The sequence below is a fragment of the Ruminococcus bicirculans (ex Wegman et al. 2014) genome (genome assembly GCF_000723465.1).
Lineage (GTDB): Bacteria > Bacillota > Clostridia > Oscillospirales > Ruminococcaceae > Hominimerdicola > Hominimerdicola aceti.
The window spans coordinates 403,700-461,370 of sequence record NZ_HF545617.1 but is presented as its reverse complement, the minus strand read 5'-3'; the positions used below and the strand labels follow the sequence as shown (position 1 = coordinate 461,370).

50 protein-coding genes and 3 tRNA genes (1 of these 53 cut by a window edge) are annotated in these 57,671 nt (G+C 45.2%); 24 read left to right on the top strand and 29 right to left on the bottom strand.

What is annotated here, in order from left to right; translation table 11 throughout:
- The 8 genes from RBI_RS12520 to RBI_RS12485 all read right to left on the bottom strand — a co-directional run.
- Window positions 1–35, bottom strand: partial view of a hypothetical protein gene (locus RBI_RS12520; RefSeq protein ID WP_041337428.1) — the beginning only. The gene continues 310 nt to the left of window position 1, outside the view; 35 of the gene's 345 nt are visible here — the first part of the coding sequence; the start codon lies at window positions 33–35; its stop codon lies off the left edge, out of view.
- Window positions 28–450, bottom strand: coding sequence for a hypothetical protein (locus RBI_RS12515; RefSeq protein ID WP_022287531.1), 423 nt, complete (start codon window positions 448–450; stop codon window positions 28–30). The genes RBI_RS12520 and RBI_RS12515 overlap by 8 nt, the downstream gene beginning before the upstream one ends.
- Before the next feature lie 15 nt (window positions 451–465).
- Window positions 466–846 carry a hypothetical protein gene (locus RBI_RS12510; protein WP_041337427.1) on the bottom strand — a complete coding sequence of 127 codons (381 nt, stop codon included), beginning with the start codon at window positions 844–846 and terminating at the stop codon, window positions 466–468.
- A 62-nt stretch (window positions 847–908) separates the two neighbouring features.
- The gene (locus RBI_RS12505) at window positions 909–1,883 is read right to left on the bottom strand and encodes a phage major capsid protein (RefSeq protein ID WP_041337426.1); all 975 of its coding nucleotides are present in this window, start codon (window positions 1,881–1,883) and stop codon (window positions 909–911) included.
- Between the two features lie 230 nt (window positions 1,884–2,113).
- The gene (locus RBI_RS12500; RefSeq protein WP_041337424.1) at window positions 2,114–2,950 is read right to left on the bottom strand and encodes a hypothetical protein; all 837 of its coding nucleotides are present in this window, start codon (window positions 2,948–2,950) and stop codon (window positions 2,114–2,116) included.
- A complete protein-coding gene (locus RBI_RS12495; protein ID WP_041337423.1) occupies window positions 2,947–4,113 on the bottom strand; it encodes a phage portal protein in 1,167 nt (388 codons plus the stop codon). The genes RBI_RS12500 and RBI_RS12495 overlap by 4 nt, the downstream gene beginning before the upstream one ends.
- Window positions 4,114–4,146: 33 nt before the next feature.
- Window positions 4,147–5,391: a PBSX family phage terminase large subunit gene (locus tag RBI_RS12490; protein ID WP_041337422.1), complete on the bottom strand. Its 1,245-nt coding sequence runs from the start codon at window positions 5,389–5,391 to the stop codon at window positions 4,147–4,149.
- Entirely contained in the window at window positions 5,388–5,852 is a 465-nt protein-coding gene (locus RBI_RS12485) for a terminase small subunit (protein WP_051706931.1), read from the bottom strand. The genes RBI_RS12490 and RBI_RS12485 overlap by 4 nt, the downstream gene beginning before the upstream one ends.
- Window positions 5,853–6,276: 424 nt before the next feature.
- Between RBI_RS12485 and RBI_RS12480 the strand changes: the two genes are divergently transcribed.
- On the top strand, window positions 6,277–7,809 hold the full coding sequence (locus tag RBI_RS12480; RefSeq protein ID WP_041337749.1) for a 4Fe-4S dicluster domain-containing protein: 1,533 nt from the start codon (window positions 6,277–6,279) through the stop codon (window positions 7,807–7,809).
- A gap of 398 nt (window positions 7,810–8,207) precedes the next feature.
- On the opposite strand, the gene RBI_RS12475 is transcribed toward RBI_RS12480, so the two are convergent.
- Window positions 8,208–9,140, bottom strand: coding sequence for an IS481 family transposase (locus tag RBI_RS12475; RefSeq protein WP_038671142.1), 933 nt, complete (start codon window positions 9,138–9,140; stop codon window positions 8,208–8,210).
- A gap of 231 nt (window positions 9,141–9,371) precedes the next feature.
- Between RBI_RS12475 and RBI_RS12470 the strand changes: the two genes are divergently transcribed.
- The 4 genes from RBI_RS12470 (at window position 9,372) to RBI_RS12455 (ending at window position 15,364) form a co-directional block, all read left to right on the top strand.
- Window positions 9,372–10,472 (top strand): lipid II:glycine glycyltransferase FemX, encoded by a 1,101-nt coding sequence (locus tag RBI_RS12470; RefSeq protein WP_041337421.1) that lies wholly within the window; start codon window positions 9,372–9,374, stop codon window positions 10,470–10,472.
- Between the two features lie 94 nt (window positions 10,473–10,566).
- Window positions 10,567–11,460 carry a hypothetical protein gene (locus RBI_RS12465; protein ID WP_148303620.1) on the top strand — a complete coding sequence of 298 codons (894 nt, stop codon included), beginning with the start codon at window positions 10,567–10,569 and terminating at the stop codon, window positions 11,458–11,460.
- A gap of 15 nt (window positions 11,461–11,475) precedes the next feature.
- The gene (locus RBI_RS12460; protein WP_353733709.1) at window positions 11,476–12,381 is read left to right on the top strand and encodes a DUF368 domain-containing protein; all 906 of its coding nucleotides are present in this window, start codon (window positions 11,476–11,478) and stop codon (window positions 12,379–12,381) included.
- A gap of 571 nt (window positions 12,382–12,952) precedes the next feature.
- A complete protein-coding gene (locus RBI_RS12455) occupies window positions 12,953–15,364 on the top strand; it encodes a glycogen/starch/alpha-glucan phosphorylase (RefSeq protein WP_022287542.1) in 2,412 nt (803 codons plus the stop codon).
- Between the two features lie 287 nt (window positions 15,365–15,651).
- On the opposite strand, the gene rnr is transcribed toward RBI_RS12455, so the two are convergent.
- Together rnr and secG are read right to left on the bottom strand one after the other, a co-directional pair.
- Entirely contained in the window at window positions 15,652–17,763 is a 2,112-nt protein-coding gene (rnr, locus tag RBI_RS12450) for a ribonuclease R (RefSeq protein WP_041337419.1), read from the bottom strand.
- A 70-nt stretch (window positions 17,764–17,833) separates the two neighbouring features.
- Window positions 17,834–18,088 (bottom strand): preprotein translocase subunit SecG, encoded by a 255-nt coding sequence (gene secG / locus RBI_RS12445; protein WP_022287545.1) that lies wholly within the window; start codon window positions 18,086–18,088, stop codon window positions 17,834–17,836.
- A gap of 212 nt (window positions 18,089–18,300) precedes the next feature.
- Here secG and RBI_RS12440 point away from each other — a divergent pair, with 212 nt between their 5' ends.
- On the top strand, window positions 18,301–19,233 hold the full coding sequence (locus RBI_RS12440) for an IS481 family transposase (RefSeq protein ID WP_041337418.1): 933 nt from the start codon (window positions 18,301–18,303) through the stop codon (window positions 19,231–19,233).
- A gap of 24 nt (window positions 19,234–19,257) precedes the next feature.
- On the opposite strand, the gene RBI_RS12435 is transcribed toward RBI_RS12440, so the two are convergent.
- From RBI_RS12435 to mscL, 6 genes are all read right to left on the bottom strand, one after another.
- Entirely contained in the window at window positions 19,258–20,694 is a 1,437-nt protein-coding gene (locus RBI_RS12435) for a DUF389 domain-containing protein (protein ID WP_051706929.1), read from the bottom strand.
- Window positions 20,695–20,712: 18 nt separating this feature from the next.
- The gene (locus RBI_RS12430) at window positions 20,713–21,879 is read right to left on the bottom strand and encodes a serine hydrolase domain-containing protein (RefSeq protein ID WP_041337417.1); all 1,167 of its coding nucleotides are present in this window, start codon (window positions 21,877–21,879) and stop codon (window positions 20,713–20,715) included.
- 136 nt (window positions 21,880–22,015) lie between these two features.
- Window positions 22,016–22,107 (bottom strand) — tRNA-Ser (locus RBI_RS12425).
- 86 nt (window positions 22,108–22,193) lie between these two features.
- Window positions 22,194–22,787, bottom strand: coding sequence for a hypothetical protein (locus RBI_RS14305; protein WP_051706927.1), 594 nt, complete (start codon window positions 22,785–22,787; stop codon window positions 22,194–22,196).
- A 22-nt stretch (window positions 22,788–22,809) separates the two neighbouring features.
- Window positions 22,810–24,444, bottom strand: a complete 1,635-nt coding sequence (locus RBI_RS12415; RefSeq protein WP_041337415.1) for a class I adenylate-forming enzyme family protein — start codon at window positions 24,442–24,444, stop codon at window positions 22,810–22,812.
- A gap of 288 nt (window positions 24,445–24,732) precedes the next feature.
- The gene (gene mscL, locus RBI_RS12410) at window positions 24,733–25,182 is read right to left on the bottom strand and encodes a large conductance mechanosensitive channel protein MscL (RefSeq protein ID WP_041337413.1); all 450 of its coding nucleotides are present in this window, start codon (window positions 25,180–25,182) and stop codon (window positions 24,733–24,735) included.
- Between the two features lie 228 nt (window positions 25,183–25,410).
- On the opposite strand from mscL, the gene RBI_RS12405 reads away from it, so the two are divergent.
- The 5 genes from RBI_RS12405 to RBI_RS12385 all read left to right on the top strand — a co-directional run bounded on the left by RBI_RS12405 (window position 25,411) and on the right by RBI_RS12385 (window position 31,171).
- Window positions 25,411–25,486 (top strand) — tRNA-Gln (locus tag RBI_RS12405).
- Window positions 25,487–25,511: 25 nt separating this feature from the next.
- Window positions 25,512–25,587: transfer RNA gene (locus RBI_RS12400), tRNA-Gln, on the top strand.
- A 200-nt stretch (window positions 25,588–25,787) separates the two neighbouring features.
- Entirely contained in the window at window positions 25,788–27,548 is a 1,761-nt protein-coding gene (locus tag RBI_RS14300) for a D-alanyl-D-alanine carboxypeptidase family protein (RefSeq protein WP_051706925.1), read from the top strand.
- 267 nt (window positions 27,549–27,815) lie between these two features.
- Window positions 27,816–29,009, top strand: coding sequence for a bifunctional phosphopantothenoylcysteine decarboxylase/phosphopantothenate--cysteine ligase CoaBC (gene coaBC, locus RBI_RS12390; protein WP_041337412.1), 1,194 nt, complete (start codon window positions 27,816–27,818; stop codon window positions 29,007–29,009).
- Between the two features lie 50 nt (window positions 29,010–29,059).
- Window positions 29,060–31,171, top strand: a complete 2,112-nt coding sequence (locus RBI_RS12385; RefSeq protein ID WP_041337411.1) for a glycoside hydrolase family 36 protein — start codon at window positions 29,060–29,062, stop codon at window positions 31,169–31,171.
- Between the two features lie 6 nt (window positions 31,172–31,177).
- On the opposite strand, the gene lnt is transcribed toward RBI_RS12385, so the two are convergent.
- A complete protein-coding gene (gene lnt / locus RBI_RS12380; RefSeq protein WP_081856060.1) occupies window positions 31,178–32,605 on the bottom strand; it encodes an apolipoprotein N-acyltransferase in 1,428 nt (475 codons plus the stop codon).
- Window positions 32,606–32,665: 60 nt separating this feature from the next.
- Between lnt and RBI_RS12375 the strand changes: the two genes are divergently transcribed.
- Together RBI_RS12375 and RBI_RS12370 are read left to right on the top strand one after the other, a co-directional pair.
- A complete protein-coding gene (locus RBI_RS12375; protein ID WP_041337409.1) occupies window positions 32,666–34,018 on the top strand; it encodes a CCA tRNA nucleotidyltransferase in 1,353 nt (450 codons plus the stop codon).
- Entirely contained in the window at window positions 33,978–34,472 is a 495-nt protein-coding gene (locus RBI_RS12370; protein ID WP_081856059.1) for a VanZ family protein, read from the top strand. The genes RBI_RS12375 and RBI_RS12370 overlap by 41 nt, the downstream gene beginning before the upstream one ends.
- Window positions 34,473–34,593: 121 nt before the next feature.
- On the opposite strand, the gene RBI_RS12365 is transcribed toward RBI_RS12370, so the two are convergent.
- Window positions 34,594–35,010 carry an Hsp20/alpha crystallin family protein gene (locus RBI_RS12365; protein ID WP_041337408.1) on the bottom strand — a complete coding sequence of 139 codons (417 nt, stop codon included), beginning with the start codon at window positions 35,008–35,010 and terminating at the stop codon, window positions 34,594–34,596.
- A 273-nt stretch (window positions 35,011–35,283) separates the two neighbouring features.
- The gene (gene sigK, locus RBI_RS12360; protein WP_041337407.1) at window positions 35,284–35,973 is read right to left on the bottom strand and encodes an RNA polymerase sporulation sigma factor SigK; all 690 of its coding nucleotides are present in this window, start codon (window positions 35,971–35,973) and stop codon (window positions 35,284–35,286) included.
- A gap of 256 nt (window positions 35,974–36,229) precedes the next feature.
- On the opposite strand from sigK, the gene ptsP reads away from it, so the two are divergent.
- The 5 genes from ptsP (at window position 36,230) to RBI_RS12335 (ending at window position 42,211) form a co-directional block, all read left to right on the top strand.
- Window positions 36,230–37,897, top strand: coding sequence for a phosphoenolpyruvate--protein phosphotransferase (gene ptsP, locus RBI_RS12355; protein WP_041337406.1), 1,668 nt, complete (start codon window positions 36,230–36,232; stop codon window positions 37,895–37,897).
- Between the two features lie 282 nt (window positions 37,898–38,179).
- Window positions 38,180–38,911, top strand: a complete 732-nt coding sequence (locus RBI_RS12350; RefSeq protein WP_041337405.1) for a hypothetical protein — start codon at window positions 38,180–38,182, stop codon at window positions 38,909–38,911.
- A complete protein-coding gene (locus RBI_RS12345; RefSeq protein ID WP_041337404.1) occupies window positions 38,904–39,860 on the top strand; it encodes an ABC transporter ATP-binding protein in 957 nt (318 codons plus the stop codon). Before RBI_RS12350 ends, RBI_RS12345 begins: the two co-directional genes overlap by 8 nt.
- A complete protein-coding gene (locus RBI_RS14295; RefSeq protein ID WP_051706923.1) occupies window positions 39,853–41,175 on the top strand; it encodes an ABC transporter permease in 1,323 nt (440 codons plus the stop codon). Before RBI_RS12345 ends, RBI_RS14295 begins: the two co-directional genes overlap by 8 nt.
- Before the next feature lie 184 nt (window positions 41,176–41,359).
- On the top strand, window positions 41,360–42,211 hold the full coding sequence (locus RBI_RS12335) for a putative manganese transporter (RefSeq protein WP_022287705.1): 852 nt from the start codon (window positions 41,360–41,362) through the stop codon (window positions 42,209–42,211).
- A 116-nt stretch (window positions 42,212–42,327) separates the two neighbouring features.
- Here RBI_RS12335 and RBI_RS12330 read toward each other — a convergent pair whose 3' ends face one another.
- The 6 genes from RBI_RS12330 to sfsA form a co-directional block, all read right to left on the bottom strand.
- Window positions 42,328–43,659, bottom strand: coding sequence for a sensor histidine kinase (locus tag RBI_RS12330; protein ID WP_242843697.1), 1,332 nt, complete (start codon window positions 43,657–43,659; stop codon window positions 42,328–42,330).
- 25 nt (window positions 43,660–43,684) lie between these two features.
- The gene (locus RBI_RS12325) at window positions 43,685–44,362 is read right to left on the bottom strand and encodes a response regulator transcription factor (RefSeq protein WP_022287707.1); all 678 of its coding nucleotides are present in this window, start codon (window positions 44,360–44,362) and stop codon (window positions 43,685–43,687) included.
- Between the two features lie 427 nt (window positions 44,363–44,789).
- Window positions 44,790–45,056, bottom strand: coding sequence for a hypothetical protein (locus tag RBI_RS12320; protein ID WP_022287708.1), 267 nt, complete (start codon window positions 45,054–45,056; stop codon window positions 44,790–44,792).
- 216 nt (window positions 45,057–45,272) lie between these two features.
- Complete coding sequence (locus RBI_RS12315; RefSeq protein ID WP_051706920.1) at window positions 45,273–46,667, bottom strand: C40 family peptidase; 1,395 nt, start codon at window positions 46,665–46,667, stop codon at window positions 45,273–45,275.
- A 172-nt stretch (window positions 46,668–46,839) separates the two neighbouring features.
- Entirely contained in the window at window positions 46,840–48,003 is a 1,164-nt protein-coding gene (spoIIP, locus tag RBI_RS12310; protein WP_041337401.1) for a stage II sporulation protein P, read from the bottom strand.
- 59 nt (window positions 48,004–48,062) lie between these two features.
- A complete protein-coding gene (sfsA, locus tag RBI_RS12305; RefSeq protein WP_041337400.1) occupies window positions 48,063–48,749 on the bottom strand; it encodes a DNA/RNA nuclease SfsA in 687 nt (228 codons plus the stop codon).
- Between the two features lie 222 nt (window positions 48,750–48,971).
- Between sfsA and RBI_RS12300 the strand changes: the two genes are divergently transcribed.
- The 6 genes from RBI_RS12300 to dnaJ all read left to right on the top strand — a co-directional run bounded on the left by RBI_RS12300 (window position 48,972) and on the right by dnaJ (window position 55,711).
- A complete protein-coding gene (locus RBI_RS12300) occupies window positions 48,972–49,796 on the top strand; it encodes a hypothetical protein (RefSeq protein ID WP_041337399.1) in 825 nt (274 codons plus the stop codon).
- A 29-nt stretch (window positions 49,797–49,825) separates the two neighbouring features.
- Window positions 49,826–50,590, top strand: coding sequence for a hypothetical protein (locus RBI_RS12295; protein ID WP_041337398.1), 765 nt, complete (start codon window positions 49,826–49,828; stop codon window positions 50,588–50,590).
- A gap of 250 nt (window positions 50,591–50,840) precedes the next feature.
- Window positions 50,841–51,869, top strand: coding sequence for a heat-inducible transcriptional repressor HrcA (hrcA, locus tag RBI_RS12290; protein WP_041337397.1), 1,029 nt, complete (start codon window positions 50,841–50,843; stop codon window positions 51,867–51,869).
- 22 nt (window positions 51,870–51,891) lie between these two features.
- Window positions 51,892–52,464: a nucleotide exchange factor GrpE gene (gene grpE, locus RBI_RS12285; protein ID WP_022287715.1), complete on the top strand. Its 573-nt coding sequence runs from the start codon at window positions 51,892–51,894 to the stop codon at window positions 52,462–52,464.
- Window positions 52,465–52,527: 63 nt separating this feature from the next.
- Window positions 52,528–54,402 (top strand): molecular chaperone DnaK, encoded by a 1,875-nt coding sequence (gene dnaK, locus RBI_RS12280; RefSeq protein ID WP_041337396.1) that lies wholly within the window; start codon window positions 52,528–52,530, stop codon window positions 54,400–54,402.
- Window positions 54,403–54,559: 157 nt separating this feature from the next.
- On the top strand, window positions 54,560–55,711 hold the full coding sequence (gene dnaJ / locus RBI_RS12275) for a molecular chaperone DnaJ (RefSeq protein ID WP_041337735.1): 1,152 nt from the start codon (window positions 54,560–54,562) through the stop codon (window positions 55,709–55,711).
- An 88-nt stretch (window positions 55,712–55,799) separates the two neighbouring features.
- On the opposite strand, the gene RBI_RS12270 is transcribed toward dnaJ, so the two are convergent.
- From RBI_RS12270 to RBI_RS12265, 3 genes are all read right to left on the bottom strand, one after another.
- On the bottom strand, window positions 55,800–56,171 hold the full coding sequence (locus RBI_RS12270; RefSeq protein ID WP_022287718.1) for a metal-dependent transcriptional regulator: 372 nt from the start codon (window positions 56,169–56,171) through the stop codon (window positions 55,800–55,802).
- A gap of 184 nt (window positions 56,172–56,355) precedes the next feature.
- Window positions 56,356–56,508 carry a hypothetical protein gene (locus RBI_RS14850; RefSeq protein ID WP_022287719.1) on the bottom strand — a complete coding sequence of 51 codons (153 nt, stop codon included), beginning with the start codon at window positions 56,506–56,508 and terminating at the stop codon, window positions 56,356–56,358.
- Window positions 56,509–56,621: 113 nt separating this feature from the next.
- Window positions 56,622–57,197, bottom strand: coding sequence for a M15 family metallopeptidase (locus RBI_RS12265; protein WP_022287720.1), 576 nt, complete (start codon window positions 57,195–57,197; stop codon window positions 56,622–56,624).
- Window positions 57,198–57,671 lie beyond the last annotated feature (474 nt).

Below are 57,671 nucleotides of genomic sequence, written 5' to 3'. Positions count from 1 at the left end.
CCGATGTCAAGCTTTATCTTACCCTTCTTACTCACTTATATCCTCCTCACTGCAAATGCCGATACTAAGCTCTGCCTGCCTTTCGAGCCTGTGAAGGGGCAATGTCTGAACTGCGCCTCCAAGCTTTGCGCTCTTTACATTCAGAACCTCGCTTTTTGCAAGCTCCGCCATAACGCTTTCACACTTTTCCTGAAGTTCCTCCATGTCATCGTATTTTCCTGCCTTGCCCATGAGCCGCAGGTCGATATGACATATATACTCAGTGTAAAGCTTTTTGCCGCCCTGCCCAATGACTTCATCGACCACATCATAGCCTTTAAGTCCATAGAAGCCAATTGCTTCCCCACTGTGCAATAAACTGTCAGCCGAAGTGTATTCACCCATTGCAGTAAAGCCTGCTCCGTCAAGTATCTTTTTTATCTCTGCCGCCATTTCTGTCCAAACTGTCATGGCTCGTCCTCCTTCCTAATATGCAATAACGGCATTGAATACAAAGCCGTCCTTTGAGAAAAATCTTTCCGCCCTTGAAACTGCACTGTCACGAAGCTCTCTTGCCGCCTTTATCCTGTTCTCCTCGTCAAAAGCCTCCACCGCCTTGCCCTGTGCCGTAAACATGATCTTGTATTCAGCCGCTTTCAGACAAATAAATCTGTAAAATACCTCCGCTGCCGCCGCAAATTCGCATATAGCCGTCCCGCCCTCAGCGACCATTCGCTCCTGGTCAACAGCCTTTTCCATTTCGTCAGCACACACCGTTATAAGCCCTGCATACACCTCAGCCGACGTGCTGTCAAGTCCGCTTAGCTCCATGAAATTGCTCTTTACATTGTCTTTGCTTATTGCCATTTTCCTGCTCCTTTCAAAAAATATACCCGCCCACCGTCCCTTTTTTTCATTGTCCTCTCAGCTTACTTTGTAGTTTTCAGCGTCCTTACAGCACCGCTCGTAAGTACAGAGAAACCTGCAAGCACTGAGCAAACGATCTCGTTGCACTGATTAGTAATAAGCTTATCGTAGTCCACGATAACATCTCCTCCAAGCACCATTTCAACAGCACTGCTCTGGTCGATGCCCACCGCAATACCGCCTGTGAGCTGAGGGCATTTTACAAGCGTTACACCATATGGCGTCTGAACTGTGCCGCCTGCCATATAGTCGCCAATGCAGTATTTCATCTCGTCCATAGCAAGGATCTTAGCCATAACATCAGGAGTACAGATCATGGTCGTCATGTTAAACTCGCCCATGGAAGCCCAAAAAGCCGCCAGATCAGCGTAAGTAAGCTCACTGCCAATAAGAGTCTGAGCTGTAATACCTCTTGTTATCTCAGTCATAGCAAAGCTGTTCACATCTCTGCTTATGGTCGCTCCAAGGTTTCTCAGCACCACGCCGAAAGCTTCAAGCTTCTGCTTCCTTACAGACTCAAAAGAACAGTTAAGACGTCTTGCAAACTTTGTAAGAGTCTTACTGGCGGTGCTAAGTCTGACAGTTGTCATAGGCACATTTCCACCCTCTGCCACAACGTCAGTTGAACCTGACTTTGTAACGTTCAGACCTCTGAAATCCACTCCGTCAGTGTATGAAACAGCCGCCGCTACCTTGCCCATGATAGAAGCCTCGTCCATGCCCTGCTTGACAGTGCGTCTTATGTACTCAGGGAAAAGCACTGCCGACTCAGTGGAAATGAAAAATTTCTCCACCCTGTCAGAATTTGCACCCTTTACCTTGATGTCAAAACGCTTGAGCTGTCTTTCAAAAGCGTCAAGACCTTTAAGCTCGGTGTTCTCATAGTTTGCGTCAGGATCAAGCTCAGCCAGCGCCTGTGTGAATGTCTTGCCTGTGATAGAATAAAGTCCCTTTTCAAGTTTGATATTGTTGTACATATTATTTTCTCCTTTTCGATAATTAAAGTTGTCCGATTTTTTGTACTTGTTTTTTGTGTATCGCATTGTAAACTCAGCCTGCATAAAACCTTTTCAGATAACGGGCGAACACTGTTCGCCCCTACGAATGTTTACGCATTTTCGTCTGTTTGCAGGTGAGCAATATAGTCCCATTAGGCATTTAAGCCCAATATCTCCACATCGTCATCGCCCCCTTTCACATCTGTCCATTACATCTTGTAATCACCCGTGATAAAGCTCTCCCTTTCGGCTTTGTAGACCTCCTCATTCTCAGCCGCCTGCTTTTCAAGCCTGCCACGGAAGTCAATAAGCTCCGTAACTGTCATAAGCTCCGCAAGTTCTTTCACACGCTTTGCACTCATAAAAGGCTTGCAGAAATAGCTGAGCCTTAAAACGTCCTTCTCAAAAGCTTCCCTCGCAAGGGCAAGCTCATAGCTCTTGTCGGTGCTTTCCTGCTTCTCCCTTAAGGCAAAACGCTTCGTTACCCCTGCGTTCACCTGTGCAGGCACTGCCACGAACGACCACTCGTAAGCGTCAAGCGGCTCGTCAAGAATGTGATAACACAGCTTACCGCCGTATTCACCGCCCTTTTCATGGTCACAGCCGCCCTTGTACATATCCGCTCCGCATACAGAGCAAAGCTTCTTTCCCATGGTGCAGCTAACGGATACCTCTTTCTTTATTCCGCCCTGGATCTCGCTTATAAGGTCGCCGTTAGAAGCAGTACGCACCATGTAAGCCTTTGCCATAAGCCTGCGGTAGACCTCTCCGTCTGTTGTAGTTTTCTCAGGCAGAGTTTCCACCCAAGTGTCGAATATTCTGGCAGTCTGCTTTGAGCTTTTAGGGTCATGGTCGAAAATACCCGTTCTGCCCTTAAAAAGCTCCGCAAGCTTCTCCAAAGCGCCTGATGAAAACTTTTCACCATCTCTGTCAATGTCATTGTCACAAAGCGCCACCCTGAAAACAAAGACCTTGTCCTCCGTGAGCGGCTCTCTCGCATAGCCGTTTATCTTTTCAAGCTCCTCGCCTGATACTGTTTCGCTCATTGCATTTCCTCCTTTTTTCTCTCGTTCTCTACCCTTTCGTTTTCAAGCTCCGCCGCCTTAGCCTGCGCATTGTAAAGTCTTGACTTCGCCAACGCTTCCTCGTCCTGAAGATTTATGTTGTCCCACTCTATCTCCACCCCACAAGCATATCCGTTAAGCCTTAAAAACGCCTCGCATATCTCTCTGAGTATAGGTTCAAGCAGTCTGCGGTAATATTCAAGCTCGCTTGTGAGGATATCCGATTGCTGTGCAGACATTCGCTCAGTGGTTGACCAGTTCAGCCCAAGCAAAAACGGTGGTATTGAAAGCTTCGCTACAAGCTGTTCCATAAGCTGTCTGACAGGTATCTCCGTGTCTATCATCTGATTGTCAGCGCCTATGACCTTTATGTCCACATCACCCACAGCCACAAAATCCTGCACCGAGCCGTTTCGTGAGGCTCTCATGCCCCTGCTCCATTCCTGAGCTATCTGCTCTGCACGTTCCTTGGCTCTCGCCCTGTCGCTCTCCCCCTCAGGGTGATAAGTCACCGCATAGCGCACATTTCCTACCCTGTCGAAGTTCTGCCCCATGCACTCGTAAATTCGCATAAGTATCTCGCTCAGCGCAGGCAATCCACGGAGTATGGACACTCCGTCAGGGTGCTTAGGACTAGGATTGAGCGCCGTGTAAAGCAGTTTTTCAGGACTTCTTACCGGTATCTCCTCACCGCTTCCCATGTAAAAAATACGTTTTTCAAAAGCGTTCCTGCCCTCACGCACTCTGTACAAAGTCGGGTCGCCAACATATATCCCCTTTACCTTGCCTGTCCTGTAATCTGCATATATCCTGCCTATCGCCTTGCCATATGTAAGCAGTGAATCCAGATACATATCCGCAAAAGTGTAAATGGACTTTCCCGACACCCCCACGGAAACCTCTCTGCAAAACCCGTCAAGCTCCACCTGCGCCCTCTCGTCACAAGCCGTAACCTTAAAGCCCCCTGTGAGCCTTATTATCTTGCCGAAGCAAGCGTCGATAACAGGAACATTCGCCCTGAGTGCGTCATAAAGCTCCTGCTGAAAAACCCCCTCAGGCGCAAGACTGTAATGAAACCCCGACTCTCTGTCAGAGCCTGCCGTGTTCGGCACAAATTCACGGACCTTCTTTCTGAAAATACTCATTTTCTCTCCTTTCTTTCTGTACGTTTTTTTGCACTAATGCTCAACTGTCAGTACAAAAAAGTCGTCCTTTTCACGTCCCAGACATTCTGCCGCAAAATACCTCATATCGTCCATGGCGTGATCGTTCTCTTTCACAGGTGCGTCCTTTCCTGCCTTTTCGTCCCAGCGGTAAAGATTTATCTCACGAAGCGTATCACGACACCTGCGGTTTATCCTTATCCTGCCGTCCTTTATGCAGTCCGACACAAGCCTGATACCCGAAACAACGTCGTTCTTTGCAGGCTGGACAGTGAATTTTCCATGCCTGCGTATGCACTGTATGAACGAAGCCGCCGAGGGGTCGCAAATGACCTTTTCGATGCAAAGCCCGTCGGCAAGCTCTTCAAGCCCCTTGTAATGCTCCTCGTCAGTTTTCTGCATACCTTCACGTCGAGAATCATAGTAATACTCCCTGAGCCTGTACCATACTCCACCACTCTCGCCCCAAAGCCCGAAGCTTGAAGGATTTACAGTGCCGTAATCACAGCTTATAACATACCGCTCGCACTGTATATCCCCTTCAAAGACGTTTTTCTCCTCGTCGAACATAGGGTAAACAAGCCCCTCTGCCGCCGTCCATTTGCCAAGTACAAAACGCTCGTAAAACGTCCCCGTATATATCCTGTGATAGCGTTCTATCACTGCCCTGTCAAGGGTCGGATTGTCCTCCAAAACAAAATGTCTGTAGATAAGCCGTTTTTCCTCCGCCTTGTCTATCCACTCTTTCTTGAACCAGTGGTAAGGATTGTCAGGATTGCAGTTAAACCACAGCTTGCTCCCCGCCACCGAACACCTTGCCACAGCCTGCTCTATAAAGCTTCTGGGCATAAGTGCCGCCTCGTCAAGAAGCACCCCCGCAAGGGTCACGCCCTGGATAAGAGAGGGCGAGCCTTCGTCCCTGCCGCCAAAGTAGTAAAACCTGTTTTTCCTGCCGCAAAAGCTCACGTCCATATAGTTCTTTGACGCGACCTCCACAGCCGTCATGCCCATGGCTTTCATATATCCCCTGAGCGCAGGCAGGATATTTCTTTTCAGCGACACGATAGTTTTTGAGCATAGCCCAAAAATGCACTCGTCAAAATTAGTCATTGCCCATGTCATAAAAGACGCCGACAAACAAAAGGTCTTGCCCGATCTGACCGCACCGTCACAGATTATCCCGTCGTAATCACTAAGATCCCGTGCCGTCCACCATCTGAAAACAAACCTCTGATTTTCCGACAGCCTTGTTATTTTCACAAGCTATCACCGTCCCTGCCGTAAATGCTCTCGATAAGTCGCTTCGACTCACCGCCGCCGTCAAGCTGAGGCGCAAGCTCCCCAAGCTTTTCCAAGGCTTTCTGCCTGTCAAAAAACTTGATCTCCAAAACGTTCTTTCCGCTGATCTTTATCTCACTCACATTGAAAAGATCCATGCCCATGATGTCCCTTGCCGTCATGTTATCAGCGTCAAAAACAAGCTTTACAGCGTCATTCACCGCCCCGAAAGCTATCCTGTTCAGCCCTCGCTTCACATAAGAAAGGGTGTCGCTGTCAGCCTCCTCCAGCTTTTTAAGCTCCGCCTCCGTTTCTGCCGAGTGCAGAAGCTCAAGCCCCCTGTCCTCAGCCTCCTCCGCCCTTGCACCGGTGTGCAAAGCCGCTTCACGAAGATTTCTCAGATAAAAGAAAAATCTCGCAAATCTTTTCTGTTCGCCTGCCATATCGTTCCTCCTTTTTTAATTTCTGCGAAAGATGTACCACCGTATCTTAACGGCTCTCAAAAAACATCTCTCACTTATCCCGAAAAATGCCCCTTTTGTTGCATAAAAAATGCAACAATTGCAGAAATGTTGTCAAATTAAATCATTTATCATTTGTTTGCATAAATCGTCCTGCCCAAAACTGTGAAAAAGCCACATACTTTCATGAACAGAAAAACTTTTGGTAAAAAGAAATACTTTTATTTTTTAGGACGTTTCGTACCACTTACTGCACATTATTTCAGACAAATATGTAAGTCATGCGAAACTTTCAATATACCTTATGAAAAAAAGTATATATTACTTGACAAAAGCCGAAAAAATAGTACAATAGTAAGTGTATGACACAAATTTGAAGAACAACGCAGGAGGTAAAAATATGAAAATGAGAGGTATCTATTCCTCAGTAACAGATATCAGACGAAAAGTCTTTACAGAGGTGGCAAGACTTGCCTATGAAGAGGGCGATTATGCCGAAAAGATCGCAGAGCTTCCTTATAAGATAGTACCGGGAAGCAAAGCTGTTTACCGTGAGTCTATCTTCCTTGAAAGAGCTATCGTTGAAGAAAGGCTCCGTCTTGCTATCGGTCTGCCCCTAAGACCGATCGAGGAGCATAAATCTGTGGCTGACGGCATTGAAGAAAGTGCGATCGCAGAAAAGTATTACGATCCACCGCTTGTAAACATAATCAAGTTTGCCTGCAACGGCTGTCCTGAAACTCATTATCATGTTACCGACTGCTGTCAGGGCTGTCTTGCACACCCATGTCAGGAAGTCTGTCCAAAGGGTGCCATAACCATCAAGCATGGCAAGTCAGTAATAGATCAGTCTAAGTGTATAAAGTGCGGCAGATGTCAGAGTGTCTGTCCATACAATGCAATAAACAAAATGGAAAGACCATGCGCAAGAGCCTGCGGCATGGACGCTATCGGCTCAGACGAAGAGGGCAAGGCAAAAATAGATTATGACAAGTGCGTATCCTGCGGAATGTGTCTTGTAAACTGTCCATTCGGCGCTATCGTAGACAAGGGACAGATATTCCAGCTTATAACAGCAATGAAGAAAAAGAAGAAGGTCATTGCTATTGTAGCACCTGCATTTGTAGGTCAGTTTGGACCAAAGGCTAGCCCTGAAAAGCTCACAGCGGCAATGAAGAAGCTTGGCTTTGCAGACGTGGTCGAGGTAGCAATAGGTGCAGACCTTTGCTCTATCGAGGAAGCAAAGGACTTCATGAGAGAAGTTCCTGAACATCAGCCATTTATGGCGACATCATGCTGTCCTGCATGGTCAGTAATGGCGAAGAAGCTTTTCCCTACCCTTGCCCCATACATTTCAATGGCTTTGACCCCAATGGTACTTACAGCGAGAATGCTCAAAAAGGACGATCCTGACGCTTGTATCGCATTTATCGGACCATGTGCGGCAAAGAAGCTTGAAGCTTCAAGACGTACTATCCGCAGCGACGTAGACTTTGTGCTTACCTTTGAAGAACTCATGGGAATGTTCAATGCCAAGGGCGTAACATTTGAAGACATTACAGATGAAGAAAAGGTAGATCTTTGCGAGGGTACAGGTGACGGACGTGGCTTTGCAGTAAGCGGCGGCGTAGCAAAGGCAGTAGCAGACGTTATCCACAAGCTTGACCCAGAGCGTGAGGTCAAGGTAGTATCAGCGCAGGGACTTAAAGACTGCCGCAAGCTTCTCACACTTGCGAAAGCAGGCAAATATGACGGCTATCTTCTCGAGGGTATGGCTTGTCCTGGCGGCTGTGTAGCAGGTGCAGGAACGCTTCAGGCGGTAGAAAAGAGCACAGCGCTTGTAAACAAATATGTAAAGGACGCACCTTTGCAGAACTCTCTCGACTCCAAATATGAGATCAATCTTGATCTTATCACCGAGCCGCATGATGACAAATAAGAAATAGAATTGAAACGGACAGCGTTATACTGTCCGTTTTTTTGTACCGTCACTCGCCGTGGCGGGCATTTTACGCCTTACATTGTGGTATAAAAAACACTTTTACACCGCATTCCCACAATGTTACTCTGCACAAATTTATAGTAATTCAAACCTCGCCACTTCGAATGGGACGTCGAGGGCGCCGTCCCCTACATCATGTTCGCCACGTTATATCACCGCACAATCACTTCGCTCGATGCTTTATTTTACTTTATGCTTGCAATTTACTTTGGTCTGCTTTGCCAATTCCTCACTTCTCACTCCTCACTCCTCACTCCTAATTCCTCATTCCTCACTCCTAATTCCTCATTCCTCATTCCTCACTCCTCACTCCTCACTTAAACTCTGTAGGTTTGTCAATCATATTGGACACTATTATTAAGAAATTCGATAGGCGAAAACCATTTGAGGGGACGCATAGGACGGTTGTTTGTTCGACTTAAACGTGCAGCTAGCTGCACGTTTAAGTCGTCGCAGGAATAAAACCTATGGCACGAATAGAATTTGTTGTGATCTTCTCGGTGACTGCGCTCTACTTTGCCATTGTGCCTGGGCGTATATGGACGAATGAGTTTGTGTTCAATGCCAAGTTGTGAGAGCGTATTCTCAAACAGCGTTTTCTTGTCTCTTTTGCTTGGCGAAAAGCGGTTAGTAAATTCAAATCCATTGTCGGTCTGAATACATTTCACCGTTATTCCTCTGCGTTTGTACCATTTCACCAGCCTTTTTACAAAGTCTGCTGAAGAATAGGTGCTTTGCTCCTCATATCCGTATAAAAATCTTATCCTGGTATACTCATCGATCGCCGTGTATTGGTACAGCTTCATCTCTGGGTCAGCTATACACTTTCTCGGAACTACCTTTACGTCCACCTGAATACGCTCTCCGGGGTATGTCATCTGCTCGTATGGCTTTGGTTTATACGTCGCTTTCTTCGGCTTTTTCGGAAGCATTCCTAGTTTTTTCATAACCCTGTAAAGACTTTCAAGACAGCGTGTATACCCTTGTTTTCTGAGACGATGCCATAGTTCGGGAAGCTCAAGTGTCGGGTTCCGTTTGTGATACCTTTTGATAAGATCTATTTCTTCCTTGGTATGCTCATTGGGATGATGATGCGGTCGGCGTGATTTAACTGCAAGGGACTCCACACTTCCGTCCCAGCGTTTCAGCCAGAAATATATATATGAACGTGATTTATTGTATTTTCTGCTTGCTCGGCTCACTCCATATTTCTTTGCGTAATTCATTAAGGATTGACGAAACTTCATATCTTGTGTTATACTATTCATGAGAGATAGGCTTCCTTTCTGATTTGAATTTGGTGTGGTAACTTTATTTTATCAGATTTTTGCCTATCTCTCTTTTCTTTTTTCTTAATTTTGTCCAATATCTATTGTAGCACTACACTCACTCCTCACTCCTCACTTAAACTCCCCCTTGATTTTTCCCGTAATATGTAGTATAATAAATGAAATAGTGCATAATAACAGAAAAATTCTTACAGAGAGGATCTTTATAAAATGGAAATAATCAATAAGTCCGATGAAAAACTCCTTGCAGAATATGAACAGTTCGCAAGCACCAGCAAATACGGCAATTTCATGCAATCCCTCAAATGGCCGAAAGTAAAGGACAACTGGGGCTGGGACGCTGTTATCTCCCGTGACGCTGACGGCAATATCCGTGGAACTTGCCTTATCATAATCAAAAAAGTGCCTATTTTCGGTGTTACTTTTATGTATGCCCCTCATGGCCCTGTTTGCGACTGGTCTGATAAAGAGGTCATGACCGACCTTTTTGAAGGCGTAAAGGTGCTTGCAAAGAAATACAAATGCTACCAGTTTATGTGGGACCCTTGTTTCGAGGAGGGCGACGACAAGTGTACAAAGCTTATCGAGGACATGGGCTTCAAGCACATACACAAGGCGGCTGAGCTGACCACTATTCAGGCTCGTAATAACTATATGCTCAGAAATATCGAGGGCAAGACCCCTGACGAGGTCATGGCGACTTTCAAGCCTGACTGGAGAAACCGTATCAGAAAAGCCCCTAGAAAGGGCGTTTACTGCAAGGCTTGCGGCACTGAGGCTCTTGACGATTTCTACCCTCTCATGCAGGCAACAGGTATCAGAGATGGCTTCTCTATCCGTTCAAAGGAGTATTTTGTAAAAATGCTCAATGGTCTTGGTCCTGAACACTGCCGACTTTTCATGTGCTATGTTGACGAGGACGGCAAGCAGATACCGTTGTCAGGTGCAGTAACAACACAGTATGCAGGCAAGACCTGCTATGTTTATGGTGCTTCCGCAAACCACCACAGAAACCTCTACCCTAACTATCTCATGCAGTGGACGATGATAAACTGGGCTTTGGAGGGCAAAAACTATATCTATGATTTTCAGGGCATACCATTCTACAATGATGAAACAAACCCTAACTACGGCGTATACAAGTTCAAAAAGGGCTTTAACGGCGAGGTCGTTACCTATGAGGGCGAATTTTTCTACATTTTCAAGCCTTTCATGAAGAAAGTCGTAGACTTCTGCGAAAAGATAGTTATGGATAGACACGAACGCAAAAGACAGAAGCTTCTCAAAAACAGAAATAAGGATATGCAGTAGACGGCAATAGATTAAATTTAAAAACTTTTGAACAGTTTATACATTTTTACCCATTCTTTACACAGACAACATTTGATTTTTACTTATATGTGATATGATTTACAAAGAGGTGAGCAAGGTGCATAAAGGCGTTATAAGGACCTTGTGGCTCATTGCCGCATTGAGCCTGGTGCTGAGTTATGCTGTGATGTGCATTGCATGGCTTTCAAAGGGCTGTCGCTATGGAGCGCAGTTTTGCATAAACGTTTTTATGAGAGCGCTTCCTCTTTGTCTTATATTCCTGTGCATCGTCGAGCTTGCAGGGCTTTTCATATGGGTCTTCAAAATAAAAAAGCTCGAAAGGCTCTACGCTAAAAAGGGCGGCTGTGACGAATATTTTGAGCTTCTTGAAAAATATCTTCTCAGGCAGAACAAAGATAAGGGCCACGGGCTTTTGAAGCTTGCCGCTGTTTACATTTCAGAAAAACGCTTTGAAAACTGTTTTCTCACACTTGACCGTATAGCTTTTGATAAGCTTACCCCCTCAGATCAGAACAAGTATTTTGAACTGCTTCTTTACGGCAGGCTCATGTCAGGAGATATTTCTCAGGCAAACGAGATATTTGTTTCGGCAGAGCATTACTTCAAGCGTGGTCTTCTCGATAAACGCAATGGGCAAATGCTTTTCACACTTGGTCTGCTGGAATATTTCAACGAACGCTTTGAAGCGGCGGTGAAGTTTTTTGACAGCGCAGAGAAAAGCCGTGACGCTGACAAGACGCTTCGGTGCAACTGTGAGCTTTACAAGGGCGAGTGTTTTCTCGCTCAGGGTGATGTGAGATCGGCAAAGGCTTCGGCTGAAAAAAGTGCGGCGCTCGTTAGTGACGATAAGCAGGAAGCACAGCTTGGAAAGCTGATGACACAGGTAGAAAAAGCTTACATCAGAACAAAAGAAAAGTCTGCTGATACGAAAGCAGACAACACCACGGAAGGAGGATATGCCTTTTAAGGCATAGAAACAAGTATGATAATAAACGCACTCAGAGGCTTTTGCATGGCTCTTGCGGACAGCGTTCCGGGAGTTTCAGGAGGAACTATAGCATTCCTGCTGGGTTTTTATGACAGCTTCATAAATTCCCTTAACGACATTATGGGACGTGACAATGCAAAGCGTAAAAAAGCATTTTTCTTTCTTATAAAGCTTGGCATTGGCTGGGTGATCGGTATGCTTCTTGCAGTAAGCGTTCTTGCCAACGTGTTTGAAAGCGGAATCTACAAGGTAAGCTCGCTGTTTCTGGGCTTTATCATTCTGGCGATACCGGTCATGATAATGGAAGAAAAAGAGAGCATTAAGGGCAAATATTACAACATCGTATGGGCTGTTATCGGCATTGCTATCGTTGTGGGCATTTCCCTTATAAATCCCTCCGGCAGCGGAGCTGACGTTTCTCACATGAATATAGGCACAGTGATATTCGTTGTTCTTGCAGGAATGTGCGCAATATCTGCAATGGTGCTTCCCGGCATTTCAGGCTCCACCATACTTCTCACATTCGGTCTTTATATGCCTGTTATCACGGGAATAAAAGAGTTCCTTCATCTGAATTTCGAGTATTTCGGACTTCTCTGCTCTTTGGGTATCGGCATTATCCTCGGCGTTTTCGTTACTCTCAGGCTTATCAAAAAGGCTCTTGAAAAGTTCAGAAGCCAGACTATCTACTGCGTTATCGGCATGATGATAGGCTCACTGTACGCCATTGTTATAGGTCCTACAACGCTTAAAGAGCCTAAAGACCCTATGACCTTCAGTACATTCAGCATCGTATTTTTTATCATCGGTGCGGCGATCGTGTTCGGTATTCAGGTAGCAAAGAGCGTGTATGACAAGAAACAGCTTGCAAAGGCTGAAGAAAAGATAGAAGAAGAATAGATATTATATCAAAACGAACGAATATATAAAAAGGCTCAATTTCTGCATCATAGAAATTGAGCCTTTTGCTACAAATAACGTAAGTACACTTTTTTCTGAACACATATCGTATGGACTATATGCCCACCTAGCAAATTCATATTCTTGTGATTATATAAAAACTACCGCCCCTACTGCCCCCTTTTGCTGTTCATTCTTCCAAAATCAGCATTTTATACAATTGAACGCCTTGACAATTATGCAACTATACCATATAATAAAATTAGACAAATGCAATATCCTGTATTATATTCCAAACATAATATGACAACTATTGCAGAAATAGCATATCAGCGTCTATGATTTCTACAAATCATATGCCTGCCCTATGTAAAAAGTGTTTAAATTTTAGGGGCGTTTGGCATTTTTTCTTGCAAAAATTGTCGGCTTGTGGTATAATTATCAGGAGCAGGGGCGTGCTATTCCCCCAACGGCTGAAAACTATCCTTATTTCTCAAACGTTTTCGCCAATACAGTAATAAAGGTGCAGAGCGCAAAGCTCGACTTGAAAGTATATAGGAGGTAAAGATTTATGGCAAATAGTGCTGTAGAAAAAACAATTTCCACGCAGGAACTTAAAGAAAAGCTTCTTGACGTTCTTCACAACGATTTCCAGACAACACCTGAGGACGCTTCCGATCAGCAGGTATACGAGGCTCTTTCTAAGATCGTTGTAGGCATTCTTAAAGCTAAGAGAAGAAAGTTCACCGTTAAAACTCAGTCTGAGGGCAAGAAGAAGGTCTACTATCTTTCAATGGAATTTCTTATGGGAAGAAGCCTTAAGACTTCTCTTTATAACCTTGAAATGCAGAAGCAGGCTACAAAGGTCCTTAAGGATATGGGCATTTCTATAAACGGCATATACGAGTGCGAGCCTGACGCAGGTCTTGGCAACGGCGGTCTTGGAAGACTTGCTGCCTGCTATCTTGACGCTCTTGCTGCCGACGGCTATCATGCTACAGGCTATTCTATCTGCTATGAATACGGTATCTTCAAGCAGAAGCTGGAGGACGGCTGGCAGACCGAGCTTCCTGACAACTGGCTCCCGGGCGGCTCTGTATGGCTCGTTCCTGTTCCGTCAAAGGCTGTCGAGGTTCGTTTTGACGGCGAGCTTAAGGAATACTGGGACAATCAGTATCACTGCGTAACTCACGAGAACTACACATCAGTTATGGCTGTTCCATACGATCTGTTCGTATCAGGCTACAACAGCGAGGCAGTTTCAAAGCTCAGACTTTGGAAAGCTGAAATGGCTGACTTTGATATGTCAATGTTCAATCAGGGCGACTATCAGAAGGCTCTTAGCAAGAACATCATTTCACAGGCTATCACAAAGGTGCTTTATCCTAACGACAACCACGCAGAGGGCAAGTCACTCAGACTTAGACAGCAGTATTTCCTTTGCGCTGCTTCTATCGGCGATATCGTAAACCAGCACATGAGCGTTTACGGCACACTTGACAATCTCCATGAAAAGGTAGCTATCCACATCAACGATACTCACCCGACACTTGCTATCCCAGAGCTTATGAGAGTTCTTCTTGATGATTGCGGATATTCATGGGACAAGGCTTGGCACATCGTTACGAACACATTTGCATACACAAACCACACTGTAATGCCAGAGGCTTTGGAGAAGTGGGACTGCAACCTCCTCAAGAGCGTTTGCCCTAGAATCTTCTCTATCATTATCGAGATAAACGAGCGTTACTGCAAGGATCTTTGGGAGAGATACAAGGATCAGGCTAAGGTTTCACATATGTCTATCGTTGAGGACAACAAGGTGAAAATGGCTACACTTTGCGTACACGCTTGCCACAGTGTAAACGGCGTTGCAAAGATACACTCCGAGATAATCAAGAAGGAAACATTCAAGGACGAGTATCTTGACACACCAACAAAGTTCAAGAACGTTACAAACGGTATCGCATACAGAAGATGGCTCTATCAGTCTAACGAGGGTCTGACAGATCTTCTTTGCGAGAAGATAGGCGACGGCTTCCTCAAGAATGCCGCTGAGCTTTCTAAGCTTGCTGTATTCAAGGACGACAAGGACGTTCTTGACAGACTTGCAAAGATCAAGCTTGACAACAAGAAGAGTTTTGCAAAGTATGTAAAGAATCAGTACGGCGTTGTTCTCAACACTGACTCTATCTTTGACGTTCAGGTAAAAAGACTTCACGAATACAAGAGACAGCAGCTCAACGCTTTGAACATCATTGCACAGTACAATTACCTCAAGGCTAATCCAAACGCTGATTTTGTACCAAAGACATATATCTTTGCTGCAAAGGCTGCTCCTGGCTACTACATGGCAAAGCAGATCATCAAGCTTATCTGGAACATTTCTCAGGAGCTGAAAAAGGACAAGAAGCTCAACGAGAAGCTCAACGTTATCTTCCTTGAGGACTACAACGTATCACTTTCTGAGATACTCATGCCAGCGGCAAACATCTCTGAGCAGATCTCACTTGCAGGTACAGAGGCTTCAGGTACAGGTAACATGAAGCTTATGATAAACGGTGCTATCACACTGGGTACTCTTGACGGTGCAAACGTTGAGATACACGAGCAGGTAGGCGACGACAACATCATCATCTTCGGTATGAACGTTGACGAGGTAAACGCTTGCAAGTCAGGCTACAAGCCTATGGACATCTACAACTCCAACGCAGTTGTTAAGCAGGCTATCGACACACTTCAGTACGGCATCAACGGACAGCAGTTCAACGAGATCGCTGACAGCCTGAAGAACTCTGACCCATACATGGCTCTCAAGGACTTCGATTCTTACCAGAAGGCACAGGCTTACGCTTCTGAGTGCTACAAGGATCAGACAAAGTGGCAGAAGATGAGCCTTGCAAACATTGCAGGCGCAGGCATTTTCTCCGCAGACCGTTCTGTTGAGGACTACGCTAGAGATATCTGGGGTCTTTCAAAGTAATTTATTAATACAAAAAAATCATCGGACAGTTGCTTGGTGCGACTGTCCGATTTTTTGTACATATACGCAATTCATGAAACGATAAGTTTGTAAGACCAAAAGACGAGCGAAAGGAACGGGACGCCGAGAGCGTCGTCCCCTACATGGTTCGAGCGATGTTTATACAATGTGAAAATCAACATAAATAGTGACGTGGGAGAAAAGCGGGCTGTCGAGGGCGCCAGCCCCTACATTTTTTGACACACAAAAAAGGACGGCTTTTCTTCGCCGTCCTTTTGATTTTTAATTTAGTCCTCGTCAGCAAGTGCAAAATCTATCTTGCCCGAATTTACATTTGCGTTTATCACCTTTACTCTGATAGGGTCGCCCACACGATATTCCATGCCGTTTGTAAGGTTTTTCAGGCTCACCATATCGTCGCAGACATATTCGCCGTCAGGCATATTGTCCGTGTGAAGAAGTCCCTCACAGGTGTTCGGCAAGGCGATGAAAAGTCCGAACTCGACGGCTGACACCACAGTTCCGTCAAACTCCTCACCGATATGAGCGTTCATATACTCAGCCTTGTAGCAATCCTCACAGCTTCGCTCCACCTGCATTGCGGTAAGCTCCGTCTTTGTGGACTGGTCGGCTGAGGCGTAAACGAACTTGTTGAACTTTGTGGCGCACTCCTCTGCACTGCTGCCACTGAGAAAAGCTGACATTATCCTATGGATAGTCAGGTCAGGGTAACGTCTGATAGGCGAGGTGAAGTGTGCGTAATCCTCCAGCGCAAGTCCGAAGTGACCCACAGGTTCGGTGGAATATCTTGCCTTTGACATACTTCTCAGAACGATATTGTTCATGATAAGGTCGATATCAGTACCCTTTGCGGCTTTGAGTATCTCCGACATATCCCCAGGGCAAGCCTTTTCGCCCAGCTTATACTGGACGTTGAGCTTGACAAGCGCTTCTCTCAGAGATTCAAGCTTTTCGTCTGACGGCTCTTCGTGGATACGATAAACGAACGGCAGGTTATTATCCATGCCAAATCTTGCGGCACACTCGTTTGCAACAAGCATGAAGTCCTCTATTATCTCCTCGCTTCTTCCACGGGTACGCCTCTCAACGCCCACGCAGATATCCTCGTCATTGATGATAAGCTTGCTCTCAGAGGTTTCAAGCTCAGGACAGCCACGGTTTTTCTTGTTTTTATACAAAATATCCGCAAGCTCTTTTATAATAGGAAGCTGATCTGAAACCTCGGCATACTTTTCTTTAAGTTCAGCATCGTCACTGCCTGCCAAAAGTGAATTTATCTCGGAATAAACGCCCTTTACACGGGAGCGGATAACAGTTTTTGCAAACTTATAGTCTGTGATATTGCCCTGCTTGTCAAGTTCACAAAGACATGAGAACGCAAGTCTGTCCTCATTCGGATTAAGGGAGCAGATGCCGTTTGAAAGCTCCTTAGGGAGCATTGGTATAACACGGTTTGCGTAATAGACGCTTGTGCCACGTTTGAAAGCTTCGTTATCCAGTTGTGACTTTGGCTGAACATAGTGGGAAACGTCGGCAATGTGAACGCCAAGGAGATAACCTGTTTTGGTTCGTTCAACAGAAATTGCGTCGTCGATATCCTTTGTATCTGCGCCGTCAATGGTGAATATCGGCTTGTCACGGAGGTCAAGGCGGTTAGGTATCTCCTCTTTTATCCTTGAATAATCAGACACTTTCCTAGCCTCAAAGATGACCTCGCTTGGGAAAACAGGGGTCAGACCATTGACCTCAAGTACGCTCATTGCACAGGCAGAGGCTTTCATGGAGCTTCCATAGCTTGAAACTATCTCGCAGACGTGTTCAGAGTGCCTGTTTCCACGCTTTGTGACCTGCGCCACCACCTTATCGCCCTCATGTAGCTCAAGACGCATAGGGTTCTCAAAGGTCATTGCATATTTTGACAGCATATCAGGGACTATTTTCAGCACGCCGAACTCGCTCACAAGCTCCCCTGTGAACTTAGCAAAATTCTCCTCCACAATGCTCATGACCTCGCCCTCGGTGCAAGCTCCCTCGCCCTTGAACGTTCTCACAAGGACGATATCGTGTGGCATTGCGCCTTTGAGGTACTTGCCCACAACAAAAATTTCCTCGTCAGTGTCAAGATTTTTCACAAAGCCGTAGGTCTTATTGAGCCTTACCACCTCGCACTTGACGAATTTCTTAGGGTCAACGAGCCTTATGCCGAATTTATCTTCTATTATCTCGCCGTTTTTCTTCATTTTGTCAACGGCTTTTGTGAACTTTTCAAACTCAAAGCCCTTTCCTCTGCATGATCTCAGCAGTTCTTTGAAAGTCAGTGGCTTTTTGCCTGCTTTTTTTAACTTTGAGTATATTATTTTTCTGTAATCCAGTTTCATAAATTTCCTTTCTTTTTACTATTACTTTACTTTCCAAAAGAAAAAGCCCTGCACGGAGCAGGGCGGGCAATTATTTCTTGATCTGATAAATGATATTTACAGCAAGAGTTATCACGAATATCAGTATCGCACTTATCCTTGTCAGTCTGTTAAGCTTAGCGTCCTTGGTGTTTGAACCGTTCTTTCCATAGAAAGAATCGTTATATCCACCGCCGATAGCAGATGTAAGACCCTGCTCTTTGGTGTCCTGCGCAAGAACTACAAGTATGATAACGAGGCTGGCTACGATCAGCAGTGCGCCTGCAACGATCTCAATTACGCTCATTTTTGTTCCTCCAAAACATAATTATACATTTTAATATATTATAGCACACATCTTCTCAGATTGCAAGGGGTTTTCAGAATTTTTTCAATTCTTTTTGTAGTGCTACAATAGATATTGGACAAAATTAAGAAAAAAGAAAAGAGAGATAGGCAAAAATCTGATAAAATAAAGTTACCACACCAAATTCAAATCAGAAAGGAAGCCTATCTCTCATGAATAGTATAACACAAGATATGAAGTTTCGTCAATCCTTAATGAATTACGCAAAGAAATATGGAGTGAGCCGAGCAAGCAGAAAATACAATAAATCACGTTCATATATATATTTCTGGCTGAAACGCTGGGACGGAAGTGTGGAGTCCCTTGCAGTTAAATCACGCCGACCGCATCATCATCCCAATGAGCATACCAAGGAAGAAATAGATCTTATCAAAAGGTATCACAAACGGAACCCGACACTTGAGCTTCCCGAACTATGGCATCGTCTCAGAAAACAAGGGTATACACGCTGTCTTGAAAGTCTTTACAGGGTTATGAAAAAACTAGGAATGCTTCCGAAAAAGCCGAAGAAAGCGACGTATAAACCAAAGCCATACGAGCAGATGACATACCCCGGAGAGCGTATTCAGGTGGACGTAAAGGTAGTTCCGAGAAAGTGTATAGCTGACCCTGAGATGAAGCTGTACCAATACACGGCGATCGATGAGTATACCAGGATAAGATTTTTATACGGATATGAGGAGCAAAGCACCTATTCTTCAGCAGACTTTGTAAACAGGCTGGTGAAATGGTACAAACGCAGAGGAATAACGGTGAAATGTATTCAGACCGACAATGGATTTGAATTTACTAACCGCTTTTCGCCAAGCAAAAGAGACAAGAAAACGCTGTTTGAGAATACGCTCTCACAACTTGGCATTGAACACAAACTCATTCGTCCATATACGCCCAGGCACAATGGCAAAGTAGAGCGCAGTCACCGAGAAGATCACAACAAATTCTATTCGTGCCATAGGTTTTATTCCTGCGACGACTTAAACGTGCAGCTAGCTGCACGTTTAAGTCGAACAAACAACCGTCCTATGCGTCCCCTCAAATGGTTTTCGCCTATCGAATTTCTTAATAATAGTGTCCAATATGATTGACAAACCTACATTTTCAGAATTTTTTCAATTCTTTTTCTTTTTATCGGTGCTTTCAGCCTTTGAGGTGGTATCTTTCTGCTTCTCCACCTGCTGGATAACGGTGACATTTGTGACGTCAAGACGCTTTTTCAGAAGCTCTGTGACAGTTTTGAGCTGTTCATCGGTAAGAGCCTTGTTCTCATATAGCACCACTGCTATGCCATTAACTGTTGTGGGCGAGCCTACTGAATGGCTGCTCATGTGACCGCCTGCCGCACCTGTTATGTTTGGATAAACGATAGCAAGCTCCTCGGCGATATCGCTCATGTCGATATCATAGCTCTGATAGCTGTCAAGCTGTGCTTTCAGATTTTCATTCTCGGCTTTAAGGTCGTCGTTTTCTTTCTGCGCAAACACCTGTGCCACCTTGTTCTGTGTTTCCTCATCGTCGGCATTCTTTTCAAGCATCTTTTCGACCTCGTCAGCGGTAACACCGCTTTCCACCTCGGTCTGTGTTATCACAAGCTTATAATCCCCCAATCCGAAAGCTTTCAGCTCGCTTTGAAGCGCCTTTGTATCGGCAGTGCTTATCTTCTTGCCAAGAAGTGCCACTTCTATCATACGTTTATCGGTATCTATTGTTTTCTGCACTATCTGAGTGCCGTCAAAGTCAAAATTCTCGGTGATAAACTTCTCTGCACTGCTGTTATCCATTGTCTTTTTCACAATATCATAGCCAAGATAAATACTAGGCAGCATGGTAATAACTGTGATAAAAGCGATATTTCTGTGTATCTTTTTCAAAGCCTTCGGGGAAATATCGTTGCCGTGAGGCAGCCTTAAAAACTTCAGCACAACGATAGCCGCAAGGCAGATAAAAAAGCTGTTTATGAAAAAGAGATACAATGCTCCGCCGAAATAGTCAAGGCGGTGTCTTGCCAAGCCGTAGCCTGCGGTACAAAGAGGCGGCATGAGTGCTGTTGCGATAGCCACGCCGGGGATAACGTTGCTTTTCTCCTTACGGGTCTGACCTATTATGCCGGCAAGTCCGCCAAAAAGGGCAATAAGAACGTCCCACGCTGTAGGTGTGGTTCGGGCAAGAAGCTCGGAGGAGGCTGTGGTGATAGGTGAGATAGTAAAGTAAATAGTCGAGGTGATAAGGCAAATGACCACCTGTATGCCAAGTCTTATTGCCGCACCCTTTGAAAGAGTCAGGTCATTTGTGGCGATTCCATAGCCTATGGCTGTTATACCGCCCATAAGAGGCGAGATAAGCATAGCACCGATTATAACGGCGGTGGAGTTCATATTCAGACCTATGGAAGCTATAAGTATGGCAAGCATGAGGATACACATATTAGTACCCTGAAGCTTTGCGCCAGATATTATCGTATTATGTATCTCATCAGGGTCAGCCATATCCCAGCGCAGGCTGAACATATTTCTAAGCCCTTGTATAAATCTGCCTTCCTGTAATTTCAAATCTCAGACCTCCTCTGCTTATTTTACTGCACCCCATGCGATGTTCTGCAAACGCCTTGCAGAATCGGTGGTGCCTGCGCCTGTCTGCTGGATAAAATATAGTATGCAGAGCTGTTCTTTTGGGTCAATGCTGAAATAACAGCCCATCCAGCCGTCCCAGCCGAAAGAGCCTTCTGACTGGATAAGACCTGCGGTGGAAGGGTCGTCAAGGATACGCATGAAGTTACCGTAGCCGTGACCCTTTGTGCTGTCCCAGTTAAGGGTCTTGCGCTGTTCAGGTGTAAGACCGTTTCTTGTCATGAAATCGACCGTGTTTCTGCCGAGTATCCTCACGCCGTCAAGCTCGCCCTTATTCATAAGCATTTTGGCAAACTTTGCATAGTCCTCTACAGTGGAAACAAGACCTGCTCCGCCCGACTCAAAGGCAGGAGGTACAGTGTAATCAGTAAGGCAAAGGTGGAAGTGAGTGAACGGCTCGTTTCCTCCATTTTTGTATTCATAACACTGGGCAAGTCGGCTGTACTTTTCCGCTGGGATATAGAAACCTGTATCGTTCATACCGAGGGGTTCAAAGATCTCTTTTCTAAGAAAATCTCCGAACTTCATGCCAGAAACCACCTCGATAACAGCACCCATGATATCGGCAGATGCACCGTACATCCACTTTTCACCAGGGGTGAACATAAGAGGACGCTTGCCCATTTCCTTTGCGAAGCTCACAGTATCCAGAAGCTTTTCGCCCTTGAGATATTTTTCAGACTGCTCGCCCCAAAGCGCACCCATTTTCTGACCTGCAGGAGTGCCGTCAGGATAGGGGATACCGGAAGTCATGGTGAGCAGGTCGCCTATGGTTATATCTCTGTCAGCAGGACGCTCACCGTTCTCATCAAGAACCACAGGGTCGGAGAACTCAGTGATAAACCACTTGAGCAGGTGACGAGTGTCAAGCAGACCACGCTCGATAAGTATCATTGCGGCAGCGGCTGTGACAGGCTTTGACATAGAAAAGAGTCTGAAAATGCTGTCAGTTTTCATAGGGATATTTTTCTCCTTGTCAGCAAGACCAAAGCTTTTGAGATAGACAGTTTCGCCTTTATGGATAACGCTGAGAACTGAGCCTGAGAAAACACCCTTAGTTATCTCTTTTTGTGCAACAGCGTCGAGATATTTAAAATTTTCGTACATGATAGACCTCCATGTTATGATGTTTGATATATAGGATTATAACACAGTTCGTGTGGAAATGCAAGATTTTGTGTGGCAACAAAAAAATCCGCCCTACCACAGTAAGGCGGAATTAGGTGCAGGGGCACGCCCCTGCTGGCGGAGATGGAGAGATTTGAACTCTCGCTACGGTTTTGCCGTACTACCGCATTTCGAGTGCGGACCCTTCAGCCACTTGGGTACATCTCCTTGTGTCAACTATACTATTATACAAGTAATCACAAAAAAAGTCAAGCCCTTTGTGCAAATTTAAGCACAAAGAGCTTGTCAATTATCTATTGCTGAGCACGCCTCTGCATCTCCTTAACATATGCAAGCGTTTCAGGAGTGTAACCTACCATTGCGTTGGGACAACATTGGGAAAGCAATTGCATAAGCCCCATGGCGGTGTCCTTGCCCTTGGCATATACGTTAAAACGCAGTACATTCTTCTTGTGCTTCGTGCAGACGATTATCTCGTTGGTGTAGCTGATGAAATTCATACTCGCTGTGTGCTGGTAAATGCCGTAGGCTTCCTCTCGCCAGCACATCTGAAATGGCACTTTCTTGTTGGCAAGCACCCTGTCGGATACGATAATATAATCGTCCTGATATTGTATGTTGGCGTAAAGCTCGTCAGCCTGCTGTAAAAGATCGGGATTGGCTTTGAATATGCCGCTCTTTTCAGGGTGCGTCCTCCGTGACGTACCAAATATAAGAAATATAACACCAGGCGTAAGCGCAAAAAGTCCAAGTATCAATACGCTGTATTCACCGGCTACTACCGCCGCAAATGAGATAAATCCACCCATTAGCGTGAGTATCACACCGCCAACTATCATTGCTATCATTCTTTTTCGTATGTTGGCAAATACTACTTCTCGTCCCATTTTCGTTACCCCTCTTTATTTTTTATCCGTGATTCTGCTTTGCCACAAGGCTCTCGCCACAGTATATCTTCCTGAGCTTCGGCTTCTCTATCTTGCCCGTCGGGTTTCTCGGTATGTCTGCAAAAATTATCTTGTGCGGACGCTTGTATCTCGGAAGCTTCTGGCAGAACGCCATTATCTCTTCCTCTGTGCATGGGTGATCTGGCTTTAGTTCGATTATTGCCGCCGCTATCTCGCCCAAACGCTGGTCAGGCAGACCAATTACTGCCACGTCCCTGATAGCGTCGTGACTTCTCAAAAAGTCTTCTATCTGTACAGGGTAAAGATTTTCTCCACCACTTATAATAACGTCCTTTTTGCGGTCAACAAGGTAAATAAATCCGTCCTCGTCCTCCTGAGCCATGTCGCCAGTGAAAAGCCAGCCGTCTTTGAGAGTTTCAGCCGTCGCCTTTGGATCTCTGTAGTAGCAGGTCATAACGCCAGGACCTTTTACGCAAAGTTCGCCAACTTCGCCACGCTTTACAGTGTTGCCCTTATCATCAACTATCTTGACCTTCCAGCCAAAGCCTGCCTTGCCTATTGCGCCTACCTTGTCAATGTTATCCACACCAAGGTGTACACAGCCGGGACCTATAGATTCGCTAAGACCATAGTTAGTGTCATATTTGTGGTTAGGAAAAACCTTTTTCCAGCGTGCAATAAGTGACGGCGGAACAGGCTGTGCGCCTATGTGCATAAGCCTCCACTGTGAAAGCTCATACTTTGAAAGTGTCACCTCGCCGCTGTCGATAGCGTCAAGGATATCCTGTGCCCAAGGCACAAGAAGCCATACTATAGTACACTTTTCTCTTGAAACGGTATCAAGGATAAACTCAGGCTTCACGCCCTTGAGAAGCACCGCCTTGCCTCCTGAGATAAGGCTTCCGAACCAGTGCATCTTCGCACCTGTATGATAAAGCGGAGGGATACAAAGGAAAACGTCCTCCTTTGTCTGACCGTGATGATTCTGCTCAACTCTTGCGGCGTGCATAAGGCTCTCGTGATTGTGCAGGATAGCCTTCGGGAAGCCTGTTGTGCCTGACGAGAAGTAGATAGCCGCATCGTCCTCGTCAGTAAGCTCTATGTACGGAGTAGTGCTTGCACAATTTGCAGTGAGCCTGTCATAATGCTCTGCAAATGACGGACAGTTCTCGCCAACATAGAAAAGAAGTCTGTTCTTGCTTATCTCATCAGCTATCTCCTCAACTCTGCCGATAAATTCAGGACCAAATACAAGAATATCCACCTCGGCAAGGTCAAGACAGTATTTTATCTCCTCTGGAGTGTATCTGAAATTCAGCGGCACTGCAAGCGCACCCGTCTTGAGGATACCAAAATAAATAGGCAGCCATTCAAGACAGTTCATAAGCAGGATACCCACCTTGTCACCCTTTTTTACCCCACGGGATAAAAGCAGATTGGCAAAGCGGTTAGCCTTTTCGTTGAAAACGCTCCAGGTTATCTCACGGCGATAATGACAGACTGGGTTAGGCTCGATAAGCTCATATTCCTTCCAAGTCACACGTCTGGTTTCTCTGATCTCAGGATTGACCTCTACCAGAGCAACATCGTTTCCGAACTCTCGTGCGTTACGCTCCAGTATCTCGGTTATAGGCATACAAAAACTTCCTTTCATAATTAAAAGCTTGAAAGCTAGAAAACTTAAAAGCTTAAAAGTATTCACAAACATATATGTTATTATTTTATCATATGATGACAAAAAAGTAAAGAGATTTAAAACAGAATAAGTGACAAAGTGAAAGATAAATAATTGTGGAGTTTTTACAGAAGAAAAGTGTTTGCCCCTACCTGAATTTGAGCGAATACCGTCAAAAAGATAACCAACAAAAAAGACAGCCCCACATGGGAGCTGTCCCTTAACTTAAAAAGTGTACCGTTTCAGATCTTATTCTTCTGCCTTTTCTTCCTCTTTGCTCGTCTCAGCCGCTTGCTGTGCCTTGAGAAGATCCCTGATCTCTGTAAGAAGCACTATGTCCACCGGTGGCTCTGCCGGCTTTTCAGGCTCTTCATGCTTGCCAAGTGACGCAAGCTTGTTTATGACCTTCATTATTACAAAAATAACGAACGCCATGATTATGAAGTTTATCACTGCCGTCAGAAATGCGCCGTAGTTTATGTACTGATTTCCAAGCAAATGTATCTTGCCCTCTACGTCAGCACCGCCTATACAGCCTATTATCGGGTTGATAAAATTCTCCGTAAATGACGTCACGATACCCTGAAACGCAGCGCCTATGATAACGCCCACTGCCAAGTCCATGACGTTTCCTTTGAGAGCAAACGCCTTGAACTCATTTACAAACTTCTTGATAAATCCTTTTTTCTTCTCTTCCATAACGGTTACGACCTTTCGTTTTTTGTTCCGAGCCACGCTCTTATGGTCATTTTATCACATATTTTGACCATTTTCAATAGTTTTTCTACAAAATCGTACGGTTTTACGTCGTTTTGCCCATATATGTTAATACGCTGTAAATGCTTTGTAAACAAACATGAAAAGGTATTGCATTTCCCGAAATGGTGTGCTATAATGATTAAGCTGTTTGAGTGAGGGACATGACGATGGGATATAGCCAAGAGGTAAGGCAGCGGACTTTGACTCCGTCATTCCGATGGTTCGAATCCATCTATCCCAACCAAAAACAAGCTAAATCGAACAAACATTGGGGTGTCGCCAAGTGGTAAGGCAACGGACTCTGACTCCGTCATTCCGAAGGTTCGAATCCTTCCACCCCAGCCACAAAAGACCGTAGATTTTTTCTGCGGTCTTTGTTTTTTTATACATTCTTTCAGCAACCAAAAGAGAGGTTTTGCAACTGAGTATAAGTAAACATAAAAAACAAAATGTGAACAAAAATAATTCGGAATTGCGTGTTTACAAACTGGTAAAAATGTGTTATACTTAAAGTGCAAAAGAATTTCATCAAAGGAGGTCTGAAAATGAAAAAGATAATAAACAGAAAAAATGCAGCGGCAGTGGCTTGTGCCGCTATGATGATATGTGCGGCAGGTGCTGTGCCTGACAGCGTGCTAAGTGTGAGTATGCCTGTGCAGGCGGCCGAAGCTGTGGAGCAGACAAGTCTGCCTCAGGTCACAGGGCTGACATCTAAAACGCCTGATATAAGCTCAATAAGACTTAGCTGGAACGCTGTGAGCGGTGCGGACGGCTATTCTGTGGGAATGCGTTCAAAGGGTCAGTATCCTGAGATAGCAGACGTTACGGACACTACATATCTTGTTACAGGTCTGCCTGCGGCAACGAGGGAGAACTTCAAGGTAAGAGCCTATAAGATAGTGAACGGTCAAAAGGTCTATGGCGACTATTCAGTGAACTACAATTCCGCCACAAATCCACGCCCTATAAGCGGTCTTAAAGCTCAGACGGGCAATGCTTCCGTCAGCCTTTCATGGAAAAATGTGGGCTGTTCAAACTATCGTGTCTTTATGCTGAAAAACGGCAAGTGGACGCAGATAGCGCAGACGGATACAAACAGCTACACTGTCATAGGACTTGACGCAGGAAGCTATAAATTTAAAGTAAGAGCCTGCAAGCGTGACGATAAGGGTGCAAATCACTACGGCAAATATTCGCAGGAGATAACGGCACAGGCTGTCATGGTGAACAAGGTCACTGGTCTGACATCTAAGACCCCTAACACAAGTTCTATAAAGCTTAGCTGGAACGCTGTGAGCGGTGCGGACGGCTATTCTGTGGGAATGCGTTCAAAGGGTAAATATCCTGAGATAGCTGACGTGAAAGGCACGACCTACACTGTCAAGGGTCTGCCTGCGGCAACAAGGGAGAATTTCAAGGTAAGAGCATATAAGATAGTAGACGGAGTTAAGATATACAGCGACTACTGTGAAAACTACAATTCCGCCACAAATCCAAGGAAGGTAACAGGAGTAAAAGCTTCTGACATCACCGCTTCTACACTTGACCTTAACTGGAAGTCTGTAGGCTGCACAAGCTACAAGGTGTTTATATACACAAATGGCAAGTGGAAGAACATAGCTTCATCTACGGTAAATTCCTGCGCAATAAACGGACTTTACGCAAAGACTACATACAGATTCAAGGTAAGAGCCTGCAAGACGGACGATAAAGGTTCAAATCACTATGGAGCATATTCCGAGGAGATAACCGTCAAGACCCCAGACCACACTGTCGAGGTCATAAACGGCATGAGCTATGTTGACGGAGTTCTTTTGGCGAACAAAACATATTCCCTCCCTGCAAGCTATGACCCAAAGGGTCTGACCAAAGAAACATCAGCGGCATTCAAAAAGATGCAGACCGCTGCATATAAAGACGGCATAAGCCTGTGGGTATGCTCAGGATACCGCTCTTATTACGATCAGAGGTACCTTTATGATATGTACTGCAACCGTGACGGCAAGGCTGCGGCAGACAAATACTCCGCAAGACCCGGCTACAGCGACCATCAGACGGGCATGGCAATAGACGTAAACAACGCCAGCGACTCATTTGGCGGCACAAGAGAAGCCAAGTGGCTTGCCAACAACTGTGCGAAATATGGTTTTATAATTCGTTATCCAAAGGGCAAGGAGGCTTACACCGGTTATCAGTACGAGCCTTGGCATATAAGATATGTAGGCACGCCTTTAGCACAAAACATAACCAACAGCGGACTTTCTCTTGAAGAATACTTCGGGATAACTTCGCAATACAAGGATTGACATATGGTTTAGACCGCTGTTCACGGGCATCTGTGGGCAACGGTTTTCTGTTATTTTCCTTGCTCACTTATCACTTGAAATCTTGCATTTCAACATGATCTGTGTTATACTATATTTAAGGCAATACCGCACAAAGATTGTGCGTCAGATGCGTAGTCAGATTTTTGTGTGATATGACGGAAAATCTGCAAGCAGATGGCGTGCAAAGCCGTCAGGCGGGCTTTGTGCGGTGTTGCCTTGTATATTTCCACTAAGGAGGTCATCTCTATGCTTCTTTCAGGTAAGACGGCCGTTCTCGGCGTCAGCGGCAGTATTGCGGCTTACAAGATCCCAACTTTAGCAAGACTGCTTAAAAAGCAGGGCTGCAATGTTCAGGTACTCATGACACAGAACGCCACTCAATTTATAAACCCTATCACTTTTGAATCCCTTACAGGCAACAAGTGCCTTATAGATACTTTTGACAGAAATTTTCAATACAGTGTTGAACACGTTGCTCTTGCAAAGCAGGCTGACCTTGTTATGATTGCTCCTGCTTCCGCTAATGTTATCGGAAAGATAGCATACGGCATTGCTGACGATATGCTCACCACCACTGTCATGGCTTGCCCTTGCAAGAAAATGATATCCCCTGCCATGAACCACAATATGTATCACAATCCTATTGTGCAGGACAATATCCGGAAGCTCGAGCGTTTCGGCTACGAGATGATCGCTCCTGACAGAGGTATGCTTGCAAACGGTGATGACGGCGACGGCAGAATGCCTGAGCCTGAGGTGTTGTTTGAATACATTCTTCGGGAGCTTGCCTGTGAAAAAGATCTTGCCGGCAAAAAGGTTCTTGTGACGGCTGGTGCGACCATGGAGGCTATCGACCCTGTGCGGTACATCACTAATCATTCAAGCGGAAAAATGGGCTGTGCGGTGGCTAAAGCGGCTATGCAAAGAGGTGCAAAGGTGACGTTGGTGGCAGGTCACATGGAGGTTTTGCCGCCTATGTTCGTGGACGTTGTGAACGTAAAGTCTGCGGCGGATATGTTTGAAGCTGTCACAAAGCTTGCTCCTGAGCAGGATATTATCGTAAAGGCGGCGGCTGTGGCTGACTACACGCCTGTTGCGGTGGCTGACAACAAGATAAAGAAGTCTGACGATGATATGAAGATAGAGCTAAAACGCACGAAGGATATCCTTGGCTATCTAGGTCAGCACAAACGTGACGGTCAGGTCATATGCGGTTTTTCCATGGAAACGCAGGACGTTATCAAGAACTCTGAGAAAAAGCTCACCAACAAAAACTGCGATATGATATGTGCAAACTCACTAAAGACCGCTGGCGCAGGCTTCAAGACGGACACTAACGTTATCACCCTTATCACTGAGGGCGGTGCTGTGGAGCTGCCTATTATGACCAAAGAGCAAGCCGCTCACAGGATACTTGACGAGCTTGCGAAAATGATATAAGTGTATGATAATATGTACAGATAAACAGATCACGAAGGGAAATACGCCATATGAAACGTATTGAGATATATGAAAACGGCATTAATATAGTATTTGAGATAACAGACGAGAACGAGGCAAAGCTTCTGCACTTCTCTGCTCTGCCTTTTGATGAAGCCAAGACGGCTTCATACATGGGGCTTAAAACTTTCAGACCTGTAGAGATACAGGCGAGCGGTATCGACCGCCCTGACGAGCGTCACGGCAACAAATATATCGTGACCGCTCCGGGTTGGAGAATGAAGTTCAAGGACTTCCGTGATGTGAACAATGATTACGGCAGAAAGCTTGAACTTGTGACATTTGATGAGGGCACAGGTCTTGAAGCTGTGTCCCACTATCAGTTTTACACCGGCACGTCTGTTGTACGCTGTTGGACTACCCTCACAAACAAGGGCAGCGAGGTGCAGACCATTGAATATATATCCTCCTTTGCGCTGACGGGCGTAGAAAAAGAGGGGCTTAAAAAGCCTGAGGACAAGATGAAGATATGGGTATGCCACAACTCATGGCAGCGTGAATTGCAGTGGCAGGACTACACCCTTGAACAGGTGGGGCTTGCGTCCTCTGCTAAGCCTACGGAACAGCGTTCATCAAAGGTATTTGCCTGCACAAACGTTGGAAACTGGTCGGCAAAGGAATACATACCAATGGGTGTGCTTGAAAACACAGAAGCAGGCTCGGTGCTGTTTTGGCAGATAGAGCAAAACGGCTCTTGGCACTGGGAGCTTTCGGACGTGGGAGGACACTTCTATTTACAGCTTTCTGGGCCGTCGGAGATAGAGTCCCACTGGTATAAAAACCTTGTGCCTAACGAGAGCATAGAAAGCGTGAAATGTGCAGTAGGCTCGGTGACAGGAAGCTTTGATAAGGCTATGGGCGAGCTGACGAAATACCGCAGAAAAATACGTCGCCGCAACAAGGATAATCAGAGGCTTGCGGTAATATTCAACGACTACATGAACTGTCTGTGGGGCGACCCTACGGCAGAAAAGGAGTTTCCCCTTGTGGACGCTGCGGCAGAAGCAGGCTGTGAATATTTCTGCATTGACGCAGGCTGGTATGCTGACGGCTTTTGGTGGGACGAGGTCGGTGAATGGAAAGAGAGCAGAAAGCGTTTTCCTAACGGCGTAAAGGAAGTTGCCGACTATATCCGCAAAAAGGGCATGATACCCGGGCTTTGGCTTGAAATAGAGGTCATGGGAATAAAGTGTCCGCTTGTGGACAGCGTTTGCGATGACAGTTGGTTCTTCACACGTCACGGCAAGAGAGTCTATGACAGAAGCCGTTATCAGCTTGATTTCAGGAATCCGAAAGTCCGTGCTCACGCTGACGAGGTAATAGACAGGCTCGTTTCGGAATACGGCATTGGCTACATAAAAATGGATTACAACATAGAGCCTGGTATAGGCACTGAGCAGAACTGCGACAGCGTTGGCGAGGGTCTGTGGGGTCATGAAAAGGCTTACCTTGAATGGCTTGACGGTGTTTTTGCTCGTCACCCTGACCTTATTATAGAAAACTGCTCCAGCGGTGGACTCAGAATGGACTATGCGATGCTTTCAAGATACTCCATTCAGTCCACATCAGATCAAGACGATTACAAAAAATACTGCACCATTGCGGCGAACTCCCCTACTGCCCTTTGCCCTGAGCAATCGGCTATCTGGGCTTATCCTATCACATCAGGTGACAGAGAAGAAGTTGTTTTCAACATGATAAATGCAATGCTTCTGCGTATCCACCAGAGCGGTCACCTTGGCAACATCGACCCTGAGCGCAAGGCGCTTGTTAAAGAGGCTATCAGCGTTTACAAGAAGATAAGGGCGGACATAAAGGAAGCAGTGCCGTTCTGGAGCTTGGGACTGTCCAAATTTTCGGACGACTGGGTATCTCTCGGTCTGAGAAACGGCAACAAGGCTTATCTTGCCGTATGGAGGAGAGAGGGCAAGAGCGACACCTGCGTTTTGCCTATCGACTTCCTCAAGGGTGTTGACGCAAGGGTGAAGTGCATTTATCCTGATTTCAGCGAAACCCCTGTGGAGTTTTCAAAGGCGACAGGCAATGTTTCTGTTAAGTTTGACAGACCTTATATGGCTAGACTTTTTGAGATAGAGTGGTAAAAAAAGTTACCTGCCAATAAGGGTAACTTTTCCCCACACCGCACCTTTTGATTTGTCCGATTTTACGGACAGTTGCTCGCCTGTGGGAGATATTATCGCTGATATTCCGCAGTTTCCTGCACGGAGGACATATCTTCTGTTCTCAACGGCTCGCATTATGCAGTGGCGGTAATGCTGTTCACGGGCGGAGCTTTTGCCAAACCATGAATCGTTGGTGGAAACGCAAATTATCTGTGCGCCCTGCTCTTTCTGTCGGCTCACAAGGCTTGGAAAAATGGACTCTATGCAGATAACAGAGCCTATGGTCATGCCGTCTGAGGCGAGGGGCTTGGTGCGTCTTTCGTCTGCACATTCGCTCATAGTGTCAAGGTGGAAAATGCCTGCAAAAGGTGTCTTTTCACCGAAAGGCACAAGCACTTGTTTCAGGTAGGGCGAAGACGCAATGCCGTTTTTATCATAGGCGAAAAGAGCGTTGTAATCCTTGCCGTTTTCAAGATAGAACGAGCCTGTCACAAGGGTACACCCATGGGTGGCGGCAAAGTCTGATATAAGGGAAAATTCTTTTAGCTGTTCGTCATAGTCTTTCGACACGGCAGTTTCAGGAAGCAGAACAAGATCAGTACCCCACCGCCAACAGCTTTCCATTATAGAAAGATAGGAGCGTGCTGAGTCAAGGGCTTTACGGTGTGATTTTTCCCTGCCCTCCAGACTATCCTGTGCGCAGATAACGTCTATCTGAGGGTAGATGTTATCAAGCTTTTTGTCGAGGTTTATGGAATAAAGTCCGTAGCTTAAATTTGCCCCCTGCAAAAGCAGTGCAAAGGCGGTGTAGGCAAAACGCTTTTTGCTTGTATATATCTCCCCATGCAGACCGTTGAGCAGGAAAATTATAAAGCTTGTAAGGCGGCAGCTTATGAGCGTGGCGGATTGCAAAAGCAGTGGCGAACTTGTTACAGATAGCCATGCCGCAGACCACGGAAACGCCAAAATCGGAACTTTCTCTTGAAGCCACTCCCCTGCTGTCAAAAGCAGGCAGAGCAAAACTATCTCAGACAAACGGTGTTTAAGATGCGGTCGCAGGGGCAGGAAAAGGCTCAGTGGAAGATACATAAGGATACACTCCCACAAGGTCAGACCTAACCACGCTAAAGTGGCAAGAGGTATAGAGGCAAAGGACGGCAGAGGACATATTTTCCATATGGTGAGCATAAAAGTGAGCTGAAAAAGATAATATGGTACAAAAAAGCACAGAAAATCAAGCCTGAAAGCCTTTTTTTCATGGCAGACTGACAGGCAATGCACCATTGGCGCAAATATAAAAAAAGCAAGCCACGGCAAATTCAAGATAGATTGCATAAGTGCGCTCACTATACCCGTGAGGGCGAGGAACGCTCTCCGTGAGATTTTGGGGTCAATTATTTTCGAGATATTCATGTAAATATTATGACCCGAAAGTCGCACATAATTCACAAAACTATAAAGGGAGGCAGTAAATTGGAGATCTTTATTCCGCAGTTTGTCAGGACGGCTCTTGACAGGCTGAATGAGTGCGGCTACGAGGGATATATAGTCGGTGGCTGTGTAAGAGATAGTTTGCTTGGCAAAAAGCCTCATGATTACGATGTCTGCACAAACTGCACCCCTGACAAAATGCTTGAAGTTTTCGCAAATTTCCGCACTATTGAAACCGGGCTAAAGCATGGCACGCTCACTGTTTTGATAGAGGGCGAGCCGGTGGAGATAACCTGTTATCGCAGTGACGGAGAGTATATAGGGCATAGAAAGCCTGCTCAGGTGACATTTGAAAGCTCGCTGGAGGAGGACTTAAAACGTCGTGACTTTACGGTGAACGCTATGGCATACTCACCGAAAGAGGGGCTTATTGACCTTTACGGTGGACAAGGCGACCTTGCAAGGGGCGTTATAACATGCGTTGGCGAGCCTGAAAAGCGTTTTGACGAGGACGCTTTGAGGATATTAAGAGGGCTGAGATTTTCTTCATGCCTTGGGTTCGAGATCGAGGAAAAGACCTCAAAGGCTATACTTGAACAACGTGAGCTTTTAAAAAGCATTTCTGCCGAACGCATTGCGTCGGAGCTTAAAAAGCTTCTCTGCGGAAAGGGTGCAAGGAAGATATTGCTTGACTATCGTGAGGTCATAGCGGTGTTCATACCTGAGCTTCGGGAAAGCTTTGATTTCAGGCAGAACAATCCCCACCATTTCCTTGATGTTTACGGTCACATTTGTTTGAGCGTTGAGAACGTCAGACCACAGTGGCAGATGAGGCTTACTATGCTTCTTCACGATATTGGCAAGCCGAGAATGCACACTGTTGACGAGAACGGCATTTCCCACTTTAAAAAGCACCAGTTCCAGGGGGCTTACATGGCGGAGAAGATATTAAAAAGGCTCAGGATAGACAATGCGTCGGCGAAATATATTTATGAGCTTATATGGGAGCATGACAACAGGATACCTGCCACGAAAAAGTCGGTGCGGAGATTTATGGCTCAGCATGACTTTGACTTTGTTATGGATTATCTGGAGGTGCGCAGGGCTGACACATATGCCCAGTCGGACTACAAACGGCAGGAAAAGCTTGCAGAACTTGACCATATCGCAGAGCTTGCAATTGAGATAAAAGAGGACAACGAGTGTATCCACATTTGCGACCTTGACATAAACGGCAAAGATCTTATACAAATGGGCTTTGGCGGAAAGAATATAGGCATTGGGCTGGAGCTTGCATTGAATGGTGTTATAGACGAAAAGGTGGAAAACAAAAAAGAGGAGCTGAAAGGCTACATTGAAAGCAACTTCAAAAGGCAGGATAAAGATAATACTTAAAGGGTTGGCACTTGTGCTGTGGTGCGTGGTGATATTCATGTTTTCGGCAAACAATGCTGACGAGTCCAACAAGCAATCAAATGCGGTGTTTAACGCAGTGATAGAATTTGTCAACCCTGTATATGACAGCCTTGACACTACAGCGCAGGCGGAATACAAGGACACCGCCACGTTCATCATAAGAAAGCTTGCGCATTTCAGCGAATACGCCTTGCTTGGAATACTGGCTTTTATAAATCTTGCTATGGTGAAAAAGCTTGGATACAGAGGGCTTTTTGCGGCAGTTTTTTCTTGCATCTACGCTTCAAGCGATGAGATACATCAGCTTTTCGTGCCGGGGCGTGCAGGGCAGGTGCGTGATGTTCTTATTGACACAAGCGGTGCAGTGGCAGGAATTTTACTTGCCATACTAATACGAAAAATATGGCTTAAAAGCCGTGAGAAAAAATCGTGATAACAAAAAATATCCGTGGGGGCATTTCGCTCTCACGGATATTTTATTCTAGCAAAACCTATTGCAAATCATATCGTGACCCATTGGTATCGCCTCATTCAAAGCCTTGGCTTTACTTAAATCACTTTATCTCAAGTCTTTTGGTTTCAGGCTTTACCTCCTGCATCTTTGGCAGGTCAAGGGTCAGGATACCATTCTTGTACTCTGCGGTGATATTGTTGGTATCAATGCCTGTAAGGTCAAAGCTTCTCTGATAAGAACCGTATGTCCTCTCACGGCGGATATACTTGTCTTTCTTATCCTCTGTCTCTGCCTTATGCTCAGCGGTAAGAACAAGATCATTGCCTGAGATGTCAAGCTTGATATCGTCCTTATCAAAGCCCGGAAGCTCTGCTTCCATTACATATTTGTCGCCCTCGTCCTTGATATCGGTCTTGAAGCTCTGGAGTGCATTTTCTCCAAAGAAATCATTCTCAAAATCATGGAATGCGTTAAACAGGTCGTAACTCTTTCTTTCAAATGGTGTAAGTCCAAACATATAAATTCCTCCTTGATGTGTTATATCTTAATTTATCTTGTAAGCTTTATCATTTATTCTGCTCTTCCATTGGTATCATTTCCTTTCTTCATTGTCTTTATGATACCCCTGCTATATGTTCATTGTGTGAAGATGTTGTGAACATTAGCTGAATTTTAGCGCTCTCATTATGCGAGTGCTAGCATATCAGTTTTATGAGTGCTAAAGCAATGTCATGACATGATATGATAATCAGCGGGCGAACGCTGTTCGCCCCTACTGCGTCAACGCCTATCACTGCTTATCGAAGCGGTCTTTAAGAAGCTTCAAGGCTTTCTTTTCTATCCTTGAAACATAGGAACGTGAGATACCAAGGCGTTTTGCGACTTCTCGCTGCGGCAGTTGCGGCTGACCGAAAAGGCCATAGCGCAGAGTGACTATCTGTCTTTCACGCTCATCAAGGGAGCTTTCGATATAGCGGTAGAGCTGTTCACTGCGAATGGAAAGCTCTATTTTGTCGGCAACATCCTCTCCGTCTGCGATTATGTCGATAAGGCAAAGCTGATTGCCGTCCTTATCGGAGTCAACAGGCTCGTCAAAGTGGATATCGTTGGCAGATTTTTTCTGGGAGCGGAAGTGCATTAGTATCTCGTTCTCCACGCACCTGCTCCCATAGGTGGCGAAGCGACAGCCTTTCTTGTGGTCAAATGTTGACACAGCTTTTATTAGACCGATAGTGCCGATAGAGATAAGATCCTCCTGATCTGTGGAATTTGAATAATACTTTTTTATAATGTGTGCCACAAGACGGAGATTGTGTTCGATAAGCTTATCCTTTGCCGCCTTGTCACCCTGCGCCATTCTCTCAAAACACTCACGCTCCTCCTTCGCTGAAAGCGGTTTTGGAAACACGCTGCGGCTGTCAAAATGCAGTGCGAAAAATAGAAAATTCCCCGTAAGCAGTTCAAACAGTGCTGAAAACATATTTGTCCCTCCTTATATAAAGTATCGCTCATACGCTTTTTAATCATATGATTTTTAGGGATTGTACTATTCTGATTTTGACATAAGGTCGCAAAATGTTTCTGATTTGTTAAATTTGCTGAAATATTGATCGTCTTGTTTGCTAAAATCACGAATATTGTTAACGTTTTGTAAACAGACGGCATTTTACTTTTATCATTAATCAAAGGGTGATATAATTATATCAGATAGGTATGTTTTTTGGGGGTGAGCGCTCATGACAAGCATAAAAGGACGATCGGTATTCGGAAGCATTGCAAGAGGAAAGCTGACCTTTTATCATCGTGACGAATTTATCATCAACAAGATAAAAGTGTCCGACCCTGAACTTGAATACAAAAAATATGTCAAGGCTAAAAACGCTGCTCTTGTGGAGCTTGGGGAGCTTTATGACCGTGCAAGGTTAAGCGTTGGGGAAGGCGACGCTCAAATATTTGTGATACACCAAATGCTTATCACCGACGAGCAATACGACAGCAGTATTCGCACAAAGATACTTGACGAGCATTTCAATGCCGATTATGCAGTTGCAAGCACTTCAAGAAGCTTTGCGGAGATGCTGGCACAAATGGACAGCGAATATATGCAAAGCAGAGCGGCTGACGTCAAGGACGTTTCAAACAGACTTTTAAGACACATATTAAACTGTGCCGACAAGCTTCCCATACTCAGAGAGAATGCCATTATCTGTACCGGCGACCTTATGCCCTCAGAAACCCTGCTCATGGACAAGACGAAGATAAAGGGCTTCTGCACAAGGTCCGGTTCTGTGAACTCTCATACTGCGATACTTGCGAAAAATCTTGGCATACCTGCCATTGTGAACGTTGGAGCGGAGCTTTCTGACGAATACGAGGGCAAGGAAGCCGTTCTTGACGGCTACAGCGGAACGCTTTACATAGAGCCTGATGAGCATACTCTCAGACAGCTTGAATACAAGGAAGCCGTTGAGGGCAGGAAAAAGGAACTTCTCACAAGGCTCAAAGGCAGAAAAAACATCACTCGTGACGGACATGAGATAAAGATATATGCGAATATACTCAACTCTGAGGAGCTTGAATTGGCGGTAAAAAACGACGCAGGGGGGATAGGTCTTTTCAGAACAGAGTTTATGTGCTTTGACAGACCTGCTTTTCCTGACGAGGATTTTCAGTTTTACACCTACCGCAAGGCATTGGAGGCAATGGAGGGTAAAGAGGTCATAATAGGCACTTATGATATAGGTGCAGACAAGATACCAGATTGTGCAGACATGAGTGCTGAGAGAAATCCCTCTATGGGCTGTAGAGGCATACGATTTTGTCTTGAAAGAGAAAGCATATTCAAAACACAGCTAAGGGCGTTATACAGAGCGTCTGTTTACGGACAGCTTTCAATACTTCTGCCTATGGTCATAGACGTGAGCGAGATACTGAGAGTGAAAGAGCTTATCGTGCAGGTCAAGGCAGAGCTTATAAAAGAGGGCAAGAAATTTGCCGACAATGTTAAGCTCGGGGCAATGATAGAGACCCCTGCGGCGGTGATGACAAGCGATATCATAGCCAAAGAGGTGGATTTTTTCAACATCGGCACTAACGACCTTGAGCAGTTCACCTTTGCACTTGACAGGCAAAACCCATGTTATGACAGGGTATCACCGAAAAATCACAGGGCACTGCTTAGAATGATAAAAATGGTGTGCGACAACGCCCATGCAAACGGCATAAAAGCAGGCATCTGCGGTGAGATAGCAGGCGACCCAACGCTCACAGAGATATTTCTGGAGCTTGATGTGGATATGCTGTCGGTAGTTCCGTCAAGGGTACTGCCGCTGAGAAAGGCGGTAAGGAGCATAAGTCTTAAAGACCCGAAAAAGGCAGAGAATGACCTGAAGCTGTTTTTATAAAAAGGATAATTTTCCTCATTTCATATAGGCGGTGGAATACGTTATCGTGCGTGTTCCACCGCCTTTTTGCTTTGCTTGCAAATACGCTAATAAGGAGAGCGAACTGTTCACCACTACAGATATTTAAACAAAGAATGTATTTTATCTTATGGTCTGTATGGTTGTCTTATGAAAATCTTAAGCGTTTCTTAAAGCGGTTGACAGTTGGAACGGGCTATGATAAACTTATATACGCCACTAAAAAATACGTCTGAAAAAGATAAAACACAAGGAGGAGAAACTTTGAAACTAAGAAACATAAACAGAGGTCTGGTTCTTGGCGGTGTGCTTGCGCTGGGCGTTGTATGCTACACAGCGTATGATAACAACCAGTTCAAGACTTCCAAGCCTGAGATAGAACAGACCATGAGGGATTATATCGCAGACTTGACAAGTGCAAACGTTGGAAGCAGTGATAAGTTAAAAAGTCAACTTACAGATTTTGTGGATAAGCATTATGCTGACTACACCACTTCTGACAATGAGTACGCTTCGTCAAAGTCAGGACTTCTGGACGAAATAAACCAAGCTGAAGTTGCAACGCAAGGAGGAGATATCACCTCGGCTGAGTATGACATAAAAGAGATGTCAATAAACAAGAGTGGAGCTGACGGAGCAAAGGTCACTATGATATACAATGTGTGCTATGACGTATCAAAGGGCGACCCAACTTTTCTCACAACCAACGGCATAAACACCATGACAAGCGGTAACTACACAAATTCCGACAACTATGAACCCAGCACATCTTCATACAAGGCGATTTTCAGTTATGAAAATGCTGAATTTTATCTTTTGCGTACATCTGACGGCTGGAAGATAGCAACGTCCAGCGACTATGGATATGGCGAGGATTACAGCTTTGATGATAACAACAGTGACAGCGTGGCTGATGAAAGCAAGGCTGAGTCTGAGATAGTTCCGGACAGCAGTGCAGAAAATACTGACAGCGAGGGGGCAGACAGCGTTGAGTGATACTATTCTAAAGATAAGGGGGCTTAACAAGACCCTTGGCAAAAAGCAGATACTTCACAGCATAGATATGGAGTGTTACAGTGGCGAGGTCTACGGCTTTCTCGGTCCTAACGGTGCAGGAAAGACCACAACTATAAAGATAGCAGTGGGACTTTTACAGCTTGACGAGGGGGAAATATCCATTAACGGAAAGGATATCAGAAAAGACTTTGAGGGCGCAATGGCAAACGTTGGAGGCATTGTTGAAAACCCTGAAATGTACAAGTATCTTTCGGGCATGGAAAATCTCCGTCAGTATGCAAGAATGAGAGAGGGAGTAACTGAGGAGCGTATCAAAGAGGTGGTGGAGCTTGTAAGGCTTTCAAACCGCATTAATGACAAGGTGTCGAAATACTCTCTGGGTATGCGTCAGCGTCTTGGCGTTGCGCAGGCTATCCTTCACAGACCAAAGCTTCTTATCCTTGACGAGCCTACAAACGGTCTTGACCCGCAGGGCATAAAGGAGCTTCGTGACATACTTAAAGAGCTTGCTCACAAGGAAGGTACTTGCGTTGTGGTATCGTCACATCTCATGAGCGAAATGGAAATGATGTGCGACAGAGTGGGCATTATCGCAAACGGAAAAATGATAGGCTCATACACAATGGAGGAGCTTATCTCACAGTCTGACAGCTCAATTGCTGAATATGTACTTGAAGTTGACGACCCACAAAAGGCTATGGGTCTTATAAAGCTCGCAGACGAGGGCAAGCGTATCGACAAGGAAACAGGTGCAGTTGTCCTTTCTATCCCTGCGGAAATAGAGAAGAAAAAGATAGCCTCGGTGAATAAGACGCTTATCGAGGGCGGAGTTTCACTTTACACTGTTCACCGCAGAGAGAACAAGAAGCTTGAGGACGTATTCATCGAGCTTACAGGAGGAAAGGAAGGGGGCGTACAGATTGGCTAGATTTTTCAGACTTGTGAAAAACGAGTACATAAAGGTTTTCAAAAAGCTATCAACAAAAATAATGATCGTGCTTATAATAATATGTGCGCTTGGACTTTCAGGCATTGCACTTTTTGCAAAGCACAATATGGAGAGCAATAACTATTCAAGCTATGACGCAACTGGTGATTATCAGGAAACCATAGATTGGCTCAAAAACACAAACGGCGACCCTAACGAGATCGCAATGTGGCAGTATCTTATGGACAACGATATCGACAGCGATGATTGGAGATATGATGTACTGTCAGCCGTATTCGCAAACGGCACTGGTGATATGTCAGGAATAAAGAAGTATCTTGACGACAACGATTGGCGTGGCTTCTGTCAATACAGGCTGGATAATGACATACTCACAGAGGGCGAAAAGTGGGAATATCAATACAGGTTGGACAAGGATATTTCCTTTGACAAGTCAAACGAGAAGAAAAACGATCTTATCATGACAGTTGCAAACGCAAAAAACACCATTGCGACCATGGGCGACGCAAAGTCTGACGGACAGAACAGCAGAGCAAAGCTGGAGGATAATATAAAACTTGCACTCTATCAGCTTGACAATGATAAGCTCGACAACACAGCAAACCAAATGACGCTGTTTGAAACAGACGAGCCTGAGCAGATAACATTCTGGACTGTGTTTCTCACAAGCACTTCCCTTGTAACGGTAGTCGCACTGCTTGCTATCGTTATCGCAGGCGGCATTGTATCCTCTGAATTTTCACAGGGAACTGTCAAGTTCCTGCTTATAAACCCTGTTAAACGCTGGAAGATACTGATGTCAAAATACTTCACTGTCATCACAGTAGGTTACATAATGCTTTGCATACTTTTCGTTGTGATGATACCTATTACAGGGCTTATGCTCGGCTTTGACGGCTTCTCAACGCCTTATATCTATGTAAGCGGCGGCGATGTAAAGGAAATGCCTACACTGCTTTATGCGGCAGAGCAATATCTGATGAAAAGCGTTGAAATGGTGGTAATGTCAACACTGGCGTTTGCTATCTCGTCACTTGTAAGAAGCACAGCCCTTGCTATCGGCGTCAGCGTATTCACAATGTGCATAGGCTCAACGGTCACACAGCTTTTGGGTCAGCTTGGACAGGATTGGGCAAGATTCCTTGTGTTCGCAAACACAGACCTTGCTTCTATCTCAAAGGGCTACTCAATATTTGCTCAGCACAGCCTGACCTTTGCCGTAGGCGTTCTAATAGCACACATGGTGGTGTTCCTACTCACCGCATGGGACGGCTTTACAAAGCGTTCTGTATAAAACAGAATAAAAACATCAAACGGGCGGAGAAATTTCGCTCGTTTTTTTGTTGCTGAAAAGGGTAAACAAATGAACAGATTATCATATAAACATAAGATTGACAAGGATGAATAAATATTGTATAATAGTCGAGTTGATACAGAGATCGTTTTAAGACCATGGATATTTTACAGGAGATAGATATATGTTTGAAACTTTAGTTGACGTTTTTCTTGACGCATTAATAGACAGCCTTAAGATACTGCCTTTTCTGTTCGGAGTTTATCTGCTTATAGAGTATATAGAACATCGTTCTGCCGACAAGCTTGGAAAGGCTCTTAGAAAAATGGGACCTTTTGGTGCGATAGGAGGAAGCATACTTGGAGCAGTGCCGCAGTGCGGATTTTCCGTTGTGGCTTCCAACCTTTACTCAGGCAGGCTCATCACAATGGGAACTCTCATTTCGGTATACCTTGCCACAAGCGACGAGGCAATACCAATGATGATAGCAAACCCTGCATTTGCCGGCAAGCTTTGGCAGCTTATTCTTATAAAGGTAGCTGTGGCTATAATAGCAGGTGTGCTTGTTGACCTTATCTTAAAGCTTATGGGCAAAAAACAGGACGAAGAGCCTTTCAAGGAGATTTGTGAGGACTGCGACTGCGAACACCACAGTATTTTGCACTCGGCACTTCACCACACTGTAAGCATAATACTTTTTATATTTGCGGTAAACCTTATTCTCGGTGCGGTAATGGAGTTTGCAGGAGAGGACACTGTTAAGACCCTGCTTATGTCTGACAGCATAGTTCAGCCGTTCATAGCAGGAATAATAGGCTTTATCCCGAACTGTGCGGCTTCTGTTGTTCTCACTCAGCTTTATATTGAGGGCGTTGTGAGCTTCGGCTCGCTTATCGCAGGACTTTGCACAGGAGCAGGAGTGGGACTTCTGGTGCTTTTCAAGACCAACAAGCACAACATGAAAGAGAATTTCGCCATAATGGGAATACTTTATGTTTTCGGCGTGGCAGCAGGCTTTGTGGCAAGTCTGTTCTAAAACATGATAGACAGATAAAAGGAGCAATTCGCAATGAACTGCTCCTTTTTGTTTGCAAAAAATCTTCGTATGTATAATGGGCTGTGATAGGCGGGCGACCCAAGGTTGCCCCTACACTACATCATATCCTCAATAAGATAAGGCAGGCTTATGCGGAAGCAAACGCCGCCTTTTTTCATATCGTTTTCTACCTCTATGCTTCCCTCGGAAAGCTCGATTATCCTTTTTACAAGTGCAAGTCCAAGACCGTTGCCCTCTGTTGCACGGGAGCGGTCGCCCTGATAGAACTTATCAAATATCTTCGCCTTTACGTCAGGGGCTATAGACGGACCGTTGTCCCATATCTCCGCTGAAATATTTTTCTCGTTGCGGAAAAGCTTCACGCTTATCTTTCCGCCCTCCGGAGTGAACTTGATAGCGTTGTTGATGATATTCTGCCATATCTGTGCCATAAGCTCCTCACTGCCCACATACATGATATCCTCAAGGTCGATATCAAGGTCGATTTTTTTCTTCGACCACTCAGGTTCAAGCACAAGAAGTATTTTTCTTATCTGCTCGTCAAGAGAAAATCTTGTCTTTTTGCCCACTGTTTTCTGATTTTCAAGCTTTGTGAGTCTCAAAATATTTGACGAAAGCTTTGAAAGCCGTGATGTTTCGTCGATTATTATCTGCGTGTATTCCTCACGCTCCTGCTCGGTTATATCGTCAGATTGCAGAAGCTTTGCAAAGCCCTGTATGGAAGCCAGGGGCGTTTTGAACTCGTGGGAAACGTTTGAGATAAAGTCACCTCTCAGCGTTTCCGTACCTGCAAGTTCCTCAGCCATTTTGTTAAAGTTCTGCGCAAGTATGCTGTATTCAGGATCAGACGGCTCTCTTACTCTTACCTTAAAATTGCCCTTTGCTATCTCAGCCGCCGCCGCACTAAGATCTCGTATAGGCTGTATAATGCTTCGGCTCATGAACGCTGTTATAATAGTACCGATAACTATACAGACCATAAAAGCTATTATGACAACAAGGTTTACTACCCAGTAAACGCTGTCGCTTGAAAAGCTGTCTATGATAACGAACTTATCATAGACCTGGGAGATTATAGTTGCGTTAGGCACAACGCCCTCTGAGGACACATAATATCCCTTATGCACGATATCTGCAAAATGGTCGTGTACTCTTGAATCGTTTTTATCCACCACTGACAGACTATAGGCTGAATTGTTCACAATGGAAACTATCTCGTCCACAGTGAAGCCGCCCTTTTCTTCAAGCTGATCCATTGCCATGGAAAGCTCCACCAACTGCTGTTCGGCATTGCTTTTCATTACAGGGCTGCACACCATTACAAGCACTGACACCGATATAGAAGCCGACACCAGCATCACAAAGAAAAACATAAGAGTCAGCTTGAACTGCAAACTTGTTTTATTTTTGGCCTTTTTCTTATCCAAACCCCTCACCCCTCAAGCTTATCCCTCACTGCTTTTTCACAGCCTTATAGCCAAGTCCACGAACCGTGACAATATCGAATGACTCACAGCTTCCGTAACGCTCTCTCAGCCTTTTAACGTGAACGTCAACAGTACGCTCGTCAACGTCCTTATCCATTCCCCAAAGCTCGTCAAGGAGCTGGCGGCGTGTGAATATCTTGTCAGGGTAGCTGAGCAGTTTAAAAAGCAGTTTGAACTCCATTTGCGGTATAGTTTCCGCCGCTCCGCCGTCAACCGCCACGCTCATAGCGTCATAATCAAGCACGCAGTTTCCCACAGTAAGAGAATGTTCCGACGCCATTTTTGAACGCCTTAAAAGCGCACCCACACGGAGTATCATCTCATTTATATCAATAGGCTTTACCATATAATCGTCTGTGCCGGCAGAAAAGCCCTCCTGCTTGTCCTCGAAGGTCTCCTTTGCGGTGACCATAAGTATAGGCAAGTTGAAATCAGCCTTTCTGAGCTGTCTTGTAAGCTCATAGCCGTCCATATTCGGCATCATTATATCTGAAATTATAAGGTCTATATTCGTTTTTTCAAGAACGTCCAAAGCCTCCAGACCGTCATTTGCAAGAAAAGTCACATAGCCATGCTGTTTAAGTGCGGCAGACATGAGCTTTCTAAGGCTTGCGTCGTCCTCCACCACAAGTATCTGAAACATAAAATATCCTCCCTCGTAAAAAAATTCCCCAATAATGACATTATAGCTTATAATTGTGAACTGGTGATTAACATTTATTTTTTTCAAAAAACTCTCCGAAATCCCCTGAAAATTCATATTCGGTTCACACAGAACTGGTATTATATAATCACAGCAGAAGATACAAAAAAAGCTTTGGTAATTGGTAAAACTTAAAGTCAGGTTTTTGTCTTCTTTCCCTCTGCGATTCCCCAAGTCGCTGATACATTTCCTCGTCTTTAGGTTTTACCAAATACCAAAGAATCCCTTTCATAATTCTATAAAAAATTAATGCTCATTTCAGCCGATGGAAGTGGGTATTAATTTTTTTGCTCTTTTAGATGCGACAAAAAACCGCAGAAGCCATATAAAATGACCTCTGCGGATATTTTTTTGCCTTTATTAGCCGTTAGCTGCAAAGCTTTTCACGAAGCTCAGCCGCCTTTCCAAGAAGCGCACAGATGTAGCTGTCCACATCAGGCTTTGCAAATCCACCAAGCGCTGAGCCTTTAAGCTTTCGCTGACCTGTTTCTCCGGGGATAACAAAGTTATCACCGTTCTTTTTCTTTTCGATAGCCGACTCCAGCATATAGATCTCGCTGGTTATTGTGTCGATATATTTTAATGTATCAAGCTTATCATAGCCGCCAAAAAAACACGTTTTCAGACTATCCATTATTCTTCCCCCTGCCTTACTGCTGTTTTGTACAGCAATTGTTATCAAAGCCTACAATCTTTATTTGATTTAATTATATCACAAATACTTAGCTTTGTCAATAGGTTTGAAAATGAATGTTCACAGTTAAGTAATTTTATATGAATTTTCGTGGCGTTTTATGTTGAATCATTATAGATATAAAAAAACGCAGCCTTTGCAGACTGCGTTTTTACGTTATATAAGTCTTTTGATTATAGTGATGTTGTTGTATCTTGAAAAATACTCAACATTTGAAATAACGATACCAGTGGCAGTGTTCTGGGCGTGTACCATTTTGCCGTCGCCGATATAGATAGCAACGTGGTAAATGCTCGAGATCGACGCTCCGCCAAAGAAGATAACGTCGCCCTTCTTCATGTTGTTATATGAAACTGTAGTGCCGTATAAAGCCTGCGAAGCCGCATAGTGTGGAAGATTTATTCCCACCTGTGCGAACGAGAGCATCACAAGACCCGAACAATCCGTTGCACCAAACTGCGAACCGCCCCATACATACGCTCCGCCCACCATGCTTTTGGCATATGAAACAACAGTGTCTATTTTAGAACTGCTTGAATTATCAGGCTTAGGTGCAGGCGCTGCTGTTGTGGTGGTAGTGGTCTTTTTGCTTGTTTCAGGCTTTGGCTTAGCTGTTTCCTGCGGAGTTGTGGTAGTCTGAACCGTAGTTTCGTCAGGCTTTTCCGTCTGAGCCGGCTTCTTCGTGGTAGTGGTCTTTTCACCGCTGTTGCCACTCTTTTTGGTGGTGGTAGTCTTTTTCTTGGTGGTGGTCGTAGTCGTGGTGGTATTCGCCTTTGAGGACACCTCCGAATACTTATTGTCCACCTGCTGTGACTTATTTTCAAGGTCGCTCTTATCGTTCTTTATCTGCTCGATAAGCTTGCCCGACTCCTGCTCCATTTTCAGAAGCTCCGCCTGCTCGCACGCCAAAGTTTTCTGCTCCTTGGCATATTCCTCAGCCTTTGATTTGAGCTGTTTTATCTGCTCATCAAGCTCCGCCTTGGTCTTTTCAAGCTTTTTATACTGATCCAAAAGCTCGTTAAGCTCGTCATTATCGTGCTTTGCAACTCTCGTCACAAGCTCTATCCTCATAAGAATATCATAAAAATCAGATGAATTTATCAGCACGTTCGTGTACGAATCTGCTCCGCCTGCAACATACATTGCACGAATACGCTCCATAAAATCGTCCTTGCCCTCGTTTATTGCAGTTTCCTGCAAGTCAAGGCTGTGCTGAGTGTCAAGCTGTTTGCCGTCAAGCTCTGCCATTTGATCTTCAAGCTCAGAGGAATATTTCTCTGAATTTGCTATCTTTTTCTGTATGGATTTATATTTTTTCTTTATAGCCTCAAGGTTGTCCTGCTCGTCGGCAAGCTTTTTGTCAGCGTCAGCTATCTGCTTATCAAGCTCCTGCTGTTGCTTTTTTAGCTCTTCAAGCTGACTGCTGTATGTATCGTTATCCGCCAAAGCGATATCACTTACGCTTCCGTCAGAAAAACCAAAGGCGGCAAAAGCTATGCACAGAGCCATACAGCCTGCGGCTATTCTTTTCATGGGGTAAATTTTTTTCATAATATCAGTTCTCCAAAATATAAGCGTATTATATATTTCTCACGCTGTAACGTTTATGTAGTCCCTTTAATTATAACGCAAAACCCCGTTCTTGTCAAGAAACCAACCGCTAAAAGCCGTATTTTCGGCATTTTAAGACAATTCGCCGCACATATTTTGTGCGTTATTGCACCTATTCTCCTCCGAACATCTCACCCAAGGTCTTTCCTATAAGCTCGCCTGTATACTGTGCCTGAGCGATAGAATTGCCGTGGCTTCCCACCTCTATAAGAAGCGAGCCGGTGGTCAAGTCCTGATTATAGTGGCGATAGTCAAACAGAATAGGACGTGTAAGCCCCTGCCAATCGCTCTCCAAAGCCGACTGCAAGGCACAGGCAAAGTGAAAATTCTTCATATAGTCAGGCATACCCATAGTGCCGTCATCACACCCTGATATTATCATAAGCTGAGCCGCTTCCCTGCCCTCTATCTCCGCCACAGGTGCGAGCCTTGTGCCGTCCTCACGCTCTATGCCGTCACGGTGAACGTCAAGGCATACCTTTATAGAGGGGTACTCCTCCAATATCTGCTTTACCGCCATTCGGCTCGAATCGTAAGAGCCGTCATAGCTGGGATAATCATGCACAAGTGTATCGTGGATATACGCAACGCCTGCTTTGTCAAGCTGTTCGCATATCTTGTCCCCTACCGACAGCATATTCATTTCGGGGTCGGTGGTCTTGCAGGAAAAGGAGCTGTCATAGTGGTCTTTGTCTGTGGGCTCAAAGCTTTCCGTGGCGTGGGTGTGATAAATAAGTATCTGCGGCTCAGAGGAATTTCCGTCTATTTGAAAATCATACGGCTTTGAGCTTTCCTCATAAAGCTCATCATTTGAAAGCTCAGTGCAGTTTCTCACCTGACCGCCGCCGTCAAGGTCGAAATACTGCTCACCGTCATATCTGCCGTAGGTGTATTTTTCTATAACACCATCATTCCCCTCCATGCTTGCAGGATATGGTATCTTGTCCGTCACGTCCTGAGCAGGCAAAGGACTTGGCACTTCTGCGCTTACAGAGGGCGTTTGCTTCTCCTGTGGCGCCATATCCATATCCCATATGCTGTGCTTTGACACCACCGCCGCTTCAAGCTTACTTGGATATGCGGTCTGCGCAGTTGCTTTGCTATCATCATCAGCGGAAAAATAAGGCTTGTATTCTCCCATAGCCACCCCTGCCGCCACAGCCGCCACCCTGCCGAACCTGCTTGCAGATCTTGCATAGAGCCATATCCCCGTGGGCATAACGAACGCCACAATTATAACTGCAACACAACGCAGGCAGACTTTCTTTATATCCAATGCTGTCACTCCCATATACATCTTAGTATTATAATGTATATGCAGGACGAGCCGTCATATTACCTGCCCAGCTTCACCTTAACAGGCTTGCCCACTGTCATAGAGTCATGGGTCACGTTGCAGTCATAGCATAGTATCTTCACGCCCTTTCGGGAAGCTTTCTCCAAAGCCTCTCCGAACTCAGGGTGAGTGTCATAATTTGGAGTGAAATATTTCACATCGCTCATCTGAACGAGTATCATTATATAAGACTCATACCCCTCATCAAGGCAGTGAGAAAGCTCATCTATATGCTTCACACCACGGATGGTAGGAGCGTCAGGGAAAAGCACAACGCCGTCTTTCTCCAGCGTACAGCCCTTGACCTCCATGAAGATCTTCCTATCCTGCGACTCTAAGTAAAAATCAAAACGTGAGTTGCCGTATTTCTTTTCGGGATAGACCGAGAAGCCCTCGCCAAAAGGCATTTTTTCTCTCAGCCACTCCCCTACCGCCTTATTCGGGGCTTGGCTGTCCATGTTTATGAGCCTGTCACCTTTTTCCACTGCAACAAGGTCAAAAGCGGTCTTTCTCGATTCGCTGTCTGAATGTTCAAGCCAAACAGTACACCCCTCGATCAAAAGCTCTTTGCATCTGCCCGTATTTTTCACATGGCAGACCTCGGCTTTGCCGTCTATCTCAACGTTGGCGATAAACCGGTTCGGTCTTGACAGAAATTTGCCCTTATGTATATTATCGTATCTCATAATTCGCTCCTTTTATTCTTACTATTCACATTATACCACAAATATGTTTGATTATAAATACCTAAATCAAGCATTCTTAGCTTTGTTGATTTGTGGTTCGATACGAAAAGGGAAAAATATTTCACAAAATCTATTGACGTTATTTGTGAAATATGTTATAGTTTTGAGTATAGGTTATATAACAATAATAATTTATTAAAATTTTAGAAAGAGGTATTTATAATGAAAAAAATAACTGCACTTCTCGTTTCACTTATAATGTCATGCGCAGTAATGGCAGGCTGTTCTGACAGCAGTTCTTCAAGCTCATCAAAAGCAGACAGCACATCAAAGGCAGAAACAAGCACAGCCGCTGACGAGTCAACTGCTTCAGAAGCAGGCACAGCCACAGATCTCGAGGATACTCTCACAGCGCAGTATACAAAAAAGATTCAGGGCGAGAGCCTTGCTATCGACATGACAGTGGCAAGCGAATATGACAATTCATCAGCTGTTGTTGAGATAGCAGGCGGCAATATGCACATGAAAATGAACTTTATGGGCGTGGATATGGACATCTATAATATCGACGGAGTTATGTACACACTTGACAGCGAGTCAAAAACGTATTACACTGTTGATATGGAAGAATCTATCGACGACTTCAAGAGCGAAATAGGCTACGGCATTAACGACAGCTACAAGTTCATAAGCTCTGAAACAACTGACGACGGTCTTATCTGCGAAACTTTTGAAAACACAGAAGATCCTGGCATCGAGCTTGAATCAGGCGTAACTCTCGACACAAGCGATTCTGACGATTATTCTTTCACAACAACATTCAAGTATTACTTCAATGCTGACACAAAGGATATTGTTAAGATAGAAACTATCTCTGACGGCTCAACTACTACTGTTACAGTAAACTCATTCACAACTGAAAACGTTGAAGTCAAGCTCCCTGACGATTTTGACAGTTGGACAGAGCAGTCTTTCGATATGAGCACTGACGATATCCCTTATGACGCTGAACTCGATGTTGAGTCAGGCGCTGAGTCAGCCGAGTAATCCTTGTCATTTTTCGGAGGCAAAATATTATGAACAAGAAAATGGTAACTATTATTGCAGCTTTGGCAATGTGTACAGCAATGGCAGGCTGCACTGGGAGCTATACTGCAAGCTCTTCAAAGGCTGAAACAACTACTACAACAACGGCTGCCGCAGAATCTACCGCTCCTGCTGAAAGCACAGAAGACGAAAGCACAGCTGACGAAAGCACAGCTGACAGCACTTCCACAAACGCAGGCACGACAGATTATGACGTTGACGGCGATTTCAGGGCTTTTGAACAGCTGAAAGACAAGTATGAGGGCAACTATCTTGCGAACCTTACAGGTCAGATGTCAAACAACGGCACAAAGTATACTATCTGCATAAAGGACGGCAAGGCTTATCAGGCACTCACAGTTCAGGGCATGAAGTCATACACAGTTTGCCCTGGCGACGGAAAGCTTTACAACGTTTCAGAAGGCACGACCACCTACAGCATTGAGGACGACGACGGAAATCAGTGGAAGTCAGCCGACATACTTTTCGGTGCGACCCTCGATTTCGACCACGCATATATTGACACAACAACAAACGTTGTTCACGAGTATTATAAACTCGACAGCAGTGTTTCAGGCGGTGAGGGTCAGATAGTTTACGGCTTTGACGGCGCTACATATGACCTTAAGCAGGTAGTTCTGCTCCCAGATGGTGCTGACGAATCAAGTGCAGTTTACTTCACTGTAGATTCCATAGGCGAAGCAGACGACAGCCTGCTTGCTGTTCCTGATCTTTCTGCTTATACAAAAGAATAATTTTATCTGATCTTTTTCCAACATCGGGCGGACAGACCACTGCGGTCTGCCCGCTTTTTGCATTTTCAGCAAAGTGTTGTGCAATATGACGGAAAAGAACTTCAAATATTTTTGAAATTTGTGAGAAAAATAGTCTTAAACCTCTTGACAAAATCGTCAAAAGGGTATAAACTATACTTAGCACTCGAGAAGAAAGAGTGCTAACACTTAAATACAATAAGTGCTAACAAGAAGAACGGGTGGTGAGCAAATGGACGACCGCAAGCTGAAAATACTTTCAGCGGTAGTCAATGAATATATCGTAACAGGCGAGCCTGTAGGCTCAAAGGCGATAATGGCTCACGTCAAAGCGTCCTCAGCGACCATAAGAAATGAAATGGCAGAGCTTGAGAAGCAAGGCTATCTCGAACAGCCACACACCTCCGCAGGCAGAATACCAACATATAAGGGCTACAGGCTTTATGTTGACCAGCTCATGGAGCAAAACCAGCTTACAGCAAATGAAAAGAAAATGCTGGATTCAATGATACCGCAGGAATATGTCACAGAGGAAGACCTTGTGAACAAGGCTTCAATGGCATTGGCGGATCTTACGAAATGTGCGGCGGTGGTCGCAAACGCAACGCCAAAGTTCTCGCTTATCTCAAAGGTAGAGGTAATACCTACAGGAAAGAGAATGTACGTTATTTTGATGATAACGTCCAACGGCTCTATAAAGAATAAGGTTTGCCGATTGGAGTTCGACCTCAGTCAGGATCAGCTTGAGTTTTTTGATAACTTCATAAAGGAAAATCTCAACGGCGTGCCTATCGACAGTCTTTCGGACGCTTATCTTGAAAAGCTCACAGAAGCAATGGGAACGTACATGATGACCCTTTCACCGCTTGTTTCCGAGATAATGAAGATGACAAAGGAAATGAGCAGCGTGTCTATCAAAGGTCAGAGTAATCTTCTCACCTGCAAGGACTTCAACCAAAATGAGATAATAAGCTTTCTCGATAATCAGAAGGAGCTTAAAGGATTTATTGACGAAACGTTCTCAGGGCTTCACGTTATGTTCTCCCCTGAGCGTGACGGGTTTGTTATCCACAACTCCTCTATTATAACAGCTCCGTTCTCAAAGGACGGCAAAACAGCAGGTGCTCTGGGGCTTATAGGACCTATGAGGCTCGACTATGCGAAGTTTATCCCATATCTCGAGTATTTCACAGGAAAGATATCGGAAATGATATCCGAAAAGCCACAAGAGCAAAACAAAGAAGATGACGAAAACGAATAAAAAGAAAGGCAGGCGGCGTAAATTGAGTAAGGAAACTGAAAAGGACACTGAGCTTGAAAAAGAGGAAAACACCTCTGCTGAAAGCGAAGAAGTGAAAGAAGCGGCGGATACCGCAGAAAATGCCACTGAGGATACAGAGAAAAAGGCAGAGGAGAGCGAAACAGAAAAGCTGAAAAAAGAGCTTGCCGAAGCAAATGACAAGTATCTCAGACTTATGGCTGAATATGATAATTTCAGAAAAAGAAGCGCAAAGGAAAGACTGGAGCTTACAGACACAGCAAAGGGAAATGTGATAAATGGCTTCCTGCCGGTGTTTGACAACTTTGAAAGAGCGTTAGGCACAGAAACTCAGGACGCAGTTTATAAACAGGGTGTTGAAATGATCTTCAATCAGTTCAGCGACGCTCTGAAAAAACTCAACGTTGAGGTCATGGAGCTTGCAGGCAAGGAATTTGACCCGAACGTTGCAACGGCTGTAAGCACAGTTGACGACCCTGACCTCGGTGAAAATATTGTGGCGCAGGTGCTTCAAAACGGCTACACCATAGGCGGCAAGGTAATAAGACACGCAATGGTAATAGTAGCAAACCCATAAACAAAGACATCGGGACTTAAGGTCTTGATATAAATTAAGTAAATTTTGAAAGGACTTGATCTTATGAGCAAAATCATCGGTATAGATTTAGGTACAACAAACTCTTGTGTAGCAGTTATGGAGGGCGGCGAAGCCGTTGTTATCCCTAACAGTGAGGGTGCAAGAACAACTCCGTCAGTAGTTGGCGTTTCAAAGAACGGCGACAGACTTATCGGTCAGGTAGCAAAAAGACAGGCTGTTACAAACTATGACAACACTGTAATTTCTATCAAGAGACATATGGGCTCTGACTACAAGGCTCACATGGGCGGCAAGGATTACACTCCACAGGAAATTTCAGCTATGATACTTCAGAAGCTGAAAGCTGACGCTGAGGCTTATCTGGGCGAAAAGGTAACAGAAGCTGTTATCACAGTTCCTGCATACTTCACAGACGCACAAAGACAGGCTACTAAGGACGCAGGTCAGATCGCAGGTCTGACAGTAAAGAGAATCATCAATGAGCCAACAGCCGCTGCACTTTCTTACGGTATTGATAAGGAAGAGGATCAGAAGGTCATGGTTTATGACCTGGGCGGCGGTACATTCGATGTATCTATCATCGAAATGGGCGACGGTGTTACAGAAGTTCTTGCCACAGCAGGTAACAACCACCTGGGCGGCGACGACTTCGACCAGAGAATTATCGACTGGATGATCGCAGAGTTCAAGAAGACTGAGGGAGTTGACCTCTCAGGCGATAAAATGGCAATGCAGAGACTTAAGGAAGCTGCTGAGAAGGCTAAGATAGAGCTTTCATCTACTGCATCATCAACTATCTCTCTCCCATTCATCACAGCAGACGCTACAGGTCCAAAGCACCTTGAAATGACACTTACACAGGCTAAGTTCAACGAAATGACAGCAGACCTTGTTGAGTCAACAATGGGACCAGTTCGTCAGGCACTTTCAGATTCTGGTCTGTCAGCTAACGACCTTCAGAAAGTCCTTATGGTCGGTGGTTCTTCAAGAATACCAGCCGTTCAGGAAGCTGTTAAGAAATTCCTTGGCAAAGAGCCATTCAAGGGCATCAACCCAGATGAGTGCGTAGCACTTGGTGCTGCATATCAGGGCGGCGTACTTGCAGGCGATGTTAAGGACGGTCTGCTCCTCCTCGATGTAACTCCACTGTCACTTGGTCTTGAAACAATGGGCGGTATCTGCACAAAGATCATCGAGAGAAACACAACTATACCTACAAAGAAGTCACAGATATTCTCAACTGCCGCTGATAATCAGTCAGCTGTTGATATCAACGTACTTCAGGGTGAGCGTGAGTTCGCTAAGGACAACAAACAGCTCGGTATGTTCAGACTTGACGGAATCGCTCCTGCTCCAAGAGGTGTTCCACAGATCGAGGTAACATTCGATATCGACGCTAACGGTATTGTACACGTTTCCGCTAAGGATCTTGGCACAGGCAAGGAGCAGAACATCACGATCACTTCTTCAACAAATATGTCTAAGGACGATATAGATAAGGCTGTCAAGGAAGCTGAGGCATATGCAGCAGAGGACGCTAAGAAGAAAGAGGACGTTGACGCAAGAAACGCTGCTGATCAGCTTTGCTTCCAGGCTGAAAAGTCACTGGGCGAGTTCGGTGACAAGGTAGACGCTGCTGACAAGTCAGCTTGTCAGGCTAAGATAGACGCTCTTAAGGAAGCCCTCAAGGGTACTGATATCGAGGCTATCAAGGCTAAGCACAAGGAGCTTGAGGAAACATTCCAGGGCGTTGCAACTAAGGTATATCAGCAGGCTGCACAGGCACAGCAGGCAGCAGGCGGTGCCGCAGGCTTTGACCCTAACAACATGGGCGGAGCAAATGGCGGCAGCAACGGCGGCGCTTCAAACAACGGTGGCGACGACGTTATAGACGCTGAATTTACTGACGCAGAATAAATCATAACGGCTGCCTCTGCTCCGATTTTTCGAGCAGGGGCTATTGCCGTATTAAAAGGCTGTGTGAAAAGCGTGAAAGGACTATACTTACAAAAAGGAGGCAAGCCCATGCCCCAAGACTTTCACGATCTGCAGCTTACAGAGCATGGGCGTTTATATGGCTGAAAAAAGAGATTACTATGAAGTGCTTGGCGTTTCTAAAACTGCCACAGACGATGAATTAAAAAAGGCATTCCGTAAGCTTGCAAAGCAGTATCACCCTGACCTTCACCCTGGCGACAAAGAGTGCGAGGAGAAGTTCAAGGAAGTAAATGAGGCTTATGAGGTGCTTTCAGATAAAGATAAAAGAGCAAGATATGACCAGTTTGGTCACGCAGGCGTAGACCCGAACTACGGCGCAGGCGGTGGAGCAGGTGCAGGAGGCTTCGGCGGATTTGGCGATATGGGCGATATTTTCGATTCCATTTTCGGTGGATTTGGCGGAGGCTTCGGTGGCGGACGTTCTGCTAACCCTAACGCACCAAGACGTGGCGAGGATATAAGAGCGAACGTTGTTCTTGACTTCATGGAAGCCTGCAAGGGCAAGACCGTGAAAATTCGCATAAACAGAGCCGAAAAATGTCCTGACTGTCACGGCACAGGCGCAGCCGCAGGTTCTTCGCCTAAGACCTGTCCTGACTGCCACGGCACTGGTACAGTAAGGATAACACAGAGAACGCCTTTCGGAAACATCGCTCAGACCACGACTTGCAGTCGCTGTGGCGGTAAGGGTCAGATAATCGACAACCCTTGCCATACCTGCAACGGTCAAGGCAGAGTAAAGAAGGTATCTGAAAAGGAGATAAACGTTCCTGCTGGCATCGACGATGGTCAGACACTTAGAGTAGGCGGTGAGGGCAACTGCGGTATAAACGGAGGTCCTAACGGCGACCTGCACATCAACATTACAGTTCGACCTGACCCTATTTTCGAGCGTGACGGCTATGACGTGTGGACAGAGATACCGCTTACTTATGCACAGGCTACTCTCGGTGACGAGATAACAGTTCCTACAGTTGACGGCAAGGTAAAATACACAGTGCCAGAGGGTACACAGACAGGCACAGTGTTCCGCCTGAGAGGTAAGGGCATAAAGAAGGTAAACAGAAACGACCACGGCGACCACTACGTTCGTGTAACAGTTGAAGTTCCACGCAATCTGACCAAAGAGCAGAAAGAAAAGCTCCGTGACTACGAAAAGTCCCTCGGTGAAAAGAACTACGCAAAGCGCAAAACATTCTTTGACAAGCTCAAAGACAAATTCAAATAACAGAAAAAGGAGAACGGCACAAAGCTGTTCTCCTTTTTGGTTTGCAATAAAAAATGCCGCAGGAAGACCCACGGCAATTATCATCTTATCAAGCCATACCTGTGTGCTTTTTGATAGCCGCAAAGGACTCCGCACTGATAACGTGTTCCATACGGCAAGCGTCCTCTACTGCAACTTTCTCGTCAACACCAAGCTTTATGAGCCACTGTGAAAGCAACGTATGACGCTCATACATTTTCTCGGCTATCTCCAAGCCCTTGTCTGTCAAACGAATATAACCGTCCTTGTCGACAGTTATATAGCCGTTCTCACGGAGATTTTTCATTGCCACACTTACGCTCGGCTTTGAAAACTCAAGTTCGTTTACTATATCTATGCTTCTTACCTCGCCTTTGCCCTTGCGCTGGCTGAGAATAAGTATCGTTTCGAGATAATTTTCAGCTGATTCTCTTATCTGCATTATAACGTCCCTCCCTAGAACAAGTTTGTCATCAGGTCATTACGACTATTATATCACATTTCAAACCGCATTTCAAGTGCAAGCACGCTTTTTCAGCGATTTTGATAAACTTTACATCAATGAATTGTGTTGATATACAAAGGCACTGCTCACAAAAAGCAGTGCCTTTAAAGCTGTCTGTTATTTACTGTATACCGCACTCCTCATAGTCTTTCCACTTTTCGGCATGCTCCTTATCCTCAAAATATTTGTATACAAAAAGCGCAGTTGACGCAACAACAAGTATCATCGCACCCATTAAAGTCCAGAACGACTTTTTTCTTGAATAGTTTGACATAACAAAACTTCCTTTCTTTCGCAATAGCATACAAAAACTTGCGGCTATCGCTCATAGCTTTGTTATAATTATACTACACAATGCTCTTTCTGTCAATTATTTTCACAGGATTTTCAGATATATTTTTCCGAGTAAAAGTGCAGAAATTCCTCAAGGCAAAGCCCGCCTGCGGCAATGATACGAGCGGCTTCAACGCCCACATAACGATAATGCCACGGCTCAAAATCAATGCCGGTCATCTGCTCTTTAAGGCGAGGATAGCGAAGGATAAAGCCGAAATCTGCGGCATTTGCACAAAGCCACCGTGATTCAGGCGTCTTGTAAAAATCGTCGCTCACATCATTGTCACCCTCTCTGCCGAGATCCACAGCAAGCCCGGTGTTGTGTTCGCTTGACCCGGGGAGAGCGAGAGTTCTGCCCACCTTTTCCACAGCCTTTTCATAACTCAGACCGCCCCACATTTCGTGAGATACTTCACGCTCCCAAAGCATCTGCTGATATTCAAAAGAGCGATAGGCGGAAATAATTTTCAGCTTTATGCCGTCAGCTTCCGCCTTTTTGAGCAGAAGCCTGAGCCTATTTCCTGCCTGAGATTCCATAAACTTGCCGTTCACCTCTGTCAACTCCACACGATCGTAAAATCCCATATCTATGGGATTGAATTTATCCACAAGCATAAGATAATCCATATACTGACCTCCTTGTCCTGATGGGGAGAAATGTTTTAACTTAGTATATGCAGATGTGTGTGGAGAGTATACACGGCGAAGCTAAATGAGGAGTGAGGAGTGAGGAATTAGCATAGCTGACCAAAGTTGTGCACAAGCACCAAGCGTAGCGATTTTGCGGCACAACAAACCTGCCAGAATAATCTGTAGGGGCGAACATCGTTCGCCCGTTCTCAGAACTTGTAGAAATTCAGAATTGTAGGGGCTTGGCTCAATTTCGGTTTCACCGAAATGCGACAGCCCGATATTTCTCGCCCGTTGAATTGTTGAAAAATATCACACAATGTCACCCCAAAAATAATTTGACATCAAGGATATGGCAACCACAGCATTACTCCTCCGAGCGGGACGTCGCATTTCTGCAAAGCAGAAATTGCATCGCTCCCCTACACATTTCAAAAAGCGGTGCAAAATTACATCATATCACAAATTGCA

Excerpts from the sequence above, each read along its gene's own strand:
- rnr (WP_041337419.1), bottom strand. The coding sequence starts at position 17,763 with ATGAAACTGGATTACAGAAAAATAATATACTCAAAGTTAAAAAAAGCA.
- RBI_RS12430 (WP_041337417.1), bottom strand. The coding sequence starts at position 21,879 with ATGTACGAAAATTTTAAATATCTCGACGCTGTTGCACAAAAAGAGATA.
- lnt (WP_081856060.1), bottom strand. The coding sequence starts at position 32,605 with ATGAATATCTCGAAAATAATTGACCCCAAAATCTCACGGAGAGCGTTC.
- coaBC (WP_041337412.1), top strand. The coding sequence starts at position 27,816 with ATGCTTCTTTCAGGTAAGACGGCCGTTCTCGGCGTCAGCGGCAGTATT.
- ptsP (WP_041337406.1), top strand. The coding sequence starts at position 36,230 with ATGACAAGCATAAAAGGACGATCGGTATTCGGAAGCATTGCAAGAGGA.
- RBI_RS12505 (WP_041337426.1), bottom strand. The coding sequence starts at position 1,883 with ATGTACAACAATATCAAACTTGAAAAGGGACTTTATTCTATCACAGGC.
- dnaK (WP_041337396.1), top strand. The coding sequence starts at position 52,528 with ATGAGCAAAATCATCGGTATAGATTTAGGTACAACAAACTCTTGTGTA.
- mscL (WP_041337413.1), bottom strand. The coding sequence starts at position 25,182 with ATGGAAGAGAAGAAAAAAGGATTTATCAAGAAGTTTGTAAATGAGTTC.
- RBI_RS12510 (WP_041337427.1), bottom strand. The coding sequence starts at position 846 with ATGGCAATAAGCAAAGACAATGTAAAGAGCAATTTCATGGAGCTAAGC.
- RBI_RS12460 (WP_353733709.1), top strand. The coding sequence starts at position 11,476 with ATGATAATAAACGCACTCAGAGGCTTTTGCATGGCTCTTGCGGACAGC.
- RBI_RS12470 (WP_041337421.1), top strand. The coding sequence starts at position 9,372 with ATGGAAATAATCAATAAGTCCGATGAAAAACTCCTTGCAGAATATGAA.
- RBI_RS12465 (WP_148303620.1), top strand. The coding sequence starts at position 10,567 with ATGATTTACAAAGAGGTGAGCAAGGTGCATAAAGGCGTTATAAGGACC.
- RBI_RS12495 (WP_041337423.1), bottom strand. The coding sequence starts at position 4,113 with ATGAGTATTTTCAGAAAGAAGGTCCGTGAATTTGTGCCGAACACGGCA.
- hrcA (WP_041337397.1), top strand. The coding sequence starts at position 50,841 with ATGGACGACCGCAAGCTGAAAATACTTTCAGCGGTAGTCAATGAATAT.
- RBI_RS12320 (WP_022287708.1), bottom strand. The coding sequence starts at position 45,056 with ATGGATAGTCTGAAAACGTGTTTTTTTGGCGGCTATGATAAGCTTGAT.
- RBI_RS12365 (WP_041337408.1), bottom strand. The coding sequence starts at position 35,010 with ATGTTTGGACTTACACCATTTGAAAGAAAGAGTTACGACCTGTTTAAC.
- dnaJ (WP_041337735.1), top strand. The coding sequence starts at position 54,560 with ATGGCTGAAAAAAGAGATTACTATGAAGTGCTTGGCGTTTCTAAAACT.
- RBI_RS12295 (WP_041337398.1), top strand. The coding sequence starts at position 49,826 with ATGAACAAGAAAATGGTAACTATTATTGCAGCTTTGGCAATGTGTACA.
- RBI_RS12265 (WP_022287720.1), bottom strand. The coding sequence starts at position 57,197 with ATGGATTATCTTATGCTTGTGGATAAATTCAATCCCATAGATATGGGA.
- RBI_RS12300 (WP_041337399.1), top strand. The coding sequence starts at position 48,972 with ATGAAAAAAATAACTGCACTTCTCGTTTCACTTATAATGTCATGCGCA.
- RBI_RS12385 (WP_041337411.1), top strand. The coding sequence starts at position 29,060 with ATGAAACGTATTGAGATATATGAAAACGGCATTAATATAGTATTTGAG.
- RBI_RS14850 (WP_022287719.1), bottom strand. The coding sequence starts at position 56,508 with ATGTCAAACTATTCAAGAAAAAAGTCGTTCTGGACTTTAATGGGTGCG.
- RBI_RS12440 (WP_041337418.1), top strand. The coding sequence starts at position 18,301 with ATGAATAGTATAACACAAGATATGAAGTTTCGTCAATCCTTAATGAAT.
- RBI_RS12480 (WP_041337749.1), top strand. The coding sequence starts at position 6,277 with ATGAGAGGTATCTATTCCTCAGTAACAGATATCAGACGAAAAGTCTTT.
- RBI_RS12515 (WP_022287531.1), bottom strand. The coding sequence starts at position 450 with ATGACAGTTTGGACAGAAATGGCGGCAGAGATAAAAAAGATACTTGAC.
- RBI_RS12475 (WP_038671142.1), bottom strand. The coding sequence starts at position 9,140 with ATGAATAGTATAACACAAGATATGAAGTTTCGTCAATCCTTAATGAAT.
- RBI_RS12485 (WP_051706931.1), bottom strand. The coding sequence starts at position 5,852 with ATGGCAGGCGAACAGAAAAGATTTGCGAGATTTTTCTTTTATCTGAGA.
- RBI_RS12415 (WP_041337415.1), bottom strand. The coding sequence starts at position 24,444 with ATGCCTATAACCGAGATACTGGAGCGTAACGCACGAGAGTTCGGAAAC.
- secG (WP_022287545.1), bottom strand. The coding sequence starts at position 18,088 with ATGAGCGTAATTGAGATCGTTGCAGGCGCACTGCTGATCGTAGCCAGC.
- RBI_RS14305 (WP_051706927.1), bottom strand. The coding sequence starts at position 22,787 with ATGGGACGAGAAGTAGTATTTGCCAACATACGAAAAAGAATGATAGCA.
- RBI_RS12315 (WP_051706920.1), bottom strand. The coding sequence starts at position 46,667 with ATGAAAAAAATTTACCCCATGAAAAGAATAGCCGCAGGCTGTATGGCT.
- RBI_RS12455 (WP_022287542.1), top strand. The coding sequence starts at position 12,953 with ATGGCAAATAGTGCTGTAGAAAAAACAATTTCCACGCAGGAACTTAAA.
- RBI_RS12335 (WP_022287705.1), top strand. The coding sequence starts at position 41,360 with ATGTTTGAAACTTTAGTTGACGTTTTTCTTGACGCATTAATAGACAGC.
- sigK (WP_041337407.1), bottom strand. The coding sequence starts at position 35,973 with ATGTTTTCAGCACTGTTTGAACTGCTTACGGGGAATTTTCTATTTTTC.
- RBI_RS14300 (WP_051706925.1), top strand. The coding sequence starts at position 25,788 with ATGAAAAAGATAATAAACAGAAAAAATGCAGCGGCAGTGGCTTGTGCC.
- sfsA (WP_041337400.1), bottom strand. The coding sequence starts at position 48,749 with ATGAGATACGATAATATACATAAGGGCAAATTTCTGTCAAGACCGAAC.
- RBI_RS12270 (WP_022287718.1), bottom strand. The coding sequence starts at position 56,171 with ATGCAGATAAGAGAATCAGCTGAAAATTATCTCGAAACGATACTTATT.
- RBI_RS12500 (WP_041337424.1), bottom strand. The coding sequence starts at position 2,950 with ATGAGCGAAACAGTATCAGGCGAGGAGCTTGAAAAGATAAACGGCTAT.
- RBI_RS12325 (WP_022287707.1), bottom strand. The coding sequence starts at position 44,362 with ATGTTTCAGATACTTGTGGTGGAGGACGACGCAAGCCTTAGAAAGCTC.